This window comes from Olivibacter domesticus (genome assembly GCF_900109575.1).
GTDB lineage: Bacteria > Bacteroidota > Bacteroidia > Sphingobacteriales > Sphingobacteriaceae > Olivibacter > Olivibacter domesticus.
The window spans coordinates 115,343-173,013 of sequence record NZ_FOAF01000008.1; the positions used below are offsets into that span (position 1 = coordinate 115,343).

At 38.5% G+C, this 57,671-nt stretch carries 42 protein-coding genes (2 of these 42 running past the window's edge); 21 read left to right on the plus strand and 21 right to left on the minus strand.

From position 1 onward, the window contains the following. The 3 genes in view from BMY50_RS21895 to BMY50_RS21905 are tightly spaced (at most 46 nt apart) and all read left to right on the plus strand, a layout consistent with a single transcriptional unit that may run on beyond the window. Window positions 1–398, plus strand: partial view of a SusD/RagB family nutrient-binding outer membrane lipoprotein gene (locus BMY50_RS21895; RefSeq protein WP_093329375.1) — the 3' portion only. It extends 1,027 nt beyond the left edge of the window; the window shows 398 of its 1,425 coding nt (coding positions 1,028–1,425); its start codon lies beyond the left edge, outside the window; its stop codon occupies window positions 396–398. 46 nt (window positions 399–444) lie between these two features. Then, window positions 445–2,550 (plus strand): S9 family peptidase, encoded by a 2,106-nt coding sequence (locus BMY50_RS21900; RefSeq protein ID WP_093329126.1) that lies wholly within the window; start codon window positions 445–447, stop codon window positions 2,548–2,550. A 38-nt stretch (window positions 2,551–2,588) separates the two neighbouring features. After that, window positions 2,589–5,000 carry a serine hydrolase gene (locus tag BMY50_RS21905; protein WP_093329129.1) on the plus strand — a complete coding sequence of 804 codons (2,412 nt, stop codon included), beginning with the start codon at window positions 2,589–2,591 and terminating at the stop codon, window positions 4,998–5,000. Between the two features lie 10 nt (window positions 5,001–5,010). On the opposite strand, the gene BMY50_RS21910 is transcribed toward BMY50_RS21905, so the two are convergent. Both BMY50_RS21910 and BMY50_RS21915 read right to left on the minus strand, forming a co-directional pair. Further along, complete coding sequence (locus BMY50_RS21910; protein ID WP_093329132.1) at window positions 5,011–6,087, minus strand: fatty acid desaturase family protein; 1,077 nt, start codon at window positions 6,085–6,087, stop codon at window positions 5,011–5,013. A gap of 262 nt (window positions 6,088–6,349) precedes the next feature. Beyond that, the gene (locus BMY50_RS21915) at window positions 6,350–7,066 is read right to left on the minus strand and encodes a response regulator transcription factor (protein ID WP_093329135.1); all 717 of its coding nucleotides are present in this window, start codon (window positions 7,064–7,066) and stop codon (window positions 6,350–6,352) included. A gap of 274 nt (window positions 7,067–7,340) precedes the next feature. On the opposite strand from BMY50_RS21915, the gene BMY50_RS21920 reads away from it, so the two are divergent. Further along, window positions 7,341–7,961: a response regulator transcription factor gene (locus tag BMY50_RS21920; RefSeq protein WP_093329137.1), complete on the plus strand. Its 621-nt coding sequence runs from the start codon at window positions 7,341–7,343 to the stop codon at window positions 7,959–7,961. 62 nt (window positions 7,962–8,023) lie between these two features. On the opposite strand, the gene BMY50_RS21925 is transcribed toward BMY50_RS21920, so the two are convergent. The 5 genes from BMY50_RS21925 to BMY50_RS21945 all read right to left on the minus strand — a co-directional run bounded on the left by BMY50_RS21925 (window position 8,024) and on the right by BMY50_RS21945 (window position 16,378). Further along, the gene (locus tag BMY50_RS21925; protein ID WP_093329140.1) at window positions 8,024–10,489 is read right to left on the minus strand and encodes a TonB-dependent receptor domain-containing protein; all 2,466 of its coding nucleotides are present in this window, start codon (window positions 10,487–10,489) and stop codon (window positions 8,024–8,026) included. A 297-nt stretch (window positions 10,490–10,786) separates the two neighbouring features. Continuing rightward, a complete protein-coding gene (locus tag BMY50_RS21930; protein ID WP_093329143.1) occupies window positions 10,787–12,751 on the minus strand; it encodes a patatin-like phospholipase family protein in 1,965 nt (654 codons plus the stop codon). A gap of 45 nt (window positions 12,752–12,796) precedes the next feature. Further along, on the minus strand, window positions 12,797–13,369 hold the full coding sequence (locus BMY50_RS21935; protein ID WP_093329146.1) for a DUF2272 domain-containing protein: 573 nt from the start codon (window positions 13,367–13,369) through the stop codon (window positions 12,797–12,799). Window positions 13,370–13,561: 192 nt separating this feature from the next. Further along, window positions 13,562–14,839, minus strand: coding sequence for a DUF5690 family protein (locus BMY50_RS21940; protein ID WP_093329149.1), 1,278 nt, complete (start codon window positions 14,837–14,839; stop codon window positions 13,562–13,564). A 264-nt stretch (window positions 14,840–15,103) separates the two neighbouring features. Continuing rightward, the gene (locus tag BMY50_RS21945) at window positions 15,104–16,378 is read right to left on the minus strand and encodes an NAD(P)/FAD-dependent oxidoreductase (protein ID WP_093329152.1); all 1,275 of its coding nucleotides are present in this window, start codon (window positions 16,376–16,378) and stop codon (window positions 15,104–15,106) included. 232 nt (window positions 16,379–16,610) lie between these two features. Here BMY50_RS21945 and BMY50_RS21950 point away from each other — a divergent pair, with 232 nt between their 5' ends. Further along, window positions 16,611–17,093, plus strand: a complete 483-nt coding sequence (locus BMY50_RS21950; RefSeq protein ID WP_093329155.1) for a DinB family protein — start codon at window positions 16,611–16,613, stop codon at window positions 17,091–17,093. Between the two features lie 32 nt (window positions 17,094–17,125). On the opposite strand, the gene BMY50_RS21955 is transcribed toward BMY50_RS21950, so the two are convergent. Beyond that, window positions 17,126–18,088, minus strand: coding sequence for a helix-turn-helix transcriptional regulator (locus BMY50_RS21955; protein ID WP_093329158.1), 963 nt, complete (start codon window positions 18,086–18,088; stop codon window positions 17,126–17,128). 265 nt (window positions 18,089–18,353) lie between these two features. Here BMY50_RS21955 and BMY50_RS21960 point away from each other — a divergent pair, with 265 nt between their 5' ends. Continuing rightward, window positions 18,354–18,827, plus strand: a complete 474-nt coding sequence (locus BMY50_RS21960) for an SRPBCC family protein (RefSeq protein WP_093329161.1) — start codon at window positions 18,354–18,356, stop codon at window positions 18,825–18,827. A gap of 31 nt (window positions 18,828–18,858) precedes the next feature. Here the strand turns inward: BMY50_RS21960 and BMY50_RS21965 are convergent, their stop codons facing one another. The 3 genes from BMY50_RS21965 to BMY50_RS21975 all read right to left on the minus strand — a co-directional run bounded on the left by BMY50_RS21965 (window position 18,859) and on the right by BMY50_RS21975 (window position 21,683). After that, the gene (locus BMY50_RS21965; protein WP_093329164.1) at window positions 18,859–19,083 is read right to left on the minus strand and encodes a DUF1456 family protein; all 225 of its coding nucleotides are present in this window, start codon (window positions 19,081–19,083) and stop codon (window positions 18,859–18,861) included. Window positions 19,084–19,098: 15 nt separating this feature from the next. Then, window positions 19,099–20,400: a DEAD/DEAH box helicase gene (locus BMY50_RS21970; protein ID WP_093329378.1), complete on the minus strand. Its 1,302-nt coding sequence runs from the start codon at window positions 20,398–20,400 to the stop codon at window positions 19,099–19,101. Window positions 20,401–20,528: 128 nt separating this feature from the next. After that, window positions 20,529–21,683 (minus strand): aldose epimerase family protein, encoded by a 1,155-nt coding sequence (locus BMY50_RS21975; RefSeq protein ID WP_093329167.1) that lies wholly within the window; start codon window positions 21,681–21,683, stop codon window positions 20,529–20,531. A 177-nt stretch (window positions 21,684–21,860) separates the two neighbouring features. Between BMY50_RS21975 and BMY50_RS21980 the strand changes: the two genes are divergently transcribed. Then, window positions 21,861–22,415, plus strand: a complete 555-nt coding sequence (locus tag BMY50_RS21980; RefSeq protein WP_093329170.1) for an EcsC family protein — start codon at window positions 21,861–21,863, stop codon at window positions 22,413–22,415. Between the two features lie 34 nt (window positions 22,416–22,449). On the opposite strand, the gene BMY50_RS21985 is transcribed toward BMY50_RS21980, so the two are convergent. The 3 genes from BMY50_RS21985 to BMY50_RS21995 all read right to left on the minus strand — a co-directional run bounded on the left by BMY50_RS21985 (window position 22,450) and on the right by BMY50_RS21995 (window position 25,668). Beyond that, on the minus strand, window positions 22,450–23,247 hold the full coding sequence (locus BMY50_RS21985; protein ID WP_093329172.1) for a helix-turn-helix domain-containing protein: 798 nt from the start codon (window positions 23,245–23,247) through the stop codon (window positions 22,450–22,452). A 194-nt stretch (window positions 23,248–23,441) separates the two neighbouring features. Further along, the gene (locus BMY50_RS21990) at window positions 23,442–24,323 is read right to left on the minus strand and encodes an oxidoreductase (protein ID WP_093329174.1); all 882 of its coding nucleotides are present in this window, start codon (window positions 24,321–24,323) and stop codon (window positions 23,442–23,444) included. A 160-nt stretch (window positions 24,324–24,483) separates the two neighbouring features. Next, window positions 24,484–25,668, minus strand: a complete 1,185-nt coding sequence (locus BMY50_RS21995) for a DUF418 domain-containing protein (RefSeq protein WP_093329176.1) — start codon at window positions 25,666–25,668, stop codon at window positions 24,484–24,486. A 340-nt stretch (window positions 25,669–26,008) separates the two neighbouring features. Between BMY50_RS21995 and BMY50_RS22000 the strand changes: the two genes are divergently transcribed. The 3 genes from BMY50_RS22000 to BMY50_RS22010 all read left to right on the plus strand — a co-directional run bounded on the left by BMY50_RS22000 (window position 26,009) and on the right by BMY50_RS22010 (window position 27,957). Beyond that, window positions 26,009–26,335 carry an import component protein gene (locus BMY50_RS22000; RefSeq protein WP_093329178.1) on the plus strand — a complete coding sequence of 109 codons (327 nt, stop codon included), beginning with the start codon at window positions 26,009–26,011 and terminating at the stop codon, window positions 26,333–26,335. Between the two features lie 3 nt (window positions 26,336–26,338). Continuing rightward, window positions 26,339–26,941, plus strand: a complete 603-nt coding sequence (locus tag BMY50_RS22005; protein WP_093329180.1) for a hypothetical protein — start codon at window positions 26,339–26,341, stop codon at window positions 26,939–26,941. 230 nt (window positions 26,942–27,171) lie between these two features. Continuing rightward, on the plus strand, window positions 27,172–27,957 hold the full coding sequence (locus BMY50_RS22010) for a Cof-type HAD-IIB family hydrolase (protein ID WP_093329182.1): 786 nt from the start codon (window positions 27,172–27,174) through the stop codon (window positions 27,955–27,957). Between the two features lie 102 nt (window positions 27,958–28,059). On the opposite strand, the gene BMY50_RS22015 is transcribed toward BMY50_RS22010, so the two are convergent. The 6 genes from BMY50_RS22015 to BMY50_RS22040 form a co-directional block, all read right to left on the minus strand. Continuing rightward, window positions 28,060–29,154: an acyltransferase family protein gene (locus BMY50_RS22015; RefSeq protein ID WP_093329184.1), complete on the minus strand. Its 1,095-nt coding sequence runs from the start codon at window positions 29,152–29,154 to the stop codon at window positions 28,060–28,062. A gap of 117 nt (window positions 29,155–29,271) precedes the next feature. Beyond that, a complete protein-coding gene (locus BMY50_RS28625) occupies window positions 29,272–30,138 on the minus strand; it encodes a PKD domain-containing protein (RefSeq protein WP_162276650.1) in 867 nt (288 codons plus the stop codon). A 4-nt stretch (window positions 30,139–30,142) separates the two neighbouring features. Continuing rightward, the gene (locus tag BMY50_RS22025) at window positions 30,143–31,657 is read right to left on the minus strand and encodes a RagB/SusD family nutrient uptake outer membrane protein (protein WP_093329380.1); all 1,515 of its coding nucleotides are present in this window, start codon (window positions 31,655–31,657) and stop codon (window positions 30,143–30,145) included. Window positions 31,658–31,668: 11 nt separating this feature from the next. Next, the gene (locus tag BMY50_RS22030) at window positions 31,669–35,040 is read right to left on the minus strand and encodes a SusC/RagA family TonB-linked outer membrane protein (protein WP_238383853.1); all 3,372 of its coding nucleotides are present in this window, start codon (window positions 35,038–35,040) and stop codon (window positions 31,669–31,671) included. A gap of 152 nt (window positions 35,041–35,192) precedes the next feature. After that, complete coding sequence (locus BMY50_RS22035; protein ID WP_093329190.1) at window positions 35,193–36,344, minus strand: FecR family protein; 1,152 nt, start codon at window positions 36,342–36,344, stop codon at window positions 35,193–35,195. An 80-nt stretch (window positions 36,345–36,424) separates the two neighbouring features. Next, window positions 36,425–37,000 (minus strand): RNA polymerase sigma factor, encoded by a 576-nt coding sequence (locus BMY50_RS22040; RefSeq protein ID WP_093329193.1) that lies wholly within the window; start codon window positions 36,998–37,000, stop codon window positions 36,425–36,427. A 322-nt stretch (window positions 37,001–37,322) separates the two neighbouring features. Here BMY50_RS22040 and BMY50_RS22045 point away from each other — a divergent pair, with 322 nt between their 5' ends. Both BMY50_RS22045 and BMY50_RS22050 read left to right on the plus strand, forming a co-directional pair. Then, window positions 37,323–37,934 carry a 2,3-bisphosphoglycerate-dependent phosphoglycerate mutase gene (locus BMY50_RS22045; protein WP_093329195.1) on the plus strand — a complete coding sequence of 204 codons (612 nt, stop codon included), beginning with the start codon at window positions 37,323–37,325 and terminating at the stop codon, window positions 37,932–37,934. A 201-nt stretch (window positions 37,935–38,135) separates the two neighbouring features. Further along, the gene (locus BMY50_RS22050) at window positions 38,136–38,849 is read left to right on the plus strand and encodes a hypothetical protein (RefSeq protein WP_093329198.1); all 714 of its coding nucleotides are present in this window, start codon (window positions 38,136–38,138) and stop codon (window positions 38,847–38,849) included. A 90-nt stretch (window positions 38,850–38,939) separates the two neighbouring features. Here the strand turns inward: BMY50_RS22050 and BMY50_RS22055 are convergent, their stop codons facing one another. Then, the gene (locus tag BMY50_RS22055; protein ID WP_093329200.1) at window positions 38,940–39,425 is read right to left on the minus strand and encodes a DUF4168 domain-containing protein; all 486 of its coding nucleotides are present in this window, start codon (window positions 39,423–39,425) and stop codon (window positions 38,940–38,942) included. Window positions 39,426–40,178: 753 nt separating this feature from the next. Between BMY50_RS22055 and BMY50_RS22060 the strand changes: the two genes are divergently transcribed. The 9 genes from BMY50_RS22060 to BMY50_RS22100 all read left to right on the plus strand — a co-directional run. Beyond that, window positions 40,179–41,924, plus strand: a complete 1,746-nt coding sequence (locus BMY50_RS22060; protein ID WP_093329203.1) for an ABC transporter ATP-binding protein — start codon at window positions 40,179–40,181, stop codon at window positions 41,922–41,924. Continuing rightward, the gene (locus BMY50_RS22065; protein WP_093329206.1) at window positions 41,914–43,674 is read left to right on the plus strand and encodes an ABC transporter ATP-binding protein; all 1,761 of its coding nucleotides are present in this window, start codon (window positions 41,914–41,916) and stop codon (window positions 43,672–43,674) included. The genes BMY50_RS22060 and BMY50_RS22065 overlap by 11 nt, the downstream gene beginning before the upstream one ends. Window positions 43,675–43,793: 119 nt before the next feature. Further along, on the plus strand, window positions 43,794–44,360 hold the full coding sequence (locus tag BMY50_RS22070) for a sigma-70 family RNA polymerase sigma factor (RefSeq protein WP_093329207.1): 567 nt from the start codon (window positions 43,794–43,796) through the stop codon (window positions 44,358–44,360). Between the two features lie 215 nt (window positions 44,361–44,575). Next, window positions 44,576–46,777, plus strand: a complete 2,202-nt coding sequence (locus tag BMY50_RS22075) for a pyrroloquinoline quinone-dependent dehydrogenase (protein WP_093329208.1) — start codon at window positions 44,576–44,578, stop codon at window positions 46,775–46,777. Between the two features lie 278 nt (window positions 46,778–47,055). Next, a complete protein-coding gene (locus BMY50_RS22080; protein ID WP_093329209.1) occupies window positions 47,056–50,493 on the plus strand; it encodes a SusC/RagA family TonB-linked outer membrane protein in 3,438 nt (1,145 codons plus the stop codon). A 165-nt stretch (window positions 50,494–50,658) separates the two neighbouring features. Continuing rightward, window positions 50,659–52,209: a SusD/RagB family nutrient-binding outer membrane lipoprotein gene (locus BMY50_RS22085; protein WP_093329210.1), complete on the plus strand. Its 1,551-nt coding sequence runs from the start codon at window positions 50,659–50,661 to the stop codon at window positions 52,207–52,209. A gap of 54 nt (window positions 52,210–52,263) precedes the next feature. Then, window positions 52,264–53,760, plus strand: coding sequence for a mandelate racemase/muconate lactonizing enzyme family protein (locus BMY50_RS22090; protein WP_093329211.1), 1,497 nt, complete (start codon window positions 52,264–52,266; stop codon window positions 53,758–53,760). A 305-nt stretch (window positions 53,761–54,065) separates the two neighbouring features. Then, window positions 54,066–55,148: a FecR family protein gene (locus tag BMY50_RS22095; RefSeq protein WP_093329214.1), complete on the plus strand. Its 1,083-nt coding sequence runs from the start codon at window positions 54,066–54,068 to the stop codon at window positions 55,146–55,148. Window positions 55,149–55,246: 98 nt separating this feature from the next. Further along, window positions 55,247–57,671, plus strand: the 5' portion of a protein-coding gene (locus BMY50_RS22100; protein ID WP_093329217.1) for a SusC/RagA family TonB-linked outer membrane protein. Its footprint extends 980 nt past the window's final position; 2,425 of the gene's 3,405 nt are visible here — the first part of the coding sequence; it begins with the start codon at window positions 55,247–55,249; the stop codon falls past the right edge of the window.

Here is a 57,671-nt window from a genome sequence, read left to right on the forward strand (position 1 = left end):
AACTTATGGAAGCGGAGGCTGCTTTTAGAATAGGTGATAGATCTCGGTCTTATGCCGCTTATTTAGAGGGGATTAAAGCCAGTATGGATAAACTGCAAGTTAATTCGGCAGCGCGAGATGCATACATTTCTCACCCAACGGTGTCGGTAGGTGCTACAAATTTAACATTAGATCTTATTTTCAAAGAAAAATATGTGATTACCTATTTAAATCCGGAAGCATGGAATGATATGCGTAGGCATGATTATCAATATAAGGATTTTAGAATGCCCCTAAATGCGTATCTAAGTAGTTTTATTCGGCATGTGGCCTATCCTGCAGATGAAAGAGGAAGAAATAGTAGCAATGTTCCTGCCGATGGAAGCTTGGATGCTCCTCTTTGGTGGGATCAGCCTTAATGAAGTGCTTTTTTATAAGTTAAGAAATACCAGTAAATGATTAGCTATGTTTTTAAAAAAAATTGTAGGCGTAAGCTTGTGCTTTATCGGATGGATTGTAAGTGCTCATAGCCAGACCTTAAGTCTTGAAACGCTTACTTCATACCCTTTTCCGTCGGCATTAACAAGTGCTTCGAGTGCTTCGAACATTGCGTTAGCCATTAATGTGCAGGGCCAACGGAATATTTTTGTTGGAGAAGGACCGGCTTTTAAGTTGAGAAAACTAACGTCTTATACGACAGACAATGGTGATGAAATCACAGGTGTTAAGCTTTCGCCAAAAGGAGATTGGGTGGTTTATGTTAAGGGAGGCGATCATGGAGCATTTAATGAGAGTGAAGTTCGAAATCCTGCTTCTGCACCACTAGAACCAAAGGTTCAGGTGTGGAGTGTACCTTTTGCAGGTGGAAAACCTATCTGCCTTGCTGATGGTGACTATCCCATTATTTCTCCTGATGGGAAGCGTGTCGTTTTCGAGAAAGGGGGGCAGCTCTGGGTGGTTCCTATTGATGGATCAAAGCAGGCTAGACCTTTATTTTTCGCAAAGGGAAATAATGGCTCTCCACAATGGTCGCCAGATGGTTCGAAGATCGCATTTGTATCGAATAGGGGAGACCATTCACTTATTGGAGTATTCGAGGATTCGCAGACACCCATCCAATGGTTGGTACCTGATTTTAGTAGTGATCAATCTCCTTGCTGGTCACCAGATGGACGCTCAATCGTTTTTGTACGCGCCCCAGCAAAAGGAGGGGCTCCCGACTCATTGACGGTGACACGGCCACAACCCTGGTCGATATGGCGAGTGGACTTAGCCGATGGTAACTCGAATCGTTTGTGGTCTGCTCCGAACACGTTAGAAGGATCGGTGCCAGGCACGCATGGTGGCTTTAATCTCCATTGGGCAGCAAAAGACCGAATTGTGTTTTTATCTTATCAGGATGGATGGCCTCATCTATACTCAGTAGCTGCAAAAGGTGGTGATGCCCTATTGCTTACACCGGGGAACTTCATGGTGGAGCATGTGCAGCTTAGTCCCGATCGTAACTGGGTACTATTTAGTGCTAATACCGGTGAAGATTCCGACGATGTCGATCGTAGGCATCTTTATCAGGTGCCAGTAGATAGACCTATTTTGCAAGCGCTTACAAAAGGTAAAAATATAGAATCATTTCCCATGCTAATGGCTGACGGTAATCAGTTGATATATATACAATCCTCGGCAACACAGCCACCCATGCCGGCTATGATGTCTATTGGTGAACAAAGCAACGTTCAATTACTGGGGGAAGAGCTGTTACCCACAAGTTTGATCAATGCCAAACTGGTTCAACCAAAAAGAGTTGAATTCGAAGCTGCAGATGGTGAAACGGTTTATGCCCAGCTTTTTGAACCAGAAAATTCGAACCAAAAACACCCGGCAATTTTATTTGTTCATGGTGGTCCACAAAGGCAAATGTTGCTTGGGTGGCATTATGGTGATTATTATGCCAATACGTACGCATTGAATCAGTATCTCGTAAGGAAAGGGTTTGTTGTGCTTTCCGTTAATTATCGTTTGGGAATAGGTTACGGTTATCATTTTCATAAGCCAGCCAATGCAGGAAGATTTGGGGCTTCTGAATACCAGGATATTAAGGCTGCGGGAGAATGGTTGGCTAAGTCCCCTATAGTAGATGCTAAGCGTATAGGAGTTTATGGAGGGTCTTATGGCGGTTTTTTAACCGCATTGGCACTAGCTAAGGATGCAGACTTGTTTGCCGCAGGAGTAGATATACATGGCGTCCACAATTATATGGGCAGGATTTCTACGAATGCACCAGAACCTGCCCCCGACGTTGAGCTGGCCATCGAATTAGCGAAGAATTCTTCGCCAGTTTCATGGCTTGGAGGCTGGACTTCCCCAGCGCTGATTATCCATGGAGATGATGATGGAAACGTCGATTTTCATCAAAGTGTGGATCTGATTGAACGCTTAAAAAAGAGAAATGCACCAATAGAAACACTTATGATTCCGGATGAAACACATCATTGGATGCGCTACGAAAACCAGCTTAAAGTAGATCGAGCGGTGGTGACATTCTTTGAAGAAAAACTTATGAAAACGAACTAAGTCTACCTTTTTTAATCCTTAATTTATTCTTACCTGCTATGATCAATTATCTGAAAACAATTACTTTTTGTTTCATCCTGTTTTTCTTATCCCCCTTTTTAGTGTTGGCCCGCCAAGCACCATTACCGCCAGATTTGGACACTTACATCCATCAGGTCCTCAAAACATTTGATGTGCCAGGTGTAAGCGTGGCGATTGTAAAGGGGGGTAAAATACTATTTGCGAAAGGATATGGCGTAAGGAAAATAGGAGATTCCGCTCCTGTGGACGAGAACACGCTGTTTAGTATTGCTTCTAACAGTAAAGCGTTCACGGCCTCTGCACTGGCGATATTGGTAGGAGAAGGCAAATTAAAATGGGAAGATAGGGTGGTGAAATTTTTGCCCTGGTTTAAATTGCATGATGGCTATGTAACTGAACATTTAACCGTACGTGATTTACTGGTTCATCATAGCGGATTACCTGCCTATGCAAATGATATGTTACTATTTCCTCCGTCTACTTTTACCCGCAAAGAGTTATTGCAAAAATTGAAAGACGTACCTCTTCAACACGATTTCCGTTCGGTATATGCTTATGATAATATTCTTTACTTAGCAGCTGGTGAGGTAGTAGAGGCGGTGTCTGGCGTGGCATGGGAGGATTTTGTAAAACAACGTATTTTTGATGTAGTTGGAATGGATCATAGCATTAGCCGATTTTCAACGTTAAAGCAACAAGCAAATGTGGCTTATTCACATGTAAAGCGTAAAGGACAGCTCACTGTAATAAATAATTTCTTTGAACAAAATATTGGTGATGCTGGAAATCCTGCTGGAGGTGTAGCATCCAGTGCCGCTGATATGGCCAAATGGGTGCTTACACAACTAGATTCCGGACGCACCCCTAGCGGTGCTGCGCTATTTAAGTCGGCCGCTACTGAAGAACTATGGAAAATTGTGCGACCCATGCCCATAACAAAGGAACCTTCTTGGCTAGCGCCCAATCAGAAAAATTTTTATGGTTATGCCTTAGGTTTCCGGAAATACGATTATAGAGGTCAACAGATAGTTGGTCATGGAGGTTTGTTGACAGGTTTTGTGTCGCAAATAGCCATGGCACCTCAACTTAAATTGGGAGTGGTAGTATTAACCAATCAACTATCTTCTGGAGCCTATTGGGCTATTATCAATCATATCTTGGACTATTATATGCATGCATCAACATTTGATTGGATTGCCGGTTATAAAAAAGAAGCCGATAAATCTATTGCTAAACAAGACTCAGTGGAAAGACAGAAAAAGAAACTGATACCAGATACTAATTTAAAACGTAGTCTTCCATTGTCGGCCTACACTGGTGTTTACCAAGATCGTTTACTGGGCACAGTAAGCATTTTGAAGCAAGCAGATGTGTTAAGTATAAAATTCTTAAAATCGCCCCAGTTGGATGCGACACTAACTCATTTTCATGGAGATCTTTTTAAACTCACTTATTTAAACACGAATAGGGGTTCCGGACCTATATTGTCGTTTGCATTAAACCCTGATAAAACGATACGGGAGGCAAACTTTATTTCTACATTTACGGATGCCGATAGTGATTGGGAAAATATTGTGCTGAAACCTGATCAAGAGGCCGTTATCGATACAAATATGCTACGGGAAAAAGTATTAGCGGCATTTGACAAACAACCAACTGGAACCTTTGCGGTAGCGTTTCGTGCTATTGACGATGGCGAGACTTTTCTGTTGAATGAGCACCAACTTTTTCATGCTGCCAGTACGATGAAAACATCCGTTTTAGTGGAAGTATTCAAGCAAACTGAAAAAGGCAAATTTTCTATCAGTGATTCTATAAAAGTCTATAATAAGTTCAAGAGTATTTATGATGGGAGCTCTTATACGTTAAAGCCTATAAATGATAGCGAGCAGGACCTTTACTCAAAAATTGGGTTAAAAGTAACCATTGAAGACCTCCTTAACAGGATGATTACAGAAAGCAGTAACTTGGCAACGAATATGATGATTGACCTTGTTGGTGCCAAAAATGTTATGAAAACAATGCGGAGCATTGGTGCTAATGAGATGAAAGTATTACGCGGTGTAGAAGATGGTAAAGCTTTTGAGCATAATATGAATAATATGATTACAGCTAATGACTTAATGATATTATTTGATCAAATTGCACAAGGAAAGATGATCAGTAAAAAGGCAAGTGATGCCATGGTGGCTATTTTATCTAAACAGCATTTTCGCGGTATTATTCCTGCAGGTCTTCCCGCTGATGTAAAAGTAGCTAATAAAACAGGGTCAATTAATAAAATTAGCCACGATTCCGGTATTGTATACTTGCCTGATGGAAGAAAATATGTGCTTATATTACTGTCTAAAGGTATTGAGGAGGAAGTAGCCAAGCGTACTTTATCTTCTGTTTCTACCTATGTTTACCGCTATATGATGACTAAGTAACCTTAGGCTACTAGGCTACACTGAATTTTTTAAGTACTGCATAATGTGATTTAAGTGCCAATAAGAAAGTAGTATTCTCTATATAAGGAAGTTTATATGCATTGGCGGTATCCTTGATAATGGTGGATATAGCAGGGTAGTGAATATGACTAATCTTCGGAAAAAGATGGTGTTCAATCTGGCGATTTAAACCACCTAAGAGAAAGGCCGCCAGCTTACTTTTTGATGAAAAATTTGCCGTAGTTTTCATTTGATGCTCTGCCCAAGCATCTTCAATATTACCGTCTTCATTAGGAATAGGAAAATCTGTTTCTTCTATTAGATGGGCCAACTGAAAAACCAGGCCCATCACTAATCCCTGTGATAAATGAAGCGCAAAAAAACCGATAAGGACTTGCCACCAGCTTAGATCTGTGAACAGTAAAGGGATGCCTATGAATAAAAAGCAATATAATAACTTATAAAAGAATAGATTAAAGTATTCTATTCTCGGATGCTTAGCCTTATGCTGCCCTATTTTAGGTTGGAAAAATTTCTTGTAGTCTTTACGAAAAAGCCATGATAAAGAAGCAAGACTATATAAAGGAAATGCATATAGATGTTGGAAGCGGTGGAATTTGTTTAACTTTTCTTCTTTTGATAAACGGATAAGGCCAGGAGCAACCTCAATATCTTCATCATGTCCGGCTATATTGGTGTAGGTGTGGTGTACTATATTGTGTGAAATGTTCCATATATACGGGTTAGCTCCCACAAGATGAAAAGTATAACTGAAAACTTTGTTAATCTTGGGACTTGCAGAAAATGATCCATGCATAGCATCATGGCCTATATTAAAACCGATAAAAGCGCTAAATACACCAAGCAATACAGCTAATGGCAACAGAATTATCGGCTGAAAAACACCGGATATAATAAGTGCATATAGTAAGAAATGACCAAAGAGAAAAGTGAATGCTTTAATCCAGATTGCTTTATTGCCTTGCTTTGATATTTTCTTTTCCTGAAAATAGTTGTCTACTTTTTCTCGGACAGTGGAAAAAAAGGAAGAATGATGAAGGTTGGTGAATTTTAATTTGGAATTCATGTTGTTTATTGTTAATGAATTGATAAAATAATTACGGAGATACTTTAACTAATTGATCTACCGCAAATACATTATTCATTACTCACAACACATCTGACACTTTTTAAGCGCCTAATCCCCAAGTTTATATCAAACTTATTATAAAGATACCTATAAAAAAGAAGAATTCAAAGCTAATTCACTTTTAAATTGTGACTGTTTTAAACGGCCCTTATTACGTTAAGGGTTTGATTACAAAGTTTTTATTTTAACTGCCATATTTTTATAATAAACCAAAAGCAATAGCAAAACGAATGAGTTCAGCTAAACTGCTTGTTCCCAATTTTCGTATAATGTTTTTGCGATGGTTGTTGACTGTATGGATGGATAAAAATAGTTTTTCGGCCATATAACCACTACTTTTTCCTTCAGCAATCAATATAATAAGTTCCTTTTCCCGCTTAGTGAGGGTACTATAACGTTGGTAATTTTTGTAAGCATATTCGTTCAGTTGAGTTAAGCATTGGCTACGAAATATTGCCGTCTCAAGGTGTGTAGCAGGTAATGCGATGTGGATGAGTTTATGACCTTTTTCATCAGCAATGCGACTTGAGGTAAAATACCATTCATAACCACCATTTTTACCCGTTTTTACCCGCTGATAAAAAGGGAAAATCTTATTCGGATCTTGTAGTTGTAGAAAACAAGTGATTTCTTTTTGAATGATGGAGATTTCCTCTTGTGGGAAGAAGTTGTTGAAATAATCGGGACCTAAGGCTTTTAATTCCTCCGAAGAATGATGTAGTTTATCGCAACCATATCGATTCATGTAAAGGTTGGTAGCAGTAGGAAGGTCTTGTAACATTACGCTGCCAGGTAAGTAATCGCCAATATCTTCAAGGGTGAATTCCCCTTGGCTTAGGTCATTTCCAATCGCTAATAGTTGTGCCTGTACGCCTAATTGTAGGTCATGCTGGCTCATAGATTTCAGGTTACCCATGATAACGATAATTAAGTTTTTGAACGGTTGACTTTCAGTAATAAATGTACGAGAAAAATAGTGTAAATCAATGCATTATTTCACAAAAAATGACTACAACTAGCTATAGGTTTTGTGTAGGCAATTGATGAAGTTTGAATACAAGCTGCAATCTAACACAAGTGTATTTTTGTTTATTTTAAATTGTTGTGAATCAATGTTTTAATTTGAAAACTTGGTTCATTCAGGTTGCGTGGATTTTTGTTTTTAAAATATAATAATAAAAAGGAAGTTTATGAAAGCAACTGTAGGCCTAATGGATGATCAGCAATTGTTTCTAAAAACGCTTGGTCTATTTATAAATAGCCTGCCTGATTTTCAGGTAAGTTTATATGCTTCAACCGGAACGGAACTAGTAGGTTTAATGCGTTTAATAGCCGAAAAACCTACTATCTTATTAATGGATGTTAATATGCCTCTAAAAGAAGGAATTATATTAGTTTCTGACATTAAAAAAAACTATCCGGAAACGAAGATCGTTGCTCTTTCTACGATTGAAGATCCTCAAAATATCATGAGTATGATACAAGCTGGCTGCTGTGCATATTTATTAAAGACCATGAATGCGGATGATCTTAAAATAGCTTTACAGGAAGTTGCTCGTAAGGGCTATTATAATAATTATTCCCTTAGCTTAGCCTATCTGAATACGAAACAGTTAGAACTAAAGGAAAGAGAACGTGAATTTCTAGCTTTGGCCTGCAGTGATTTAACCTATCAGGAAATTGCCGAAAAAATGTACTTATCTTTCAAAACAATTGATGGTTATCGGGCTGATCTTTTTGGGAAATTCCAAGTGAGGAGTAGAGTAGGTCTAATTATGGAAGCTATTCGGCAGAAAGTGGTTTTGCTTTAAATATACCAACAAAAAACCGCTGGCATCTCTCGACGGCAGCGGTACAAACACACATGACATATTTATTTTCCTACTCTGTTCTTTTCGCTGCTATCTAAATTGCGTTCAGAGGTTTTTAATTTTTGGTTACCAAATTTATAAGTAAAGGTAATACGACCCACTCTGCTTTCATATTGATTAAAAATCCTAACATTTAAGTTGGCATAATCGGTATGTACAGTATTTGGTTTTGTATTGAAGATATCTGTAACAGCCAGTTTGATCTGGGCTTTTTTATTCCAAAACGATTTGTTAAGGCCGAGGTCTATCCCCCAAGAGGTACCGATTTGATAAATGCTCCAGCGTAAAGGTGATTGGTATTGTGCCGTTGTTTCTACACTGAAAGTCTCAGTAATATTAAAGGTATGATTGCTGTTTACCTGTACAGCAAACTTGCCAAAATCAATGGGTGCATTTGCGATGTCGGCTTTGTAGCCCATATAGAAATTGTTAATATTGGTATTACTTGTCCAAACTTTACCAGCCGATAGCGGGATATTCAGATTCAAAGAATATACGCGTTCTTTTGCAATGTTCTCTTGAGTTAGGAGCAATACATTTGTTTCATCATTTTGATACATCACTTCGCCAACCATATCATTCGTTTGTTGGTAACCTGCTGTAATATTATAGCGTTTAAATAAGGTGTATGTTAATTCATAAGCATTCGTAAATGACGGGTTTAAGAATGGGTTTCCTTGCTCATAGCTATATGGGTCAACATAATATAAGAAGGGATTTAAGTTTCCATAATTTGGCCTATTGATCCTTCTGCTATAGGATATTCCCAATTGATGGTTATCAGCTATTTTTTGACTAACAGATATATTTGGAAATAAGTTGAGATAATCACGTTTGTTGCGAGTATTCATAGTAATAGAATTTCCATCGGAATAGGTATGTTCCATACGTAAGCCCATTTTCACTTCAGTGTTATTCAATTGGTGACTGTAAATGGCGTAAGCAGCGGTAACACGCTCTTTATAAATAAAATGATTCGATCTACCTGCATTGTTTTCCCAGTTGCCGTTGTTTTGTAGCAGAAAAGCCATATCATTATCGCTCTTAACACTTCCGTACTTTGCACCGATTTCTAACTTGCTATCTTTATTGAATGGATGTGTGTAGTCGATTTTTGCTGTTTGGATGTTAATTATAGAGGGCATATCATTCAAGATGAACTCTGGATCGCGTAGGGAATTACCAACAGCGTCATAAAAATAATTATCGTAATAATGTGTGGTCTTATCACTAAAACGTGATATATCTACCTCTGCAACCAATTTTCTTCCACTGGTGTCTATATTGAAAGTGTTATTTACATTAAACGAAGTATTATTATAGCGATTTTTTCCATTGTTTAAAGTTGTTAGGAAAGAGTCAACAGGAGCGTTAATCCCCGAAATTGCATTATTGCTTTCCAGTCGATCTTTTCCGTTAAGGAAGAAACCGGATACCAGCATGCTTACTGTATTACGTTCACTTGTTTGATAATCAATCCCTGCTCGTGCATTATGACTTGCTCTCCGATTATTCCAATGCAATGTTTGGTCGAATACACGGGTATCTTCGCCTTGTCCGATCGTTCTGTATAGTCCTAGATCTCGAATAAAGCGGTTGTTGGTATAACTGTAGTTGGCAAATAAATTAATTTTACCAGCTTTATGGTTAATTTGCAAGGAATTATTGGTTTTATGGGTTTTTCCGTACCCACCACTGAGGCTGATATTACCATTTGTTCCTTCTACCTTATTCTTTTTCAGCTTAATATTGATGATGCCTGCAGTACCTGCCGCATCATATTTGGCAGAGGGATTGGTGTTCAACTCGATCGATTGAATATTACCTCCATCCATCGAACGTAGCAGATTAGCAAGCTGTTCAGCAGATAGGTATGTTTGTTTACCATCTATCATCACGGTTACTCCTTGACGCCCCATCAAACTAATATTGCCATCTTTGTCGACACTTACACCAGGCGAGCGTTGCAAAATATCTAAGGCCGTATTACCTGCGGCTAGGGCCGAATTTTCAACATTAACAACCAATGCGCCGTCTTTGCGTTGAACAGGTGGGAGTTGAGCGGTAACCGTTACTTCCCCAAGGGATTGGGCTTCCGTGTGTAACACAAGATCTGGTGCTGCTACTTTCCTTTGTTCGGTAGAAACGATGATTGGTTGATAACTTTTTCGGTATCCCATCATAGAAGCGACCAAGATGTATTTCCCTTCTTTATCTGCGGGTATTGCATAGACACCTTTTTCATCCGCGTAAGCCGAACGTACGTAAGATGAGTCGGCCGCTTTTAATAAAGAAACAGTAGCCAGATCTACGGGATGTTCAGCTTGGTCTTTTACAACCCCTTGTATGGTTGCTGTTTGTTCTTGCGCCTTTAACGATGTAACACTAAAAGGGAATAGACCAAGTATGCCAACCACAAGGTATTGCCTTATTTTATTTGTTTTTTTTAATGTGTTAAGGGCTTTCATGACTTGTGTGTTTTGATTATGATTCAAAAGTACTGCTCAAGTAGCGACTAGAAAATGGCAATTAGGTGAGCTTAGCAGACTTCTCGGTAAATGGCCGTTTTTTCTAGGTAAACGCTTTTTAGTCGGGTGCTTTATAAGTTACTTGGTTATTTTAACGTTTATAGCATGATGGTTAATGGCATAACGCGCACCCAAACTATATTGAAAGACGCATCAACATAGGAGATGTTGCATACTATGTTGTGCCATTCACAGATGATTGTCACAACCTTTCAGTTAATAAAATGTTGCCTGTTTTTATCTCAGGCCGGCAAAACTAGGAGAAGGGAAAAGAAAATTTTCCATGGAGCTTGATTTAAAATTTGTGAGCTGAAAATTTACACCGCATTTATTGTATAGCCAAAAAGGATCTTCTTTAAATGTTAGATAATCTTTTGATAATTGCCTTTCTAGATAATCTATTTTTTGCTGATAAGTTGGCGTCAATCCGCTATAATAGGTGTCTCCAGATTTACTTTTAGTAGTTTTTAAACGATAAATATATTCCAATAGGTTATAGCAGGTGGTAAACTGTCCGCATGCTATTAATGCGGCTAAGGTTTCGTTTTTTTGATTTGTCGTATCAAACCAAAGGGTAGTGGCCATCTCAAATGCAGTTTGTGCTATAATCTGTATAGATTTAGAGGGTTCCATGAAATTTAACCCTTTTTTATGGCGATTTAAGTCATTAGAAAAAGAAAGATCATATACATGGTTCGTCTTTATTTTAAACCTATATTTTCCACTTTCATATGTCTTATCATATAATAGAAAGCGAATCCTTTTAAGAAAAACGTCGTTATTAAGTACGAGTACTGAGCTAATACGTTCTTTTAGCATCCGGAAAATGACCATGATGGGCGTTGAAGCAAAGTGCTCAAAAAGATTGCTTACTATACTTGGAGAAAAGTTTTTATTAAGGTTTAAGCCCCCTAGGCGATCGGTGTTTCCTTCAATAAATCTTCGTATTAAATTAAGAATCAATAAAATGCTTCCAGAGAGAATGGTTATAGTTGTTCCGATTATCACCGGCCAACGAACACCAAAAGTGTCTGTTTTTGGTATTAAACCAGCGATAAGAGAAATGCCCAGTAACATCAAGACCCATAGAATAACGATAACTGTTTTGATTGAAATGGCTTTAATGCCGGTATAAGAGTCATTTCCTGTTGGCAATTTATATGGTTCCATGTAATGACTGCCAACATCATTCACCAGCATGAGATCAAAAGGGCGAAATGTGGTTTTTTCTTTAACCCTTCTTTTTTGTGCATCTATCATACTTTCCAATGCTTGGTTATCCGTGATGCCTCCATCCATCATGCCAATTTTAAAGTCATCTCTTATTTTTTCATTAATAAAAGCATTTTTTACAGATTCAACCGACGGATTGTGGGGTAATCCATTGATCACATCTGTCACCCTCTCTTTGCCAAATAGTTTCTCCAGTTCACTTATATTTAATTCTTGCAAACCTACGTATAAGTTGTCTAATAAGGTTCGTTTATCTAGATTCGCCACCGTTGTATCTTCTTGTCCCGATAGCGTTTTGTAGGTGAAATCGTCTGGAAAAATGATCGGTTCAAATCCTGCAGGAAAGCAGGATGATGCAGCCAGCAGATCAGCCAATTTTAGTTTACCAGCCGCGTTAAAATTTAAGTTTATGTTAAAATTCCCGTATCTAAACTGGTTATCAAAAGTCCGACTATGATCGATCTTCATTTTAACATTCTGTCTAAAAAGCAAACCTTTATAAAATTCGGTGGTATTGAAACAGACCTCTTCAAGAGATGTACTATTTTCATGCTGGTATAAATCTTCTAATAAACTGTGATCAAATAGATCGTCATCATAGGTAAGTGCAAAGGCATTAATGATATTCCTCCGCTTATCTGGATTACTGATCCACTCTTTATCATTATTTAGTTTCTCGAACACATGATTTAACAGGCCGGTTCCTTCAAGATTCTCTTTTAATTTTTTATAAAATGAGGCAAATGTTCCTCCCTTCGCAATATTCAATGCGTATAAAGCATTCGTAATTGTTCCACCCGATGCAGAAGAAATGAAGGTAACCTTATCAATTAAGGTAATTTCGTCTAGATAACTTAAAACACCAAGGCTAAAAGAAGCAGCACGAAAACCTCCACCGGAAAAGGCTAAAGCAATATTGTCAAAAGGAGTATTGCTGATATTCTTCGTTGTTTTAAAGCTTCTGTCCATCTTTTGATTGAATAATCTGTAATAGATAATGCAATTTTCTAAGTATTATTTTAGGTTCTGAACAATTGATATATAAGGGTTAATTTTTCTTTTTATTATACGCCACTTGTCATTAAGTCTTATTTGCTTTTTTCTGATGGAGTCACTTTCATTTCCCCCTATTGTTAAGACATAATTTCCCTTTGAGTCAGTACCTTTTTCTACCACAATTGCAGAATGAGATTCATAAGCTTTATTCATCTTGGCAAATTGGAAGTCATAGGTGTTGTTTCCTCTATTATGCTGAATAATGTCACCTAAATTCGGTTCAATATCATGATAGGGAAATGCCTTAAAGACACCTTTATTAGCTAACATATTTTGGATGGCAGCGTTTACAAATCTTGCATGGGCCGCGCTGAATAGAAATTCATTCTTTGTTGCTCCGGCTTTCTGTACACACCAAGAGATGAAGATTGCCGACCATGCCGTTGCTACACCAGGAAATGACAAACCTAAATCAGTCCAGTATTTTTTTATTTGCTTTGATAAGTCGGCATCACTTTCACTATCCAAATGAAAATTATTATACTGCTCTTCAGCAATAGTTACTAGCCTTTTTACATACGCTGTTGCCATAATGTTTTCTTATTTGATAAAAAAAATCTTTTTAACTTCGGTGCAAAAGTTATTTAATGTAAATATACTAAAAATATTAGTAACAAACAATAAGAATATGGCACCTCATCAAACATATCTTTTTTGTATAAACTTAAAATAATGATTCAATAAGAGTATAAATAATAAGTGTGCCGAGAAAGGAAAACGTAATTAGGCAGCTTTAGCTTGCTTGTATTTATACCTAAAATAAAAAGCAGAAAATGTAGTTAGTAATACACCAATTGTAGACAATATTATTACACTGTTTGAAAAGAAAGAAATCCAATTAAGCTGCACGTTAAATACCTCTTTTGATAATAAAACCGCTACACTACCAGTATAGCCGAAGGAGTCAGCTAGGTAAATTAAAAAACCAACATTGCCTGTATACCTAAAAGTAGCGATCAATCTCTCAAAGAATACAGCGTTAAAAGGGATGTAAACCATGTACAAACCTAAGCCGGTAACGGTCATCCACCACAGGGGTGAAAAGTAATTATACAAGAATGCAATAGTTGATAAGCCCGCTAAGATAAAGCCTATACCGATAAATACATGGGCCACCATCAATGCTTTAAAGCTATTCGATAGCATGACCATACTACCAATCAATACGAGGATGATTAAGGTGATGGGTGTTTCGGTTTTGGAAAAAATGGCAGGCTGGTCAAAGTAGCCCATTTCTTTCCACATCTCGGCACCAAAATTATCGCGGATATCTCTAAAAATGGTAGCGAAAGTGTAAATAAGAATACAGGCAGCCAAGCCTGGTAAAAAGGTTTTGAAAAAAATACTCCGTTGTTTGGTATTCATGGGTGTACGCTCCATCCTATCTACAATATCCTGCGCATCTGGTGGCGGAATTTTTTCCATCAGGTATACAAATAGGAGCAAGGGAAGCGCAAATAAAAGGCCTGTAAAAAAGGGAACCCAAAATTCAGATATATGAAATGAAAGCATTAGCCAGCCACCAGCAGAGCGAGCAAAACCAGAAGCAAAAATAAAGCTCACTGCAAGTGTTGCTCCAATAAAATCAGTTCCTCTCCTGCCTTCTATATAGGAAAAGACAACACCCCATAAAATGCCTAAAGGAAAGCCGTTGGTGAAGAGGAAGATAATATTATAGGGTATAGGTACTAATGCAAAGCACAACCAACTAAACCAGGCTATACCCGTAAGCAGCAAAATGATGCACCCTCTGCCAGTACGTTTTAGCTCCGAGACATATTTTATGCCATAAAATTTCGCTAGCATGTATCCTAATACCTGGCTGATTACTAAAAGTGTTTTATAGCTATATCCTGCAACGCTAATTCCGTCAAATGTGGCAACTGTGAACGATTTGCGGAAACCGAAGATCATCGTATAGGAAAGAAAAACAATCACAGCGGCATAAATACTTATCTGCAACTTGTTTCCAGACAGGGTACTCGGCTTTACAAAAGGCATCTTTTTTTATTTAAAGAAAGCAAGATAAGCATTTAGTGTTTCTCCCATCAAATTTTTAGAATGACTTTGTTAGCTATTTAGTAAGAGTGAAAGGAATTGGTGAACTCGGTATTACAAGTGTTGCTGCGGCAATTGCCAACGCCGTTTTCAATGCCACCGGAAAAAGACTACGTGCATTGCCATTAACATCTGATAAGCTATTGTAAATGTAAAGAACGCCAGCGCGGTGCAGAGTACATAGTTACTGCGATACCTCCGGTGGACTTATTGTCTTTCTTTATTGGGATTTGGGTCAGTTGCGGGACGTATAATTAACCTTAAAGTAGGATTATTTGTTATAAATGACCACATCCAGCTGAATGCTAGTTTCATCTTATTTCTGAACCCAACCAGCGGTATAATATGAATGAAGAGCCAAACTAACCAGGCAAAGAAACCTTTAAAAGAAAACTTGGGTAAATCTGCAACCGCTTTATACTTGGCGATAATGGCCATGCTACCTTTATCGTTATATTTAAAGGGCTTCAACGGATATTTTCGTTGTATGTGGGTAAGGTTTTTTGCTAATAATTTGCCTTGTTGGATAGCAACTTGGGCTAATTGTGGGTGGCCTTCAGGATAATTTGGATCGGTTGTTTGAAAACATAAATCACCTAAAGCGTAGATATTTGATTGCCCCATTACTTTATTATATTCATCCACTAATAATCGCCTTCCCCGGGTAACAGCCTCTGCGGGTAAACCAGGTACTTCCCTTGCTATTACGCCCGTGGCCCAAATCAGCGACTCCGTTTCAATTTCTCTCCCATCCGAAAGAATAACCTTACCGTTGATGTAATCTTTTACGGCAGCGTTTAACACAATATTTACGCCTAGTTTTCTTAATACTTTTTCAGCTTCTATCTGTGCCGTCCCGCTCATTGGGCCTAGCAAAACAGGTCCTGAATTAACTAAATAAAGATGTGATCTAAAGTCTTTTATTTCGGGGTATTCTTTTGCTGCGATATAGCTTCCTAGTTCGGCTAACATGCCGGCAAGTTCTACACCAGTGGCTCCTCCACCAGCTATCACCACATTTAATAATCCATCTCTTCGTGACGTATGCTGCATACGTACTACTTTCTCCATGTTTAGCAGGAGATGATTCCGTAAGCTCAACGCCTCGTCTATTGTCTTCATGGGCAGGGATTTCTGTTGAACGGATTCCATTCCAAAATAATTTGTTTGGGTGCCCAAGGCCAACACTAAATAATCATATGATAATGTACCAGTATCCGTATCAATTGTGTTGTTTTCAGGATTGACCTTTAACAAGCTGCCCATATGGAACCGTAGGTTATCCTTTGTCTGAAACATCCTTCTAAACGGATAGCTAATGTTAGAGGGTTCAATAAAAGACGTTGCAACTTGATACAGTAGAGGAGGGAAAAAATGATAATTGTTTTTGTCGACCAAAGTGATTTCAAATTGTTTATTTGATGCCAAAGATTTTATAAAGTTAAGGCCGGCAAATCCACCACCCACTACTACTACTTTCATTCTATCAATTTTATTTTTTGTTTACAACTCTAAAAATTTTTGAACCGTCTAATTTCCCTATGAACAGATCTTTATCTGTAAAAGTAAATAATTCTTTAGAGCTTTAGTTGAGAAGCAGCGCTAAGCTTACAATGTCTAGACATTTTTTATTTTTTTTATTTACAAATACTGCTGACATACACCTGTCATATACCACGCGTAATTTTGGATAAATATTCAAATAATTAACATTATGAACACAACAACATCACCACAAGTAATCAGTCAGGAAGACCTATTAAGACATTGGTTGGGACATCGCAATTTAACCCGTCGTGTTATTGAAGCGTTTCCGGAAAAAGATTTATTTGAATTTTCTATTGGCGGTATGCGCCCCTTTGCCGCGTTATCTATAGAGTTATTGTCTATTGGTGGTCCCGCACTGAAATCGATTGTGAGCAATGAAGCTACACCCTATGATGAAAGTGGTTCGGCATTGACAACAAAAGAACAAATTCTTCAGAAATGGGATGAACAAACTGATGTGATTAAAACCTACTTTAATCAAATTCCATTGGAAAGATTCTCAGAAACGTTCAATCTCTTTGGACAGTATGAATTTCCTATTATAGAGAATATTTTTTATTTTATAGATAATGAAATTCATCATAGGGGACAGGGTTTTGTATACCTGCGGGCTTTAGGTATTGAACCACCTATGTTTTGGGAACGCTAATCAATAGTCCGATGGTTTAAACCATCGGACTATCACACTTTTGTATTTTCTATACTTAACGTTAGCAGTTCCTGTATGCGTTCTTTGAGTTGCGGAGGCTCTAGAATCTTTGCGCTATCACCAAACATCATAAACCAGCGTGCAAATCCGTCTCGCAAATCACGCACCTCAAAGGTCAGCATAACATGGTCATCGATTATCTCTTCCTTAATAAAACCATAATAATTACGCTCCCACTTTAAGTACCTTGCAATGGCATGATTTACTAATATTTTAACTTTTGTTGTTGGCTTTTGTTTTTGAACTTGCAAATAAAAATCGAGTGGCTGGTGAACTAATTTAAATGGTTGATCAGTGTGCTGGATTTCTCCGATCCTATCGGTTCTAAATTGTCGATAGTCTTTCCTTAAATGGCAGTAGCCAATTACGTACCAAAAATTATCCTGATGGAAAACACCAACAGGTTCTATTGCTCTTTCAGTCGGTTTATTTGCTTCTATTGCTTGATATAAAAGTTGCACCTGCGTTTTACGTGCGATACTTTCGAACAAGGTAGCTAACGCATTCGGTACGCTTTCATTGAATTTCATTTGTATGGGCTGCATTACAACCTGAGATTCAATACTCGAGACCCAATCTTTATCATTAGCCTTCAGCACTGCTCTTAGTTTGTACATGGCCGAAGAAAAATGCTGTTGAATTATTTTATCGGTAAATTTTTGCATCAATTTTTCTGCTGCCACCAAACTGGTTGCCTCTTCTTGTGTCAAGGTCATCGGAGGTAAACGATAGCCTTCTATTAATGAGTACCCAATACCAGCCTCACCGTAGATAGGAACGCCAGATGATTCAAGTGTTTTGATATCTCTATAGATCGTGCGTAGACTCACTTCAAAACGATCCGCTAATTCTTGTGCTTTAACAATTCGTTTTGATTGCAATTGAATGAAAATCGCTACTATTCTATCGAACCTCTTTGGAACATCTTTATGCATTATTTATACCGTTTTAACTCATGCTAGCATATTATTGCCAGTTGGCGATAATAATCGATTAAAAGTAAAACATTTTATCCTTTTATCGAATTTAGTTTCCCATTTGGTATAGTGTATGGTTTTGAAAATTAAAATAAATTTGTGAAAACGGTAAGTTAGAATTATATTTGTAACCAAATGGTTTCATTAACTGTTTGAATCCTTAAATAGTTAGTGTTTAGGGATAAAGGAATTGTATACCAATAATAAATGTAAAAACCGAAAAATGGAAAACAAAAATGCAGAATTTGTAGAAGCGCAGATGCTTATTAGAAAGCCTGTTGCAGAAGTTTTTGAAGCATTCATCGATCCCGAGCTAACCAAGCATTTTTGGTTTACTAAAGGAAGTGGAAAGTTGGAAACAGGTAAAACTATCATGTGGGAGTGGGAAATGTATAATGTTTCAACGAAAGTTGTTGTTAAAGAAGTTTTACAAAATAGGAAAATAGCTATAGCGTGGGATGAACCTGCAACGTCTGTTGACTTTAATTTTGAGTCATTGTCTGAAGGATCTACTTACGTTGTTATCCAACATTATGGTTTCATTCAGAAAGATCATGAGCTTTTGGCCATTATCAAAGATTCAACAGGAGGTTTTACTACTGTGTTAGATGGACTGAAAGCTTTTTTGGAACATGGTATTAATTTGAACCTTATTGCCGATAAGTTCCCAAAGGGAGTTGTTAAACATGGCGAATAGCTTCGTATTGGTATGAAGGAGCATTATAAATTTAGCTGGATTTTGGGCCACGTTTGTAAATGATCAATCCGTTTAAAAAATTACGAAGTATTTGATCTCCACAGGGTTTGAAATTTGGATGATCTTCTTTTCTAAAGATCGCACTTAGCTCTGTTTTGCTTATTCTGAAGTCCACTAGATCTAGCACCTTGATAATATCGTCATCTGTAAACTTTAAAGCTACCCGAAGCTTTTTCATTATATCATTATTGCTCATGGTATTGTATTTTTATTACCGGGAAATTTCAATTTTTATTTTCTTGCCTTTAATTTTTTCATTTTTAACCAATTGTACCACACGTTCGATTTGATCACGTTTGATACCTGCAAATGATTGGTGGTCTAACACCTCTATTAGTCCAAGGTCCCCTTTTTCAAGGTCCCCTTTTTTTAGCAATAACCCAACAATATCCACCTTGTTTATTTTTTCTTTTTTTCCCGCTGCAATATAAAGAGTGGCCCAAGGAGAGGGGGCAGGTATGGTGGGTTGTGCTAGCAGCTCTTCTTTTTCGGGCAGCTCATCTAAATAACCTGGCTTTTCACTCGGACTTAAAAATAAGTAAGAAGTACCTTTAGCATGCATCCTAGCGGTTCGTCCGTTACGATGTAAAAAAGCCTCTTCATTAGGTGGGAGCTGGTAATGCACTACATACTCAATTTCAGGAATATCTAAGCCACGAGAAGCTAGGTCAGTAGTGATCAAGATCCTATAGCTGCCATTTCTAAACTTTAATAATGCACGTTCACGGTCGTCCTGCTCCATACCCCCATGAAAGATGCCATTTGGCAAACCCTTTTCCCACAATAAATCACTTATGCGATCAACAGCTTCTCTATGATTACAAAAAACTAGGGTAGGCTTGTTACCTATTTTGCAGATGAGTGCAAACAATGCGTCCAACTTATCGGCTGCCTCTGTTATTACTACTTTTTGCTTAAGATCGGGTGCCGATGCTGCATTCGCCGAATAGTCTAGCATTATTGGCCTAGATATACCGGTGAAGGCAGGTATTTCATTCATTTTAGTAGCGGAAGTGAGTATACGCTTTTTGATAGCGGGTAATTGCTTAATAATGTACGCAATATCTTCTTGGAAGCCAAATTCCAACGCCTTGTCAAATTCGTCAAGTATTAAAGTGTTAACAGTATCGGTATTAAAAGTTTTGCGGCGTAGATGATGTGTAATGCGTCCAGGTGTGCCGATTAAAACAGCAGGTGGTTGTGAAAGGTTATTGATCTCAATTTTAATAGCATGACCACCGTAGCAACAATTTACTTTAAAACTACTGCCAATACTTTTGAATACCTGCTCAATTTGTAAAGCCAGCTCCCTTGAAGGAACTATTATCATTGCTTGAACGGTTGATATACTTGGATCCAATAAACGTAATAGGGGTAATAAAAAACCTAATGTTTTGCCCGAACCGGTCGGCGAAAGTAGTATAATGTCTCTTTCTTCAGCAGCACTGATAGCCGCCTGCTGCATTTCGTTTAGAGCATTGATTTTTAAATTTTGAAGCGCTTGTTTTATCATATACATGAACTGGATCAGGTGTCAAAGATAAGGTAAAACGTTGGGGCATGACGACTTTATAAAATATTTAGTCAATTTTCACGGAGGAGTAACCACTCTTTATCTGTAATAATATCTTACCTTGATCTTTATTGCTGTGTTGCAGTAAATTGATAAATACAGGTACTATGATACACCGCGTCTGGGGTTAGCACTATTGATGGCCATTCAGGTTTATTCGGCGCATCAGGAAAATGCTGCGTTTCTAAACAAACGGCCGTTTGTTTATTAAAAGGATGACCCCCTTTGCCGCTTTGAGATCCATCTAACATATTGCCCGTATAAACTTGAATACCGGGTTCATTGGTATATACTTCAAGGGCGATACCACTGGAAGGAGCATATAGTTTTGCAGCCAAGATAGCTGGATTACCAGCGGTGTTTAACACCCAATTATGATCTAATCCACCAACAAGCTGTAGCTGCTCATTTGTACTGTCACGAGTAATGGCTTCCTTAATAGGCAGCGGTTTATTAAAGTCAAAAGGTGTTCCAGCAACTGGTAAAATTTCTCCAGTCGTAATCAAGGATGTATCTATAGGCGTGAAATGATTGGCATTAACATATAGAATATTATCTAATATTGAGTTTTCAGGATTGCCAGAGAGGTTGAAAAAACTATGGTTAGTCATGTTTATTACTGTCTTTTTATCTGTTTGAGCAGCATAATCAATAACCAAGGCATTCGTTGCGGTAACCGTATACTTCACTGTCACATTTACATTTCCCGGAAAACCAGCTTCCCCATCAGGAGATAAATAAGAAAGTATTAAGGTACTATCGTTGGGTTGTATTGCATCAAAAACCTGCTGTCTCCAACCACTACCTCCTCCATGGATGGTATGTAGGCCATTGTTTTTGTCTAACTTTATTGTGTCACCATCGAGCACAAACTGGCCATAACCAATGCGGTTCGTCACACGTCCCATTGTTGCTCCGAAGGAAGAAGGCATAGCAACATAATCATCAATATGGTCAAATCCCAGCACAACATCCAATAGCTGATCACTTTTATCTGGTACCAGTAACGACACAATACGACCCCCATAATTGGTAATGCTCACTTGCATTCCCTTTGCGTTAAAAATGGTAAATAAATCGGTGGAATCACCATTAACAAGGGTTTGAAAGTCTTGTCTATTCAATCCTGATTGTGTGTTTGAATCGGGTTTCTGTTGATTGCAGGAAATAAAGATTGCCCCCATTAAAAAGGCCACAATGAAGCATTGTACGGTATTATTCATTTATTAGTTGGTTTATAGAGATAGTCATTTAGATCCAATACATTCCAAACATACATAAAAATTTATGGAAATTTGTCTGTTGACGTTTTATCAATTGTTATTCAAATTACGCAAAAGATATAAAAATTGGCGCAAACTTTGTTTTAGGTATGTTGTTTATCAGATTACGTTCATAAAATGCGAAAAGTTAATTTATCAGATATTAATCTGAAAGTAGCTAAATTAAAATTTAAAGAGGGGTTTAATAAAGCCTCAGTGGGTAGTTTTAGACAAATTTTTGATAGGATCAATCAACTGGGAATAAAGCGGGGCGTTGATCAATTAGGCTTGGATAAGTTTATAAATCAATGTGCACTGCTCGCAGCGGGTTCTGGTGTCATCACTGGCGCAGGAGGAGCAGCGACAATGGCAGTAGGGGTACCTTTGGATATGATTAACCTGATTACACAACAGTTTCGTGTTACGCTGGCAGTTACTTATTATAAAACGGGTAATTACCATGTTGATTTTGAGGAGTTTTTTAAACTGTTAACCAGGTCGATGAAAGGAGATGTTGGTATAACTGTTACAAAAACAGCGATGGATGAGGTGGCGCAGAAGTTGATGGTCAATATGGGAGCAAAGGCGGCGAGACGATTGGTTCCTGTAGTAGGAGCGGTGATTGGCGGATCGGCTAATTATTTTTTTATTAAAAGAGTAGGGGAATCCCTAAAAAACGGAAAACATTTTTAGCATAAAAACATTTTTAGCATAAATGCTGCGCAACCTAGATCTTCGTAGGCGCTAGACCGAATGCATTTTTAAAGGCAAAGGAAAAATGAGAAAGATCTTCAAAACCTAATTCCAGGTAAATATCAGTAGGTTTCTTTCCCTGTTTTTTTATTTGATAATAGGCTTCCTGTAACCTCTTTTGTAGCAACCAGCGACTTGGCGAGAGGTGAAATATTTTTTCAAAATCTCGTTTAAACGTAGCTAAACTTCTACCACTCATATAAGCAAAACGATTAAGACTTACATTAAAGTGAAAATTTTTTAACATGAATTCCTCTAGATCAATTTTACCTGGCTCTGCAAAATCAAAAAGTATATCGTTTAACATTGGGTTCGTTCGTAAAAGAATCATCACAGCTTCTCGCACTTTAAGTGATAACAAGTGTTCATTTTGCTCTTGCGGTAATTTTAAATAGGGTAAAACCGAATCCATATAACTTTTATATAAGGGGTCAGTTTTAAGTTCTATAATTGGTTCGTCGCCTTGCCTTTTGCCCGCTGAGTAACCATATTCTCTACTCAATTCACGAAGTGTTTCTTGATCGAGCCGAACAGAAATTGATTTAAATTCTCCACCCTCGGGTGGTTGTTTTGTAAACTTAGCAAGTTGATTCCTTCTACTAAAACGAAAATCTCCTTCCTTGAATATGTATTCCTTGTTGTTAACATTTATACGCAGCAAGCCTGCTAATTGATAACTGAAAATGTGTTCGGGAACGAACTGTTCGCCTTCCCGACTCACATTAAAATAACAGGAGTACACAATTTTTGACAAGACTTTTTTTTCTACCATAGCCTTTTTATAAACCGAACTGGTTTTGATGTGAATTAATTTTCATTTTACACTGTTATAAAGCTAGGTAATTACTTTATATTTTAAAACCAGCATAGGACGAAAAATCTATATAGCCAGTAATAATTTTATTTTGAATACTGTAGGTTCGGCGCCGTTTTCAGACTCCGAATGTTTATATAACTTCTTATTCATTATCCTTTATTCAATATAGTCTTTCCTTGCTCCGTTTCTAAGAAGTTTATTGCATCGTCATGATCACTGGATAGCGTAATAGGCATCCATGCTTCAAATTCTGTTTTTCTTCTTTCATCTGCAACTTTTAAAATACCTGCGGCATCACTTCCAAGCACTAGGTGCACCGGGGGAACGGGGTGCTCTACGAGATCAATCATAATCTTTGCAGCCTTAGCAGGGTCCCCGGTTGGCACGAAACTACCGTTTGCAAAGAAATCGATTCGCTTGTCAACGGTCGTTTCATAACCTTCCACACGTGGAGCATAGGTCATAGAAGTGCCTGCCCAATCCGTGCGAAATCCACCAGGTTCTACTGCTGTTACTTTGATTCCGAGTGGAGCAACTTCAGCCGTCAACGCTTCCGTAAAACCACCCAATCCAAATTTTGCAGCTTGGTATATAGTAAGACCAAGGCTACCGACGCGCCCCCCGATAGAACTTATCTGAAGAATTCGTCCATGGCGCTGTTTACGCATGTAAGGAAGTACTGCACGTGTGATCGCTATCGGTGCATAGAGGTTCGTTTCGAGTTGGCTACGCACCTGCTCGTCGGTAAACGCTTCGGTAGCTCCGGTAATGCCAAAACCAGCATTGTTTACCAACACATCTATACGGCCAAATTGCTTTATGGCGAGATCAACTGCCCTAATTATTTCTCCTTTATTCGTTACATCTAGGGTAACAGGGAGAATTTTATCTGGGTGTTTTGATACTAAATCGGCTAACTGCGCTGGATTGCGCGTTGTCGCCACTACATAATCGTTATTTGCTAAAACTGCTTCTGTAAGACTCCTTCCAAGTCCTCGGGAGCTTCCTGTAATAAACCAAATCTTTACCATTGTTTTCTTAATTTATAAAGCAAAGTTAGCTTACATTCGTCCTGTGAGTTTTGTTGAAAGGCTCAAAAGTATTTTGTTAAAAAGCTCATTGTTCATGGGATTACAGGGCTGCTTTATCTGTATTAGCAATTAATGAACAGACCGGGAAATGACTAGCAATTCAACCTTTATAAATCCAGGTAAGTTTATGCCAAAGATTTTCAAGCGGCCCCTGTTTATGTGATTTTAACCACCATTTACAAAACTGTACCTGTAAAAGAAAGAAGGCAAAACCAATAAGGAGGCTGAGTGTATAACCACAATAGGGAGCCAAATAAAGTCCAAAAGGAAAATAAATAAAAGCGCCCCCTACAGATTGTGTTATATAGTTTGTTAAACTCATTTTGCCATAAAATCGTAGGTTAGACGTAAAGTTTTTAAATGATTCTTTCTGATATAGTATAAAAAAGGAAGCCACCAGCACAAATGTAAAAGCAAATTTCTGCCACATATCCAAAACGACTCCAACGGTTTTGCTTATTAGGGGCGTCTCATTACCCAAAAGTAAAACCTTTAATTCGTAAAGAGGTGCAAACGCAATGGCCGAAATGATCAGTGTTTTTACCCAAAACCTGAGATTTGCTTCTGTTGAAATGAAGAGTTGTTTTCGTCCTATTAGGTAACCAATTAGAAAAAGTCCTGCTGTTTGCAAAAACCTACCTGCTCCGACAGCCCATAATAAGCTGGCTTTTTGGCCAAGGGTAATATTTCCTAAAATGAACTTTATGAAATTTCCTTCTTTCGTATATGCTCCCACTTCTTTATACATCGTGCCTACCCCTAAGTCAGGTAATTGATAAGTAGTATCGAAAATACTAGCTATGAAATGAAACCATTCGATAGGTTGCAGTAACAAGATGATTGCAGTGGTTAATATGGTGTTGCTACTCCATTTTCGTACAATAAAAAGTAATATACCTACAATTGAAAATAATAATAACACATCTCCGGCAGGAAAAAATGCAGCATTTAATGTTGCGAATCCAACTAATAACACTAAGCGCCAGAGAAAACGATAGCCAAAGTCTTTCCCTTTCGCTTGCTGATTGGTATACTGTATGTGAAAAGTAAAACCAAATAAAAGGGCAAATATTGCATAGGATTTGCCTGCTAGAAGGGAAAATGTGACGTTAAATACACCGTCATCCAAAACATTTAACCAATGAGGTTGGAATCCACGATCTGGATAAACAGGAAAAATAAAATGTTCAAGATTGTGAAGTAAAAGGATTGCCATAACGGCAAAGCCACGCAAAGCATCTACAAGCTCTATACGAGGAGATTTTGAAAAAGAAGTATCTAGCATATATTGGTTATAATGGGAAATATTGAACGTAAAATTACAATATTATAAAAAATTATGGTTTTATGTAGTAATCCTCACTTTCTTTTGCTACCCACTTTACCAATAAAAGCTATTTGTTTGGCAATTCCGAAAACTTAATGGTGTAAGTCCCATTGAATATCGAAGAAACGCCAATTTGTGATAAGTTTCATGCTATGATTAAATAAATATTTTAGCTGGTAGACGTTTTGTAGTTCCTGATACGGGTTTAACGTAGACATCTTGTGGCGCTCATTAATTGGAGTATTTCAATAGCATACTTAATTTTGATCTCATCATTAAGTCAATTAAATCAATAATCATGAACAACAAAACAATGGCAATTGTTGCCTATCTTACGATCATCGGCTGGATTGTAGCCTATCTATCTTATAAGAAATCAACTCAGAAAAGTAGTCTTGTGAAATATCATTTAGGGCAGGCATTAGGCGTTTTCCTTGTGTCGCTAGTGCTCAGTATACTGAGTGCAGTGATTTTAGCTATTATACCCTCTCTGGGGATAATATCCTATATTATTTCGTTGATCTCACTCGTATTGATCTTGTTAGGTATCGTTACCGCTTCCAACGAGGTAGAACGTCCAATACCACTGGTAGGAAGTATGTTCGAAGGTAAATTTAATTTTTAGAAAATGATTATTTTTGGTTCGCGTACGAATGCAGTTGGGCAGGGAACACCTACATACCGTTGCAATTATTGTGGTACAGAAGATAGCGTCTTTATTCAATATTTTCTTCGTTATTTTCATGTCTTTTGGATTCCCATGTTTCCCTATCGTACTTACGGAACGAGCTGCTGTGCACATTGTCGGCAGGTGCTTTCCCGTCGTGAGATGTCCACTGAGTTGAAAAGTGTGGTATCAAGTGAAAAGCCAAGGCCTTCAATTAAGTATTTTAGCGGATTGCTTCTATTGGTTGTGGGAATCATTTTTATTGCCATAGCTATACAAACGGAGATTAAACAAACAGAAACTTTTCTGGCTAAACCTCAACTAGGTGATGTTTATGGTATTAAACAAGAGAATGGGGCTTATACTTTATATCTATTAACCAAGCAACAGCACGATTCCTTAGGGTTTCGATTGAATGACTATGAAGTTTCAACTTCTTCCCAACTAAGTAAATTACGCAATCATCATTCAACTGACTATGGTAAAGATCTTTATTATTATTCTAAAGAAGAATTGGAACAATGGTTAAATGAAAAGATTATCGTTAATATTAAGCGAGAATAACGAAGAGCGCGGACAATATACATTCCTGTAGTGCACATAATTATGACAAAATAAACTACTAAACGTTTGCTAATAGCGAGAAAAATTCAGTAAATACGCCGCTCTATTAAATAAAATCATATAAAAACCAAAAGAATCGAATAACAGCAATTAAGAAATGGGACTATGTGATGATCAATCGATTGTAAAAATGCCGAAGTATGTGTACTTTTGACACATGAGCATAGTACATGGAAAGAATTAAAGCTGTTTTTTTTGATATTGATGGAACATTATTGGGATTAAAGAGCAAACAAATCCCTGCATCTACCTTGGAGGCCTTGCAATTATTGAAGAATAAAGGTATACAGATCATTGTTTCTACGGGGCGCTCTTATGCGCATGCAAAATTTCTAAAAGCATATGGTTTTGATAGCTTCATTACTTTTAATGGAAGCTATTGTATAGCAGAAGATGATGAAGTAATTTTTAAGCATGTAATCGATGATAGGGATATACGCCTGTTACATGATCATTTAGAAACCACTGATAATTTTCCGGTGGGAGTGATGACCACAGAGGGCTCTTTTATTAGTCATATTACCGAGGATGTGTCTTCTATCTTTGATTTACTTAAATTGCAGGTACCGTTAGCTATGCCTTTTGTTGAGGCATTAACCAAAGAAGTACTGCAACTTAACCTTTTTATCGACGAAGAGAAAGAGCAGTTTATTGTAAATAATGTATTCAAGCAATGCGAATCTAGCCGTTGGTGCCCAGTGTTTACAGATGTAAATGCAAAAGGAATCAGTAAGCAGATTGGAATGCAACACTTTCTTTCGCGTTATGGTATTGAGATGACCGAAACGATGGCCTTTGGTGACGGTGGAAATGATATACAAATGCTTCAAGCCGCAGGTATTGGTATTGCCATGGGCAATGCCGGTAATAATGTAAAACAAGTAGCTAATTATGTTACCACTACTACGGAGGAAGATGGTATATGGCACGCACTAAAACTGTATGAGGTTATATGACAATTGGATCTTCCTTTAAATTAAAATTGTGCGTACTTAAGCCCCTTCATATACTGCATTGAAGGGGCTTATATTTTTATGTAATGAAACTTGGCAACTCATTTATAGTTTAAAAAATATACCCTTTTTATAAAGCCAATAGCATAAACACCATTCGATGAATAGCGTGACTAGTGCGTTCAGTATTGCTGCCAATGTTAGCGGTATGCCTAGTGCGGCTGCTGGGCTTCCAATAAATATGTAGACACATTCATTGAGCCATTGCATCCCCACAGTTTCAAAGAACAAGTATATAAAAATGGCGTTCATTCCCATAACAGTAAAGATCCAGCCATATCGGTTATATTGCTTAATATCGGTTAACCAATAAATACCTAACAGAAGCAGTAATATCCACCCCCCCGAAGCCAAGACAAAAGAACTGGTACTGATACGCTTAATAATGGGGGTGATGCCGAAACCATCCAGTAAAAATCCTAAAAGTAAAGCAATTGAACCGGCAATAAAGAGCGTAAATAGCTTTTCCTTTAAGGGTTTTGAACTCATCAATAACTTTCCTGCCAATACACCCCAGATTGTATGGGCCGCTGTAGGGATGGCGTTGATAGCTACCCAACCATCGCCATTTATTTTTCCCATCAGCAACATATCCATGTAATTTCCAAAATTATGACCATCCACAAAAGCTTGGTCAAAACCTGGTATGGCGCTGTATCGATAGAGTAATTCTGTTATCAACAACAGCGCAAAACTGATGAGCAGTTGCTTGGTAGCACTTAAATTGATAATAAGATAAGCGAGCATAATTGTTACCGCTAGTTGCGAAAGCACATTCCATAGTTCCCACACCAATTCTCCTGCATATATGCAATGTAGCGTAACACCGCATAGTAGCAATTTAAGGCAACGTCCGGAAATTTTCCTTAGATTACTTCTCCAACTGATTCCTCTTTGCAAGTTTTTCGCATAAGAAAGATAGAGGGCCGAACCCGCCATAAGCATAAAAGCAGGTTGCACAAGGTCCCAAAAGCGCAGTCCATGCCAAGGATGGTGGAAGAACTGTTGTACCAATAAATTCCCCGGAACTGCTTTTTCGAGCGATACGTAAAGGTGACAGCTTTCGGCGGCAAGTAGCAGCATAATCAGCCCGCGCATAATATCTAATGATTGTACTCTTGTTGAAGGAATGGTTTTCATCTGTAAATAATTTTATCCATCGGTCAGATGGAGCTTACCATATTTAAAATTTACATTCCCCTGTGTGATGAAAATGAAATTTTAAACATGGACGGTTCATAATATTAAGCTTATAATTTAGTCTTCCATATTCAGGTAAAATGCGGGGTCACCTTCTGCGGGGGCAAATCCAATGGAGGCCGACCAATCATTTTTTACCACATTAATCCCTAAGCGCATGCCTTTGCCTGTCAGGTTTTTTAATTTTGTTCTATCAATTCGCATTTCAAAACGTACCCCTTTGGCATTTTCCGCTACAGTACCTAGGCTATAAGCCTCCGAAATGGATTGTGTGTCAAAGGAAAAATCACTTTGTTCGCCGGTATGGTAAAAAATGTCCATGTTGCCAGATAGTATAGGCCCTTCCAATAAAATGTCGTAGGCCCCCTCGGTAAAAGTGCCGGTGAGAAGGCCTGTGGCGATATTATCATCGCTATCTATATAGAAGTCAAAAATGTCTTCATTGGCAACTTTGGTGGCCAGCGATCCATAAAGATAAATATAGTTGCCGTCATAATCCAATTTTATCTCCTCGATAATGCCACCAGCATTACCAGGTTGGATAATATTAGCCGTAATGGTGTCCCAATCGGCTAAGCTGTTATCGTCCATCTTTATCGGAGAAGATTTAGAAATTCGGATGACGGTTGATCCTTCCACTATTTCTCCATTGCCGGCAGTGACGTAGAGAGTCGCTACATACTTGCCCTTTCCGGGGTAGATGTGTGTAGGATTTTCTTCTATGGAGGTTTCTCCATCACCGAATTCCCAGCGATAGGAGGAGCCACCTACCGTGCTATTGTTAAATTTAACCTGATTACCACTTACCTCCAATTCATATAGCACATCAATGGCGGGCAATTTAAAATCATCTTTGCAGGCTTGGAAAAGCATAATGATTAGCCCAATCGAACAGCCTACTTGTATTGTATATCTCGTTTTCATCGGTTTAAGGGTTTTGTATGACATCTGGGTTACTCAACACTTCATCAACAGGCAGGTAATAGATCGTACGCGTGCTGTTCCAAGGTATATCTCGATTGGCATAGTTACTAGGTATTGCTGCCGGGTTGATATCGGTTTCTTTCAGTCCGCGTAAGTGATATCCCCAATAGGGCCGTATTACATCCCTTTTGTTCCGAATAAGATCATAATTACGATGACCTTCAAAAGCCAGCTCCAACCTTCTTTCGTTCAGTACGGCATCTAAGATGCTTGTACCTGATGGAAGTCTTCCATTATACAGTGCCCCTTCAAGTCCGCGGTTCTGCCGTATCTCATCGAGCGCATTTAATGCGGCTTCATTTTGTCCTAATTTAGCTTGCGCCTCAGCTTTGTTAAGATATACCTCTGCCAAGCGGAGTAAAATGGGAGAGCTTAAATTAGGATCACCATCTTGAAAAGAAAATTTCCGGATATAATAAATTTCAATACCATTGAGCTTCCGTAAGTTACCACTCTCATCCTTGGACGCTTCAATATACGACCAACGGACATCCTCAGGGTGTTGCTGCATAAGAGCGCGGAGAGAAGCTGATGCAAATTCTTCTCCCCAACCTGAATTCCCATCCGAATAAATCATCGAAGCGATGGAACCAAATTTTCCATAATTATCCAAATTACTGAACGCCACACAGAAAATTGTCTCCTTGCCATTTTTGGCATTGGCAAACAGATTAGGATAGCTCTCTGTTGTTTCGAGCTGAAAACGACCAGAGTTAATAACTTTATCTGCATTCTCTGTGCACTTTTCAGGCTGGTCATGATAGAGGTATATACGGGAGAGTAAGGCCCAGGCAGCTTCCTTAGAAGCATATTCTACACCCCTTGGCGTATTCATAAGACTAGCGCCATGTTCAGCATCTGTTATAATGGCATCATAAACTTCGGCTACCGTTGATCGGGCCTTGCGTGTATCTTCGGTAAGTTCGGTACGTAAGATAATACCCGGCGCTTGGGGGTCTATACTGTAAGGTTTTGCAAAAAAGCGCACCAGATTGAGATTAGTTAATGCGCGTAAGAAATAACATTCGCCCAACAGCTGCTGGGTGGGTGCATCTAAATCGGCCGATTGTTCAACAGCATTAATAATGGTGTTAACATTATTGATGATTTTATATGAAATATACCAATAATAACGTGTGTTTTCCTGTGTAGGAGTATGATCTTGAGTGAAACTATAAAACAGCGGATCTTCGGTAACTTGTCCACAAACGATGTCGTCGCTGGCAAAATCGGCCAACTGGTAATACTGCCTCAGATACATGTTATTGTCGTTTTGTGTCCCATTGAAAGTAACATGGTCTTTAAACAGTGCATAAGCTCCGTTTAATGCATTTTTCAAGCCATCTGGAGTGTTTATCAATGAACCGGTGGTGATCGCGTCACTAGGTTCCACTGTCATATCGCAAGCACTAATGCTTGCTGTGAACAGAAAGAGTAATAGATATATTTTAATGTTCATGGTCATCTGGATTAAAATCTACAATTGATGTTGAACAGGAACTGCCTGTTGTTTGGATATTTAAAGTCTGATACACCTGGTGTAGCGAAGCTCGAAGGGCTAATAGTGGTTTGAGGGTCTTGCCCTAAAAAATCTGTAAAGGTGTACACGTTATCTGCTGTTAATGATAGATTTATGGCGGCTATTTTCATGCGTTTTACCCATGCATTTGGCAAATTGTACGATAGGGCTACATTCCGAATGGCAAAATAATTACCGTTTAATAGAAATCTACTGGACGTTTCATTGGAGTTTGCTGAATTTTGCGGACTGGGGTTTGTAGCGCTATCACCTGGGGCCGTCCAGACAGTACTGCCCTTAGGTAAATTAATTTGGTTGTAATAGGGTTCATGTCCATCGTTCATGACGAAGCGCAGGTTATTGCTATATACCTTATTCCCTAAAGAAAAAGCAGTATTTACGCGCAAAGCCAGATTACCATATTGGAAAGTATTATTAAAACCACCTTGCCAACTCGGTAATGCGGAGCCCATTTCTTGCAAGGTCGCTTCCGCATAGCTACTGGTTGGTTCGGCCGCCACCACTGCTCCTGATTCGTCTGTAAGTAGCTTTTCCCATTGTGGGGCCCCAGTTTCGCTGTTAACACCCAACCATTTAGGCATGTAAAACTCATAAAGATTACCACCGTTCCGGTAGATCTGAGAGATACCCCAATTACCGGTTTTGATAATATTTCCAGGGAGTTTTTGCAGATGGTTTTGATTGAAATTCACACTCGCATCGGTCGTCCATGAAAATTGAGTTCCTTTGATATTAGTGGAAGAAAGGCCAATTTCGAACCCTTTATTGACCACCTGTCCAGCATTTTCCCAACGTACTTCAAAACCAGCAGATAGCGGTTGAGATACTTCTAAAAGCAAATCTTTGGTTATATTATGATAGGCATCTAAGGTTAGATTAAAGCGTTTAAAGAGCCCGATGTCCACACCTGCGTTTAACTGATGTTTGCTCTCCCAGGTCAATCCGGGGTTGGCTAATTGGTAAGGCACTGCTGCGGTTGCTAGATTGTATTGTGAAGTAAGTGAATAGAGGCCCAGAAAACGTGATGCACCAATGTCCTGAGTGCCGGTAACACCGTAGCTGAGTCGTAATTTCAATAAATCAAGATTGTCGGCATCTTTTAAGAAATCTTCCCTATTGAGATGCCAAGCTGCGGAGATGGCTGGAAAGGATGCGTACTGGTTGCCTGATGGAAAGGCTGATGATCCATCGATACGATAGGAAGCACTCAGGAAATATTTATTGCTATAATCGTAATTTATCTGCGTAAGAAGCGATTGTATAACAGAGCGGTCAAAATTACCATTTAGAAATTGATTATTAGAAACAACGCTTAATACGCGTAAACCTTCTGGTAAACCTCTTCCACCACCGCCAGAAAGCTCAGTCCTGCTACCCTCAACGGCCACACCCGCTAGACCGCTTAGGTGATGTTCCTTCATGCTAAAATCAAAATGAAATAGGTTATTACTTATACCGCCATAGTTTAATGTGTTTAATTCATCTAGATAACCTGAATTATGATAAGTGCCGGCCACGGCTGGGGAGTAATAGTTCGTGGCTTTATTATAGGAAGCAGAAGCCCGATTACTGCTTACAAATTTTAACCAAGGTGTAATCTGATAGTTGAATACAAAATCATAGTTGACGTCAAGACCCTTGTATGGGTGATCTGAATTTGCTAAAGTGTGTACTGGATTGATTTTATCCCTCGACCACCACCTAAAGGGAGAACTTCCATCTACATATAAAGGACGTCCATCTGCATCATAAGGATTATCCCAAGGCATGTTTAAGAAAGCATAATACATGTCCATATAATCATAACTATTACCTAAAGAACCGCTTAAGTTGAGGTTGTTAGTGACACTTACCTTTTTCGAAAAGGTATAGGTAGAATTCCCCCGTATATTTATGCGTTGGAAACCAGTGTTTCGAAAAGTCCCTTCTTCATTGTAGTAAGACAAGGCGGTATAGTAGTTGTTCTTTTCCGTTTGCCCACGTGCAGCCACGTAAAAATTAAATAGGGGGGCGGGAGCAAAGGATTCGCCTACCCAATCATAATCTTGATTACGCAATGTTAATGGACGTTCATTCGTAAACTTTAATAGGTCTACTTTATAAGAATTGTCTACAGCTCCCGGGATATAGTCGCGATAAAAACCTTTCTGGTACTCATAGAGTTCGGCAGCATTCATCATGTCCATTTTACCGAAGTCTGCTGTACGGAAGCCTCCGCTGGCACGGGCCTCAAGGTGAATGCCTTGGTCAGTTCCTTTTTTTGTGGTAATGATCAATACCCCTGCATTGGCCTGTGAGCCATAGAGTGCAGTAGCTGCTGCATCTTTTAGAACGGTAATGTTTTCTACATCATTTGGATCATAATTGCCACCAATAATGCCGTCTACCACTATCAGTGGCTGCTGAGATGCATTTACAGAAGAGACGCCACGAAGCCTGATTTCGGGGGCTGCTCCCGGTGCCCCAGAACTGTTTACCACCTGTAAGCCTGCTACTTTTCCCTGCAGCATCGTGCCGATATTGTTTGCGGTTACATCTAACAGCTTCTCCGTACTGATCACGCTTACCGCGCTGGTTAGATCCGAACGTTTGGCACTGCTATATCCTATGTTAATAACTACTTCACCGAGAAGCGCTGAATCTTCTAATAATATGATAGGTAGTTGAGAACCTTTTCCTACCAGTACCTCTTTCTGACGATAACCTACGCTGCTGAAAACAAGTGTAGTGCCTTCTGTTAAGTGGTCAAAAGTAAATTTCCCTTCAGCATTAGTGGAAACACCTCCTGACGTGCCTTTTATTCTAACTGTTACGCCTGCTAACGGTCTGCCTAAACTATCGGTTACGGTGCCTACGAAAGGTTGTTGGTAAATCGATGCCTTTATATCTGTCGTTGTTTGAGGGCCTTTCGATGTTAACACAACAGTTTTTTGTATGATGCTATAGGTCAAAGGCTGATTCGCAAAGAGTGTCTGTAAAACCTCTTCCAGCGGTTTATCTTGCACGGCGAGTGTAACGGGTTTCACACCCTTTAGCAGGCGGTTGTTATATAAAAAATTATAGCCCGTTTGTTCCCTTATTAGATTGAACACCACCGGTAATTGTTCGCTTTTTGCGGATAGGGTAACTGTTTGTGAAAAACTGGAAGCACTTAGTTGCATAAATACCAGCAAAGCAAAAAATCCGGTAAGTTTCATACGTATTATAATTTCTCTATTTAGGTAGTTGCCCTTACATTTAAGGAGGGCCATGCGTGTATGCCTTGAGGCATAACGGGTTTGGTAAAGTAAGGCCAATTGCATACTTTTACGTGTTAGGTTAAAAATTCATGTTCATTTCTTGCCTTAGAAATAATGATGGATAGACCTTTACAGGCCGTTCCAGGGCGCAATCCTGAACGGCTTTTTTGGTCATGCTATTCTTTAGCTCGTATCGTAGTTGTTTATCATTGAGATCATTTTAAAATAGTAACTTCTACTCTGTTTCCTGTTACTTTAAAGGTTAGTCCACCACCTCTTTCTAACATAGCTAGTACATCTTTTAGGGGGATGTCTCTAGAAATATAGCCCGTAAATGTCTCCTTGTGTGATGATCCCTTATAACTTATAACGAGATCATACCAACGGGCAAGCTGACGCATTACTTCTTGGATATCTGTATCCTTAAAGACAAAATTCCCTTCTTTCCAAGCGATCTCATCAGTGGTGTTTACCGTGATAACATCCATCTTTTTGTTTTTGAGTAATAATTGTTGGCCTGGTGACAAAGAGATTTTATTCTTTTGGTCACTAATACTTGTTTGTACGCGACCAGTTACAAGGGTTGTTTTAATGAGCTCTTCCTCATCATAAGCATTGATGTTGAATTGAGTGCCAATTACTTCTACTAAAAATTGTGATCCATCTTGTCTTTCTGTTATTACTTTAAAAGGCATAGAAGGGTACTTCGCAACGTCAAAATAAGCCTCACCCGTAAGTTCTACACGGCGTTCGTCACCCGAAAAATGTATAGGGTACCGTAAATTGGAAGCGGCGTTAAGCCATACTTGTGTCCCATCGGGAAGCTTGACCGCGAATTGGGCACCTTTTGGTGTACTGATAATGTTGTAGTTTGGCGAATTGATTAATGTTTTGTTGCTCGTATCCATAGAGGAATCATTTTCATAAATGAGTTGTCCGTTTGCTGTTTTGCTTATTTTAACGCCGCCTTGTGTGGTTAATAACCCTTCTTCTTCGTCGGTTAAGGCTATTTTTTTTCCATTAGCTAGGGTGAGATAGGCCTTGTTGGTTGTTATAGCTGTTTGCTTGATGGTATGCTTAGCCACACTGGGAGATGTCTTTTTATTCGTAATCAACCAATAACTTCCTGATACTACCAAAAAAATCGCTGCAGCGCTGTACCACCATTTAATCTTTTTAGATTTGTGCATGGAAATATGCGCATTTAGATGACGTTGTATTGTAGCTATATCTTTTTCTCTTTCTTTCACTCCCAACTGTTCTTTTTTCGCCATGTCTTCTTCAAGATACCAGGTTTCCAAAAGTGCCAGTTCATCGGCCGTACATTTACCTTCCCTGTATTTCTTTAAAAGTTCGGACGCATTCATTTTTTTGCAGAGTTTTCTGTTGCATTTAATATAAAGACAGTTAAGTATTGGGGAGGGCCCAGAAAAAAAATATTTTTTTATTATTTGAGGTAATAAATCAAAAAAATCAGCAAGCCAAACTTAGATCGAAGGATTTTCAAGGCATTGTTGACCTGGTTTTTAACTGTTTTCTCGGAAATATTTAATTTTTCAGAAATTTCTTTGTGGCTAAGATGGTCTTTTCTGCTCAATATAAAGATTTCTTTCATTTTTTTTGGTAAAGACTGGATCTCGCTTTCAATAAGAAGGGTAAGCTGCTTGTCTCTAGTTTGGTAATCAGTTGGAACGGGCTTGCTATCTAAGAAAAGTTGTAATGATGCTTCGTGTGCCGCTTGCACTTTTTTATGCGCGATGATATTTAGTATTTTATTACGCAGTGTTCGGTACAAGTAACCGGAAAGATTACTTTCCAACTGTATGAGATGTCTTTTGTCCCAAAGATTTACAAATAATTCCTGAACCACGTCTTTTGCCTCTTCACGGTCTTGAAGTTTAAAAAATGCGTGGCTATGGAGTAGATTACTATACCGCTTGTAGATTTCGGTATAAGCATGTTGAGTGCCATCTATAACCATTTTAAATAAGGCCTCGTCTGAATATTTACTGTAATTGTGCATGTGCCTTTAGGGAAACCGGTTGAGTTACAAAAGGCAAATTAGCATTTTTTTTAAAATTTAGGATAATTGCAACATGAGATACTATCGTTATAATGACGACTTCTTCATAATTATAGTGGTATAGTCTCTAAAGGAGCATAAAAACGAAGATATTTTTATTAAAACGTAGATTACGGGAATTATTAATAACGGCGCCAATGGTCTCTTCCGTGGAAAGGCTAGCCGTGTCATCGGTAGTGTGGAAGTTTTTTTGTTATTATTAACCCGAATGAACTAACTTTATAAAAATGTAAACTTTCGCTTTTTAACAAATGGAAAGGTAATGGCATATTTAATCATCGTAAGACATGGGCAATCCCAATGGAATCTTGAAAATCGATTTACTGGTTGGAAAGACGTAGATATTACTGAAAAGGGTAAAGAAGAAGCTCAATTAGCAGGTAAATTATTAAAGGCGGAGGTTTTTGAGGAAGCTTTTACATCCACGCTCAAGCGAGCGCAACATACACTTTCAATAATTTTGGACGAAAGTGACCGGAAAGATATCTCTATTATCATTAGTAGTGCACTAAATGAACGCTCCTATGGGCAACTCGAAGGGCTTAACAAATCGCAAACTGCTTTGAAATATGGCGAACAGCAGGTACATCTCTGGAGAAGGTCATATGATGTTGCGCCACCAGGAGGAGAAAGTCTTAAAGAAACCGCTGATAGGGTTATTGTTTATTTTAAAGAGGAGATTGCACCGCTCTTGCAAAAAGGAAAGAATATCTTGGTTGTCGCACATGGAAATAGCTTGCGTGCGCTAAAAATGTATTTAGAAAAGCTTAGTCCGGAGCAGATTAGCGAGATAGAAATACCTACAGGTATACCGCTTAAATACGAGCTAGATGCTAATTTAGGAGTTATTTCTGTAGATTATATTACCAGTTAATACCCATTTGACTTGGCAATACAGGCAAAGTTGGCAATCGTTTTTGCTCGATAGCATAGATCAACGATTGTTAATAGGTTTTTAGCCTGGTAATTTGTTGATGGAACATTATTCATTTCAAAATCCCCAGAAACCGTTATTTTATTTGCGCTATAACAAGTATATTTTTGACAGTTAGAGGCCCGATGTTATTAAACGGATATGAATAAGATTAATGAGTGTTTAGCTTACTTTATAACAGGTGTTGTATTTTTGTTTCCGTGTTTTAAAACGCAAGCGCAAGATTCGTTAAACGTCTATCACATTAAATACCGCTATCTATTTACTGCAGATGATCCAGCTGTCAAACCAACCGAAGCGCAGAAGGAGCGAATGAATGATGGCTATTTAAATGTGTATTTCACTGCCTTAAATGATAAACCAAAATATAAAATTTTCCATGGAGATTCCCTCTCTGAGCTCGGATGCTGGGAAACAATGACAAAATTTGTAATTTTCGGAGGAAGAGCTACTAAAATTGTGGGTGCGATGGTTTCACCTGATGAAGTGGTAATGGAAGAGGAAAGTTTATACCTGTGGCCTGCTGATTTTGATTACGAGTATAAGGAGCATTCACAAACAATATTAGGCAAATCCTGTCAGGTCGCGGTAGCACGTCCAAAAAAGGGTGGAGATGACCAGGAATTTTGGTTCTCTTTAAATGCAGATATACCTACAATCCCATGGTATTATTTTGGATTTTTACAAAGCGATTGGTATGGTGGCTTGCTGCAAGCAATGCGTCACAATAATACACAAAAGAGTAGTTTTGGAATTCGGGCGATTGCTTTTGGACAGCTGCGGGTTCCTCATAACTTTTTTGAACTTCCGACTGATATGCCAGTAGAAGAATTGCATCCTCCTATGCTTCGTTAGTTAGGTATGAAAGGATGGATGAACAACCTATGATACAAAAAAAGCAGTATATATGCAAAGATATATACTGCTTCTAAAATAAGATAATAGCTATTTTTTTGGTAACAAGGCTTCTAGCTGTTGTTTAACTTTAGGGCTTTTCTGATAGGCCAATATAATCTGTTGGTAAGTCTCTACATCAATGCCTTCCTGTTTGATGCTTTGTTGCATTTGTGTGTCTGCCTCTTTACCAATTCCGGTAATTTTCTGTGCTGCTGCGTTGAACGTTTCCATTTCTTTAGGTTCTGCTTGCACTTTTTTATCTGGATTTTGTTGTGAGGCTGCAAGCTGATTAAAACGCTCCACTGTAAGTCCTTCTTCCTGAATCACTTTAACCATCTTTTCTTCACTGACTTTCTGAAGTTCTACGACCTTTTGATTCGCTTTAATAAAGGACTGTAATTCTTCCTTTTTAAAGTCTTCTTTAAGTGGTACCTGTTGCCCCGTATTTTCTTGTGCCAGGGCTTTGCTTCCAATAGAAACAGCAAATAACAGTGCAATCATTACAGTTATATTGTTTTTTAGAATACGCATCATCTTTTTTATTTTAATGGTTTTTAAAATACTTCTATAAATAAAACGGATATATGCAGATTTATTGTGTTTTGTTTAAAGGAAAACAATACGTTTTTGAAAAATATGACTGACCAAATAATATTCGGGAGGTCAAGGGCGATGGATTTTTAATCCTTAAAATAGTTATAAATCAAAATATTATGAGCTCTATATTATGTGTTTATTAGCTTGTGCTAAGCAAATAAACAGAATCACGCGCAGGGGTATGCTTATTACCTCCTATCATAACCGTTGTTAAATATGTTATTGGAAACACAATATATCCACATTCAATCTATAGGTACTTCAGATTATTTATGCTAAACTATGAAACACCATCCACACAAGCTATCTTATATTTGTTATATATATACTTAATGTTTATATAGTTGTTGTAAATATTAGATAAACAGTATTTTATTTTTTAATTTAAATTAACTGGTATGGTTTGGTTGGTTGCTTTTTTTGAGATAAATAGACTGGGGTGATGATCATTGCAGGGGAATTTTTTAATATCAAAATAATTTTAATTTTTAAGGATATACTTTTTTCTATGTGTATCTTTTGCGAATGATTTGACTCAAGCTTCTTACAAGCTATTGTCAAGTTTTGAATATTTTTAGCTAAGAATAAATATTCATTTATTTTGTGAGGTAAATCTGTAGCTTAATAAATTAATTTTCGTTTTTAGGTAGCAACCCGAACAATTAAGTTGTTTTATTGATTGAAGTCGTAATGGAGAAAACAAATAAAAATCCGAACAATAAGAAAAAATCTGCGGGTATTTTCAGTCTGCTCAAACCATATAAGGGCATGCTTATTTTACTATTGCTGTTTGCACTTTTCAGCAACGGATTAAATTTATGGATTCCGCGGATCATCGGCGATGGCATCGATGCTTATCGGGATCAACATTTTGATGCTCGTCGGGTTATTTTGCAGTTTAGTACGGTTGTATTGGTGATTTTTATATTCACTTATTTGCAAAGCATTTTACAAACGTATGCTTCAGAAAGGGTAGCGCGAGATTTACGAACGAGACTCTCTGATAAGATATCTAAACAAAGTTTTGCCTTTATTAAAGAATCTAATCCGTCAAAACTACTCACTAATCTTACAGCGGATGTAGATTCGATTAAATTATTCGTCTCGCAGGCTATTGTCTCCATCGCCTCTTCTTTGTTTATCATCATTGGAGCAAGTATCTTGTTAATCGCTATTAATTGGCGCTTGGCTTTAGCAGTGATTGCCATCATTCCAATCATAGGCGGGACGTTCTTTATTGTATTACGCAAAGTTAGGGTCCTTTTTATCCAGAGTAGAGCGGTAATCGATTGGCTTAATAAAGTTATTAATGAAAGTATTTTAGGAGCAGCTATTATCAGGGTAATCAATTCACAGCAATTGGAATACGATAAATTCTTAGAGGCCAATATAAAAGCGAAAGATTATGGGTTGGCGATTCTGCGCCTTTTTGCAGGACTTATTCCGGTAATAGTATTTACGGCAAATATGGCGGGACTGGCGATATTGATGCTTGGTGGGCATTTTGTAATTTCGGGAAGTATGAGCCTCGGAGATTTTGCAGCTTTTAACAGTTATTTAGCGCTGTTAATTTTTCCGATTTTGGTCATCGGTTTTATGAGTAATGTAATTGCGCAGGCAACAGCTTCATATGAACGTATTAATGGCGTGATTGAGGCTCCGGAGTTGGAAAAGACTGGTTCAATTAAAGTTGAACTCAATGGTGAAATAAAACTTGACTCAGTGTCTGTTAATTATGGACAAAAGCCTGTATTAAAAGATGTATCATTTTCTGTGCAGCCTGGTTCCAAAACTGCTGTTCTAGGGCCCACTGCTGCGGGGAAAACGCAACTACTTTATTTGTTAACAGGTTTAATAAAACCCGATTTGGGCGCAATAACTTTTAATGGATATTTAATCAATGAATATAATGCGGAGTTCTTTCATAGTCAGATAGGTTTTGTTTTTCAAGATAGTATTATCTTTAATATGAGTATTAGGGAGAATATTGCATTCAGCGATCAGGCAACGGACGAGTCGCTACAAAAAGCTATTGCCACTGCCGAGCTCAGTACATTTATAGATGAATTACCTGATAAGTTAAATACAATTGTTTCGGAGCGTGGTTCGAGTCTATCGGGTGGGCAGAAACAGCGCATCATGCTAGCAAGAGCATTAGCATTAAATCCAAAGGTATTGCTATTAGATGATTTCACCGCACGGGTAGATAATCTAACGGAAAGAAAAATATTAAGAAATATCCAGGAAAATTACCCGGAATTAACCTTGATTTCGGTTACGCAAAAGATCGCGTCTGTTGAAGGGTACGAGCAGATTATCTTATTGATGGAGGGCGAGATTGTCGCCATTGGAAAGCACGAAGCCTTAATGCGAACAAGCCCAGAATATGTTCAACTCTTCCATTCACAACAAAGCACGAGTAATTATGAATTATAATCTTAATGAATTACCCCAGGAAGAGCAAAAAAAATCGACCTACTCCGCTATTAAGAGGTTGCTGCAGTTGATTTCACATGAGAGAAAAAAGCTGGCAATGGCAGTTTTTGCCATCCTGATTAATTCTTCTCTTAATTTGTTGGGCCCGTTTTTAATAGGCCATACTATAGATCGATATGTCGTGACGAAACAATATCATGGTGTATTGGTTTTTTCGGGCATATTACTGGCGATGTATTTGACAGTACTTCTTACAAGTTACCTGCAAACGAAATTAATGGGTGGCATCGGTCAGCGTTTGCTGTTTACCTTGCGCAATGCTATATTCAATAAATTACAACAGTTGCCCATCGCTTTCTTTAACCAAAATAAAGCCGGTGATCTCATTTCCCGTGTCAATAATGATACCGACAAATTAAATCAGTTCATTTCGCAGGCTTTGACACAATTTATAAGTAGTATAGTGATCATGACAGGGGCAGGGATCTTTTTACTATCGATTAACGTTAAACTTGGTTTAGCAACCCTGATGCCAGCACTATTGATACTCATTTTTACAAAAATTGTATCTCCCTGGGTTAAGAAGAAAAATGCGATTAATCTCAAAAGCGTTGGGGGCATGAGCGCCGAAATACAGGAAAGCCTCAATAATTTTAAAGTAATTATCGCCTTTAACAGACGCGATTATTTTAGAAAACGTTTTGACCAAGCAAACCGACTAAACTATCGTACAGCCATTGGAGCTGGTTTGGCCAATAATGTGTTTATACCAATATATGGATTGTTTTCGAGCGTTGCACAATTGATTGTATTAACATTTGGTATTTATTTAATTGCTGCCGGCGAATTTACTATTGGATTGCTGGTAAGCTACTTGTCTTATGCAGTGAATTTTTATAATCCTTTAAGGCAGTTAGCGGCACTCTGGTCAAGTTTCCAAGTAGCGATGGCGGGTTGGGACAGAATATCACACATATTATCAATGGAAACTGATTTGCTTATAGTGAAGAAAGTGACTGTTGATGCAACAGACGCTGTGTTATCGTTTAGGAATGTACATTTTTCTTATCCTAATGGTAAAGAGGTATTACATGATATAAATTTTAAATTATCTGCCGGCAAAACCTATGCGCTTGTTGGGCCAACAGGAGGAGGTAAGACTACGACGGCATCCCTAATGGCACGTTTATACGACCCAACACATGGATTGATATTACTTAACGGGCGAGACATAAGATCTTACGAAGCGGAAGAGCGCTCTCAAAAAATTGGTTTTATTTTGCAAGAACCCTTCCTGTTTACCGGAACGATAAGGGAAAATATTCTCTATGGAAATAAGAGGTATAAAAATTACAGTACCGATGAGCTGGATGAGCTGATAAAAACAAAAGGTGTAGATGATTTACTTGCGATTTTTGAAAATGGCTTGGATACCAACCTGCAGTCAAGTGAAGATGAGGTTAGTTTAGGACAAAAACAAGTGATCGCCTTTATTCGTGCAGTTTTAAGAGACCCGGATGTGCTTATTTTGGATGAAGCAACTGCCAATATTGATACCGTTACCGAACAGTTACTTGATAAGATATTGAAAAAACTGCCTAAAAATACTGCATTGGTCATTATAGCTCATCGTTTAAATACGATTGAGAATGCAGATGAAATATTTTTTGTAAATTTAGGGGAAGTGATCAGGGCAGGATCCTTTGACGATGCTGTTAGTCTGTTAATGCAAGGTAAAAGAGTAAGTTGATGGATGTCGCTAAGCGATATAACACCTGAGGGTCTTAGCTTTTTAATCACTCATTTCAACTGACTGATTTTTAATATCGCATTAAACCGCTATATTTGAGATAACCAATTTCATAAACCATGCCGAAAAAGTTGTCTGATTTGACTGCCTTAGTACACCAAATGGCTGTCTCAAGTGCTGAAAATGTGTATATAGAAGTGTTCAATATACTATTTAACCCTGTTCGGAAATTTTCTTTTGGCATTTTAAAGTCTTGGGAATTGGCTGAAGAAGTAGCTAGCGATGTTTTGCTTATGGTTTGGCAGCAGCGCGAAAAACTAATTACGGTAAAGAATATTAAATATTATGCCTTTGTTGCTGCCCGTAATAAATCATTGAACCTATTGAAACAACAAATGGGAAGAGAGAACCTTTCCCTTGATGAAATAGATTTCAATATTCAGTTAAGTTCCCCCAGCCCGGAAACTATATTCATACAAGGCGAAATGAAGATAAAGCTAGAGAGGGCTATTGCTTCCTTACCGAAGCAATGTAAATTGGTGTTTCAACTGGTAAAGGAAGAGGGCTTCTCCTATAAAGAAGTTGCTGACATATTAAATGTTTCAACTAAAACGGTGGATGCACATCTTGTTAATGCGATGAAAAAATTAGCACATATTCTTAAATCTGAATTTAAGCTGGCCTAAATATTATAATAAGCATTTTGTCCTTATAACTCTTCTCTTCAATATATTCTTACGGAATTGAAATTTCCATTAGGGATATTATTCAATATTGCTGTCTATATCCATGTAGACTTTTTATAAACCGTGCATATTTTTTCGATTATTTCAAATATTGCAGCCCTTTAATAAGGCTTTTATTGTTGGTAATCAGGGAATCGCACAAGTGCTGATTTACGATGAAACATCCTATTTTAACATCACTGGTTATCATCTTTTTTTTATTCAATAGTTGTACCGATTCGAATGAGAAAAGAAACGATCATGCGGGGGTAAATTGGCCCGTTTATGGGGGCAATAATTTGGGGAATAGGTATTCTCCACTTAATCAGATCAATGCCAAAAATGTACAACAGTTAAGGGTTGCATGGGAATATCATACAGGAGAAAATAAGGTAGGTGAGCGGGGCTTTGAAATCCAATGCCAACCCATCATTATTGATGATGTTTTATATGGTACTACACCACAATTAAAGGTTTTTGCGATTAAAGCTGATACTGGTAGTGAACTGTGGACTTTTGATCCATTTAAAGGTACAAATCCTCAGTATCATGCAAATCGTGGTGTAAGTTATTGGGAAGATGGTGGTGAAAAACGAATTCTTTTTACCGCTGGATCTTATTTGTATGCTGTGAATGCGCAGACTGGCCAAGCTATCAAAAGTTTTGGGAAAGGGGGCCGGGTAGATTTACACGAAGGCCTGGGAGATAATCTTCCACATGATATAAGTAAACTATTTGTGATAGCAACCTCACCGGGCATGGTTTACAAAAACACATTAATGATGGGATCGAGAGTGTCTGAATTTGGTGATGCTGCTCCTGGTCACATTCGTGCTTATGATATAGTATCTGGGAAAATCAAATGGACCTTTCATACCATTCCCCAGCCTGGAGAATTTGGATATGAAACTTGGACGGCAGATGCCTACAAGAGAATAGGGGGTGCAAACAATTGGTCAGGTATGGTTTTAGACTCCAAACGTGGAGTGGTGTACTTAGGAACAGGCTCACCTTCGGTAGACTTTTATGGTGGGGATCGGCATGGTACAAATCTTTTCGCCAATTGTATCCTAGCATTAGATGTAGAAACAGGTAAGAGGGTATGGCATTTTCAGACTATTCACCACGATTTGTGGGACCGTGATCTATCCAACCCGCCAAACTTAATAAAGGTTATCCACTACGGTAAAGAGATAGAGGCGGTGGCACAAGCCACAAAAGATGGTGTCATTTATGTATTAGATCGTGATACGGGAAAACCCCTATTTCCTGTAGAAGAGCGAGCTGTGCCAAGCTCGGGAGCTATGCCCGGTGAAAAACCTTGGCCTACCCAGCCTTATCCGGTGAAACCAAAGCCATTTTCAAGACAGTTTTTTGCTGAGGAGGACATTAATGATATGACTGCCGATGGCTATGACTTTGTGAAGAAGCGATTTAAAGAAACACGGTCGGGTAATAAATTTATACCCCCAAGTAGTGAGGGCTCTTTGATTTTCCATATTGGTGGCGGTGCTGAGTGGGGCGGTACAGCAGCCGATCCAAATGGCGTTTTGTATGTAAATGCGAACGATATGCCTTGGGATTTGCGAATGATGGATTTGGCAAGTGGTATTGCGCACGAAAAAAAAGAGCGTGTAACGAGGGGGCAAGCCTTATACTTAGCTAACTGCGCGGCTTGCCATGGTACGGCATTAAAAGGGAGCGGTAATAAAACATATCCTAGCTTACTTAATATCGGACAACGCTTTACGAAAGCTGAAATACAGGATATTATGAACACTGGTAAAGGTATGATGCCTTCTTTTCAACATATTTCTGAATCTAAACGAAATGCCATTATAAGTTTTCTGATGAAAGAAGATGGGCAAATGGATGTATCTGACGATCTACATAATAATGTAAAGTTATCTGAAGCTACTACCGATAGTCAAAAGATGTTCCCTTATACCGCACCTTACGTCAATAACGGACAGGTACAGTTTCGTACGCCTGCCGGATACCCAGCTGTTAAACCACCTTGGGGAACACTAAGCGCAGTAGATCTTAACTCGGGAGATTTTCTATGGCAGGTTCCATTAGGGGAATTTCCCGAACTTAAGAAACATGGTGTAGCTCCTACGGGTACCGAAAACCATGGTGGACCTATCGTGACAGCAGGAGGGGTTCTGTTTATTGGAGCTACTCAAGACGAACTCTTTCGCGCTTTCGATACAAAAACAGGTAAAATCTTATGGGAATATAAACTACCGGCAGGTGGATTCGCTACACCGGCTACCTACGAAGCAAAAGGCAAACAGTATGTGGTTATTGCTGCAGGTGGCACAAAATATGGATTAAAGCCAGGTGGATCATATATAGCTTTTTCACTTCCAGACTAATCTGAATTTTTTTTATACATATTTTAAAATTTTTATAGGGAATTTTTTGAGATTACTTGTCTATAATAATAAGAACTCATAGAGCCAATTGAAATAAACCTGCAAGCCTTAAATAGATTGCATACTGTTAAATAAATAAAATGTATTGTTAACCCTTAATATGCGTATATGACATCAACATAATAAAAAAAATGAGAAGTGCGCCAACACTTCTCATTTGATTCCTTGAATTAGTTTAACACTATTCTTCAGATTTTTTAACAATAATTAGCAAAGCTATGAAAAAAAAAGAACTAAACGAAAGAGTTCTTTATAAGCACTCTTTTGTTTACTTTTTTACAAAAAGAAACCTGTTATCATTTCGTTACTGTGTTTTCTTGACGATTTTTTTGTCTCTCAATGCCATTGCCAACACCGACTCGCAAGGAGAAAAAATTGATCTTGTTGTGCAAAATGTAAAGCTTAAAAACGTATTTCCGATTCTTGAACAAAGGGGAAAAATCAGATTGATGTATAGTGAGGAAAGCATCGCTTTTGATAAACCTGTTACTATTAAGGCGAAGGAAACCCCTGTGCTTCAAGTACTAGCCATGCTATTGGCGAATACTAATTTAGAGTATATGCAGATGAAAGATAATCTGGTGATCGTAAGAAATAAGGCTAATCAACCGAGTGTAACTGTTAGCGGATTGGTTAAAGGAACCGATGCGCAGCCTTTAACAGGTGTGAGTGTAATAGTCAAAGGCATATCGGGAAAGGGTACTAGAACGGGTGCCGACGGTGCATACACACTCTCTGTTCCAGCTAATTCGGTGTTAGTCTTTACTTATGTGGGGTATCTTTCTCAGGAAATAGCCTTAGGAGGGAAGAATAGAATTGATGTAATTCTACAAGAAGATGCTCAGCAGCTAGGAGAAGTAATCGTTACCGCATTAGGTATAAAACGAGAAAATAAGAAATTAGGTTATGCTGCTTCGTCTGTGGCACCTGAGCAATTAACTGAAAGCAGAACAACGAATCTGGGAAACAGTCTATCAGGAAAAGTGGCGGGTTTAAATGTGTCTCCTTCACCAACTGGGCCAGGAGGTTCTTCGAAGATCCGCTTGAGAGGCCAATCCTCTTTTGGAGGTAATAATTCCCCATTGATTGTGGTAAATGGTGTTCCTATCAATAACGCACCGCAGGGTGGAGCGAATGCTGCGGGTGGTGGAAATACGGGGGAAGTAAATACAGATTTGGGAGATGGACTGCAAAGTATTAATCCTGATGATATTGCATCTCTCACCGTGTTAAAGGGAGCTGCTGCTGCTGCTTTGTACGGATTTAGAGCAAAAGATGGTGCGATTATTATTACGACTAAATCGGGAGGAGAGCAGGGAGAAGGAATAGGGATTAGTTATAGTACAAGCCTACAGGCCGATCAACCCTTAGATTATACTGACTTCCAATATGAGTATGGACAAGGGGAGTATGGAATTCGGAACGCAACGCTTGCCGATGCAAGAAGAACGGGCGTGTGGAGCTTTGGGCCACGATTTGATGGCTTACCGATCATGCAACATGATGGAGTTGAACGCCCTTATGCTCCGTATAAAGATCGTATTAAAGATTTTTACGATATTGGAAAAACGTTTACGAACTCGCTCGCGGTGTCAGGAGCGAATGAAAAAGGAAACTTTCGGGTTTCTTTTGCGAATACAGATGCTAATAGTATTATTCCAAACTCAGATTATAATAAAAAAATCTTTAATGTTGGATTGAATTATAACCTAAACAAAGATCTATCTGTACAGGTGAATGCCAATTATTCAAACGAATTTAATAATAATCCACCAGTCGTTAACCAACAGGCTTTTAACGTCAACCAAACAGTCTATACGTTAGCCAATAGTATCGATATGCAATGGCTGAAAAATGCCTATAAAGATCCGGTGACGGGCAATGAAATTGGACCTTCGCGGTTTACCGATCGGACTAACCCTTATTGGGCAATCAATGAACGTTTCGAAACACAGAAACGAGATCGCTTATTTGGAAATGTTTCGATGCGTTATCAATTCACCCCTTGGCTATGGGCACAGGGTCGTGTAGGGCAGGATTTTTTTACCAATGTGCGGCACGCAAACCGGCCTACGGGAACGGCAATGCTACCGGTAGCACCCACTGGCTTCAATGGGAATTATTTTCAGAATACAAGTACGTTTAGAGAGCGCAATATAGATTTTTTGATAGGATTAAACCATGAAATCGGTGTGTGGGGAGTTGACGCTACTTTTGGTGGGAATTCAATGGATCAAAAATCCGAAAGAATGGGTACTTCTGTAACCAACTTCTTTATTAGAGATTTATATACGGTAGATAATGGTCAGATAAAAAATCCAATTTATGCTTTTTCTCATAAAAGAGTGAATTCTGTATTTGGTACGGTGGACTTCTCTTTCAACGAATTCCTGTTTCTGAATTTAACAGGTAGAAACGATTGGTTTTCTACATTAAACCCTGCTTCTAACAGCGCCTTTTATCCTTCTGCAAGTACCAGTTTTGTGTTCAGTCAAATTTGGAAATCAAAACCTACCTGGCTAAATTTTGGTAAGGTAAGGGCTTCTTATGCCGAGGTGGGAGGGGATACAGATCCTTATACGAATGCACTGTATTACAATATCGAAAACAACCTATTTAATGGTGTACCACTCGGTATTATTACTTCCGCTATTAGTCCGAACGCCAACCTGAGACCACTCACCGTAAAAGAGACCGAGTTGGGTATCGATTTTAAATTGTTTAACAATCGTTTAGCTGTTGATGTAGCGGCTTATAATAAAATTACAGCGGATGAAATTTTAAATGTAGATATCTCGAATGCTTCAGGCTATGGTCAGACATTGGTGAACGTGGGTAAATTGAGAAATAGGGGCGTTGAAGTTTCCTTAAGTGTTACACCTGTCAAGACGGAACATATTACCTGGGAGTCGGTGATAAATTATGCTTACAACAAAACAAAAGTGCTTCAGTTGGCCGATAACCAAACTCGTTTTGATGTAGGAACGGGCGAATACATTGGTATCATTTCGCACGAAGTAGGGCTTCCGATGGCATCTGTTCGGGGAGTGGATTATTTGCGCAACACTAATGGTGAAATCATTACCTCTAACGGCTTGTTTCTACCCGGCAATATCATTACTTATGGCAGTGCTATCCCGCCACACACCGGGGGCTGGCTGAATACGCTAACGTACAAAGGTATTCGTTTTTTTGTGCAGCTCGACTTTAAAGCGGGACATAAGATGATTTCTAATTCTAATTTTAATTGGACGCGGCATGGCTTGCATCAAAATAGCTTAGTTGGTCGTGAAGGAGGTGTGATATTCGATGGCGTGAACAGTGATGGCTCTCCCAACACAACTCCAGTGGAAGCTGAACTGTTTTATAGCCAATACCGTTCGGGGAATATCGCAACACCTTTCGTCTATGATGCCAGTTTTATCCGTGCACGAACCATATCACTGGGTTATGATCTTAGTAAATTTTTGCGTGGTACATTCATCAAATCGCTAAATGCAAATCTCTTTGTGAATAACCCTTTTATTATTAGTAAAAAGGTCGACAATCTAGACCCTGAAACGCAATATTCTGCCTCAGACTTGAATACTGGTTTAGAAACACATGCACTACCAACTACCAGAACGTACGGGTTGAATCTAAATGTTAATTTTTAATAATCATCCTAACATGAACCCGACATGATTAACATAATCATTAAGCACACAGGACAATGATTATGTTAATCATCAAAGGCTCCATCTGACAACTAAACCGAGCCTGCGAGCTCATTGATGCCTTAATTAACAAATATAACATCAATAAAAACAAAATATATACAGATGAAAAAGATTTTAATGTTTTTGCTGGCCGCAACACTGTTATCTATGAATAGCGCCTGCGATAAAGATTTTAAGGAAATTAATATAAATCCTTCGTTAGCAAATGATCTGGATCCAGCCTATCTGTTCTCCAATGCACAACGTTTATCGGCCATTGCCGCTTATCACTATCAAGGAGAAATTGTGCAGCAAATTAATACACCTTATGGGGGGCTTCTCGCTGCAGGAAATCGAAATATCATTAACGACCAACATGCTAGCGAAGCATTTAATACCATTTATACCGGACCCATTCGATATTTGATTGAAGTGATCAATAAAACGGCAGGAAATCCAGATCAAAGTAACTTATACAATATGGCGCGCATTTGGAAAGCGTATTGTTTTCAACTTTTAGTTGATACCTATGGAGATATTCCTTATACAGAAGCTGGGTTAGGTTATACAGAAGCAGATTATTTGCCTAAATATGATGCATCTGCGGGTGTATATGAAGCAATTATCCAAGAATATAAGGAAGCGACTGATGCACTGGATCCTGCTAAAATGAATATTGGAACGGCCGATTTGTTTTATGGTGGAACCGTTGATCGCTGGAAAAGGTTGGGAAATTCTCTCTTGTTACGTACCGGAATGCGTTTTACAAAGACGGATGAAGAAAAAGCAAGAACCATTGTTACGCTGGCGATGGATCCAACTAGGGGTGGCGTGATGACATCAAATGATGACAACGCTTTCATCCAATTTAATGCGGTCTATACGAATGGTACTTCGAATGCTTTGTTAGGTGGCGAACGCGCAAATTATTACATAGGAAGCCCCTTTATAGAGTTTTTGAAAAGCAATAATGACCCTCGCTTACGTTACATTGCTGTGAAATATGATGTGCCTGCCAATCCGCTAGCGACCGCAGGTGCCGCCAACACGAATCCGGCAGAGCAACAGGGTATGCCCTACGGATACGATGAAAGCTCCATTGCATCTGCTCCGGATTATCCAGGTAAGATAGGCGCTGCATGGAAATACTCACAATTCAATAGGGCTACCGTAATGCGTATAGATGCACCGGAATACCTCGTTACCTTTTCTCAAACACAGCTGTTGCTTGCTGAAGCAACCGTTAGAGGGTATATGAGTAGCGGAAACGCTGAAGAATATTATGAAAGTGGAATAAAGGCGCATATGGAGCAAACAGCACTTTACGGCTCTGCTGACATTAGCACAGCGGAGAAAGAGAGTTACCTGAATGAAACAAATGTTTCTTTTAATTCAGAAAGCGCGCTACAACAGATTAATGAACAGTATTGGGTGAGCTCTTTTAGAAGCTGGTCGGAAGCATGGGCCAATTTCAGAAGAAGTAATTACCCGCAGCTAAAACCGGTAAATTTTCCTTCTCAGGATCCCTCTATAGCTAGTGCTGGCGGATTTATTAAACGACTGGTGTATCCCTTACGGGAAACTTCAGTTAACAGCGTAAACGTACAGGAGGCAATCAGCCGAATGGGTGGAAATAGTTTGGGGACCAGTGTTTTTTGGGATCGTGCAAATTAATGCTATCTCCTTGATGAATAGAAATTAAAATATAAACGAAATAATTATATACAGATGAAAAATACAATTCAAAAGATTAAAGAACAAACGCTTATTGCTGAAGGTGAGCAAAGACAAAACGCGCTAATAGAAAGCAAGGAACCGCTGACAGCGGAACCACGAAGGGATTTCTTAAAAAAAGTGGCTTTGGGAGGACTTGCATTAGGAGGTTTTATGGGATTGCCTATAGAAGACACTTTAGCGCATACCACTTCCAGGGTAAATAGAAATTCGGCACCATCGGATTTAAAAATAACGGATTTACGTTATTGTGTTACCCGTGTAATGGGCCGGACAGCAATTATAAGAATCGATACGAATCAAGGTATTTATGGATTAGGGGAAGTGCGCGATGGAGCTGATGAACGTTATGCCTTGTTCTTGAAGAGCAGGATTATAGGAGAAAACCCTTGTAATGTGGAAAAGATTTTTCGAATGATCAGACAGTTTGGAGGCGATTCGAGACAGGCGGGTGGCGTTTGTGCCGTAGAAATGGCTCTTTGGGATATTTGTGGAAAGGCCTACAATGTTCCTGCTTGGCAACTTTTAGGTGGATTGTATCGAGATAAAGTCAGGCTATATGCAGATACTCCTGAAGCAAGTTCTGTAGAAGAACAAAAGAAATTAATTCAATATCGTATCCAAGAACAGGGTTATACATGGTTAAAAATGGATGTTTCTATCGGAGAACTTAGAGGAAAACCGGGTACGACGGTAAATTCAAAATTTTGGGAGAACGATAAGGGAAGACTTGCACAATGGGGTGACAATAATTATATGGCCTACGCTAATAGAATGCACCCTTTTACACAAATTCAAATAACAGATAAAGGACTGGAAGAATTGGCACAAATTGTAGAGCATGTTAGGGGAATGGTTGGCTATGATATTCCCATTTCAACTGATCATTATGGACACTTTGACTTAAATAATGGTATACGTTTAGGAAAGGCACTTGAAAAATATCGCCTGGCTTGGTTGGAAGATGTTGTTCCTTGGCAATATACAGAGCAATGGAAAACAATTACTGAAGCAATAGAAACGCCAACGATTACTGGAGAGGATATATATTTATTGAATAATTTTAAAGATTTGATCCATAACCGTGCGGTAGATTTAATACATCCTGATCTGGCTTCATCTGGAGGACTTTTAGAGACAAAGAGAATTGGAGATTATGCACAAGAATTTGGTATAGGTATGGCTATGCATCAAGCTGGAACACCTGTTTCTTTTATGGCGAATGTGCATTGTGCTGCTGCAACCGAAAATTTTCTTTCACTCGAGCACCATTCTGTTGATGTACCCTGGTGGGAAGACTTGGTGAAAACAACTGATGGAAGAAAACTGATCGAAAAAGGGTATGCTACGGTTCCCTTGACGGCACCTGGCCTTGGCATAGAACTAAACGATGAAGTAGTGAAAGAGCATCTTATCGAAAAAGATAAATCTTACTTTGAGCCCACTCCCCAATGGAATGATACTAGATCTCATGATCGTACTTGGAGCTAGTTGAGTAGATAAATAGAGAAGTGGTTGAGTGGTTAAATCGTTAAGTAGTTAAATAGGAAAGTGGTTAAATAGGGGAATAGTTTAGTAATAGTAGCGTTCATAAGCAGTAAATTACTGGTGTTCGTTGCTGCTAATGAACTATTCAACTATTATACTACTCAACTAAATACTATTTAACTACTATACGACTCAACGTTTTGACAAACACACAATAAAAAATAAATATGCATTAGGGAATTTTAGAAGTTTTATTGTCTTTACAATAGAGGGTATTAATCGGATGACAAAGATACTTTCTGAATTTTATGGATGATAATAGAATCATAGTGCTGCTGACCCGCAAGATAACGGGTGAAATTAACGAGGTTGAACTTGAAGAATTAACTAATTTATTAGCAGAAAATCCCGAGGCAGTATATTATGAGGAATTTGTGAATGAATTATGGAAAAAGAGTGAAAATAAGGATAAGAAACTCGATTCTTTTTATGAGCGTCATAAAATAAGACACCTAGAGAAATTACAGTTCGACACAAGTGCTGAACTTCTTATAAAAGATGTTCCACGAGTAGAAAAAAAGTTGATATTGAAGAGAAAGGTTTTTTTCTACGGAGCTGCGGCAGTTATTTTATGTATTATTAGTTTTTTCACTTTTTTTAGCAGCTACATTTACGAAAAGGCTTCAGAAAATAGAATTGAAATTATAGCAGAGAAGGGTATCCGGAAACAATTGTTATTGCCTGACGGTACAAAAGTATGGCTAAACGCTGATAGCAGGTTGTCTTATAATAATTTTACAAAAGACACTAAAATGCGTTCAGTAAGTTTGGAGGGAGAGGCTTACTTCGATGTCGCCAAGGATAAAAATAGGCCTTTTATTATACAGACAGAGAAAATCTCCATAAGAGTATTGGGCACTGCTTTTAACGTGAAGGCATATCCTAATGAACCAAAAACGGAGACAACTCTTATTAAAGGAGCTATTGAGTTAAGTGTAAATGAAAGACCAGAGGAGAAAATTTTATTAAAGCCAAATGAAAAAGTTGCGTTAGTTGATTCTAAAATGTTGGCAGAAGGTAAGAAGTCAACAAATAACTTGACCCTTACCATAGGAAATCTGTCTAAGATACATGTAGACAATGAAGAATATATACAAGAAACCTCGTGGACTACAAATAAGCTTGTTTTCAAAGATGAGACAATGGAAGAATTGATTCCAAAACTTGAACGATGGTACAATGTCAGTATTCACTTAGAAAGCTCCAAAATAAAACGTTATCGATATACTGCCACTATCACGAAAGAGGATATCAATCAAGTACTAAATGCCATGCAGCTAATTAAACCTTTTACCTTTAAAACTGAAAATAATGACATAACTATTTATTAAGATGAAAGCTTAAGGAGTGCGCCAACACCCTTATGTAAAAATCATCAACGATGTAGTGAAACTACTCTCCCAGAATTTCTAACAATAATTACCTAATTATGAAAAGTAAAGAACTAAACCAAAAAGTTTTTTATACATATTGTTTTGCCCATTTTATAGCTAAAAGAAGCGTCTTTTTATTTAAGTATATCGTTCTTTTATTGATCACTTTTTCATTGCCCGAGGAGGTATATGCTGTTTCTGAAAAGATAGATTTGACCGCACGAAATGTGAAGCTTAAAACGCTTTTCCCTGTTTTGGAGCAACGTGGTAAAATAAGATTAATGTACAGTGAGGAGAACGCAATGCTTGACAAATTGGTTAGCATAAATGTATCCGATATGCCTGTCTTAGAGGTGTTAGATCAATTGTTTTCCCATACTGATCTGGAATATAAGATGCTCGAAAACGATCTTGTGGTAATCACAAAAAAAGACAAACAACAAACAATTGAAGTAAAGGGAAGAATTAGTGATGAAGGGGGGCAACCTTTAGCAGGAGTAAGTATTATTGTAAAAGGTACCGGGAAAGGTACAAGCTCCAATGAAGAAGGGCAATTTATCTTGAGATCTCCAGAAAATGCTGTACTGGTTTTCTCCTATATAGGTTATTTGTCACAAGAGCTCGAAGTAAAATCACGTCAGTTGATAGACGTTACGTTAACAGCGGAGGCCGAATCATTGGGAGAGGTGGTTGTAACCGCACTGGGCATTAATAGAGAAAAGAAATCGCTTAGTTATGCCGTTACGCAAATAGGCGGCGATCAGGTGACGAAAGCACGCGAAATTAATCTTGGCAATGCATTGACGGGTAGAGTAGCAGGCCTAAACGCCACAGGAACATCTACCGGGCCAGGTGGATCCAGCCGCATCGTAATCAGAGGCAATGGATCACTTAATGGAGATAATCAACCGCTCATAGTCGTAAATGGCATCCCGATAGACAACTCCAATCAAGGAGCGGCAGGCTCTTACGGAGGAATGGATCGAGGCAATGGCCTTTCCAGTATTAATCCTGATGACATTGAATCTATTTCCGTATTAAAAGGTGGAACGGCGGCAGCTTTATATGGATCTCGGGCAGCAAACGGCGTGATTTTAATTACTACGAAATCAGGTAAGGGACAGCAAGGCGTTGGTGTGGAATATAATACTACACTTACCATGGAAACACCGCGTAACTTACTAGACTGGCAATATGAATATGGTGCAGGATCACAAGGTGCAAAGCCTAGCTCACAGGCCGAGGCAATTGCTTTTGGAAGGATGTCGTGGGGAGCAAGATTGGACGGATCAATGGTGCCACAGCCTAATGGTGAAGAAGCACCTTACATTGCACAGCGAGATAATATTAAAAATTTCTATAATACAGGAAGCACCTTTAATAACACCGTAGCACTAAGTGGAGGTAATGAAATAGCCAATTTCAGATTTGCAGCGGCTAATCTTGATAATAAAGGTATCGTCCCTAATAATGCGCTGAATATTAAGTCCTTCAATCTAAGCGCCAATGCAACGTTGGCAAAGAGAATCATCTTTGAAGGGAAAGCGCAATATAGTATCGAGAAAAACGACAATAGACCCTTCACCGCAGATTTTCAAAAAAATCCAAATGCAGGTACGCAAATAATAGCGAATAGCATTGATGTCCGCACGCTGGCACCTGGCTACGATGCAAATGGCAACGAAATGGTCTGGAGTGATTATATCTATGCCACTAACCCCTATTTTGCAGTTAATAAAATGACAAATGGTGATACCAGAAATAGATTTATTGGGATGTTCTCTACAAGGTATAATATCACTGATTATCTATATGCGAGAGGTCGCGTCGGAATAGATCAGTATAACTTCGATGCCTTTGATTTGTCTGAACCTTCGGGAACTGCTTTTAATAATCGGGGCCAAATGAATACAGATCAAAATTACAAGCAGGAAGTAAATGCGGAAGCCATTTTGGGATTTGATAAAACTTTAGGAGATTTTTCAGTTAATGCGCTAATAGGGGGCAACCAAATGAGGAATACGACAAAAGGGGTGCAGCTAACCAGTGGACAGTTTAATGTTCCCTTTCAGTATTTTATTGGAAATGGCAGCGCACAGAATTTTACGCTGAACTACGGGAAATTTGCTATCAATTCCATTTTTGCATCTGCTGATATTGGTTATAAATCATATTTATACCTAACACTATCTGCCCGGAAGGATTGGTTTTCAACATTGCCGCCAGAACAAAATAGCTTACTTTATCCATCGGTTGGTTTAAGCTTTGTAGCATCAGAAGCTTGGAAAAGCAAGCCTATGTGGCTAGATTATCTTAAAGTGAGAGCTTCATGGGCGCAGGTGGGTGGTGGTGCACCGGCGCCGTATAGTCTGGACCTCACTTATATGAATCAACCTCAGCAATATATAACCGGTGCCACCTTAATGACGGTTAATAGTAATACCATCCCAAATAAGTTAAAACCCTATACCTCCACCACTT

Bases quoted from the DNA above. Each gene is read 5' to 3' on its own strand.
- BMY50_RS21900 (WP_093329126.1), top strand. From the start codon at position 445: ATGTTTTTAAAAAAAATTGTAGGCGTAAGCTTGTGCTTTATCGGATGG.
- BMY50_RS21905 (WP_093329129.1), top strand. From the start codon at position 2,589: ATGATCAATTATCTGAAAACAATTACTTTTTGTTTCATCCTGTTTTTC.
- BMY50_RS21910 (WP_093329132.1), bottom strand. From the start codon at position 6,087: ATGAATTCCAAATTAAAATTCACCAACCTTCATCATTCTTCCTTTTTT.
- BMY50_RS21915 (WP_093329135.1), bottom strand. From the start codon at position 7,066: ATGGGTAACCTGAAATCTATGAGCCAGCATGACCTACAATTAGGCGTA.
- BMY50_RS21920 (WP_093329137.1), top strand. From the start codon at position 7,341: ATGAAAGCAACTGTAGGCCTAATGGATGATCAGCAATTGTTTCTAAAA.
- BMY50_RS21925 (WP_093329140.1), bottom strand. From the start codon at position 10,489: ATGAAAGCCCTTAACACATTAAAAAAAACAAATAAAATAAGGCAATAC.
- BMY50_RS21930 (WP_093329143.1), bottom strand. From the start codon at position 12,751: ATGGACAGAAGCTTTAAAACAACGAAGAATATCAGCAATACTCCTTTT.
- BMY50_RS21935 (WP_093329146.1), bottom strand. From the start codon at position 13,369: ATGGCAACAGCGTATGTAAAAAGGCTAGTAACTATTGCTGAAGAGCAG.
- BMY50_RS21940 (WP_093329149.1), bottom strand. From the start codon at position 14,839: ATGCCTTTTGTAAAGCCGAGTACCCTGTCTGGAAACAAGTTGCAGATA.
- BMY50_RS21945 (WP_093329152.1), bottom strand. From the start codon at position 16,378: ATGAAAGTAGTAGTAGTGGGTGGTGGATTTGCCGGCCTTAACTTTATA.
- BMY50_RS21950 (WP_093329155.1), top strand. From the start codon at position 16,611: ATGAACACAACAACATCACCACAAGTAATCAGTCAGGAAGACCTATTA.
- BMY50_RS21955 (WP_093329158.1), bottom strand. From the start codon at position 18,088: ATGCATAAAGATGTTCCAAAGAGGTTCGATAGAATAGTAGCGATTTTC.
- BMY50_RS21960 (WP_093329161.1), top strand. From the start codon at position 18,354: ATGGAAAACAAAAATGCAGAATTTGTAGAAGCGCAGATGCTTATTAGA.
- BMY50_RS21965 (WP_093329164.1), bottom strand. From the start codon at position 19,083: ATGAGCAATAATGATATAATGAAAAAGCTTCGGGTAGCTTTAAAGTTT.
- BMY50_RS21970 (WP_093329378.1), bottom strand. From the start codon at position 20,400: ATGATAAAACAAGCGCTTCAAAATTTAAAAATCAATGCTCTAAACGAA.
- BMY50_RS21975 (WP_093329167.1), bottom strand. From the start codon at position 21,683: ATGAATAATACCGTACAATGCTTCATTGTGGCCTTTTTAATGGGGGCA.
- BMY50_RS21980 (WP_093329170.1), top strand. From the start codon at position 21,861: ATGCGAAAAGTTAATTTATCAGATATTAATCTGAAAGTAGCTAAATTA.
- BMY50_RS21985 (WP_093329172.1), bottom strand. From the start codon at position 23,247: ATGGTAGAAAAAAAAGTCTTGTCAAAAATTGTGTACTCCTGTTATTTT.
- BMY50_RS21990 (WP_093329174.1), bottom strand. From the start codon at position 24,323: ATGGTAAAGATTTGGTTTATTACAGGAAGCTCCCGAGGACTTGGAAGG.
- BMY50_RS21995 (WP_093329176.1), bottom strand. From the start codon at position 25,668: ATGCTAGATACTTCTTTTTCAAAATCTCCTCGTATAGAGCTTGTAGAT.
- BMY50_RS22000 (WP_093329178.1), top strand. From the start codon at position 26,009: ATGAACAACAAAACAATGGCAATTGTTGCCTATCTTACGATCATCGGC.
- BMY50_RS22005 (WP_093329180.1), top strand. From the start codon at position 26,339: ATGATTATTTTTGGTTCGCGTACGAATGCAGTTGGGCAGGGAACACCT.
- BMY50_RS22010 (WP_093329182.1), top strand. From the start codon at position 27,172: ATGGAAAGAATTAAAGCTGTTTTTTTTGATATTGATGGAACATTATTG.
- BMY50_RS22015 (WP_093329184.1), bottom strand. From the start codon at position 29,154: ATGAAAACCATTCCTTCAACAAGAGTACAATCATTAGATATTATGCGC.
- BMY50_RS28625 (WP_162276650.1), bottom strand. From the start codon at position 30,138: ATGAAAACGAGATATACAATACAAGTAGGCTGTTCGATTGGGCTAATC.
- BMY50_RS22025 (WP_093329380.1), bottom strand. From the start codon at position 31,657: ATGAACATTAAAATATATCTATTACTCTTTCTGTTCACAGCAAGCATT.
- BMY50_RS22030 (WP_238383853.1), bottom strand. From the start codon at position 35,040: ATGCAATTGGCCTTACTTTACCAAACCCGTTATGCCTCAAGGCATACA.
- BMY50_RS22035 (WP_093329190.1), bottom strand. From the start codon at position 36,344: ATGAATGCGTCCGAACTTTTAAAGAAATACAGGGAAGGTAAATGTACG.
- BMY50_RS22040 (WP_093329193.1), bottom strand. From the start codon at position 37,000: ATGCACAATTACAGTAAATATTCAGACGAGGCCTTATTTAAAATGGTT.
- BMY50_RS22045 (WP_093329195.1), top strand. From the start codon at position 37,323: ATGGCATATTTAATCATCGTAAGACATGGGCAATCCCAATGGAATCTT.
- BMY50_RS22050 (WP_093329198.1), top strand. From the start codon at position 38,136: ATGAATAAGATTAATGAGTGTTTAGCTTACTTTATAACAGGTGTTGTA.
- BMY50_RS22055 (WP_093329200.1), bottom strand. From the start codon at position 39,425: ATGATGCGTATTCTAAAAAACAATATAACTGTAATGATTGCACTGTTA.
- BMY50_RS22060 (WP_093329203.1), top strand. From the start codon at position 40,179: ATGGAGAAAACAAATAAAAATCCGAACAATAAGAAAAAATCTGCGGGT.
- BMY50_RS22065 (WP_093329206.1), top strand. From the start codon at position 41,914: ATGAATTATAATCTTAATGAATTACCCCAGGAAGAGCAAAAAAAATCG.
- BMY50_RS22070 (WP_093329207.1), top strand. From the start codon at position 43,794: ATGCCGAAAAAGTTGTCTGATTTGACTGCCTTAGTACACCAAATGGCT.
- BMY50_RS22075 (WP_093329208.1), top strand. From the start codon at position 44,576: ATGAAACATCCTATTTTAACATCACTGGTTATCATCTTTTTTTTATTC.
- BMY50_RS22080 (WP_093329209.1), top strand. From the start codon at position 47,056: ATGAAAAAAAAAGAACTAAACGAAAGAGTTCTTTATAAGCACTCTTTT.
- BMY50_RS22085 (WP_093329210.1), top strand. From the start codon at position 50,659: ATGAAAAAGATTTTAATGTTTTTGCTGGCCGCAACACTGTTATCTATG.
- BMY50_RS22090 (WP_093329211.1), top strand. From the start codon at position 52,264: ATGAAAAATACAATTCAAAAGATTAAAGAACAAACGCTTATTGCTGAA.
- BMY50_RS22095 (WP_093329214.1), top strand. From the start codon at position 54,066: ATGGATGATAATAGAATCATAGTGCTGCTGACCCGCAAGATAACGGGT.